55 protein-coding genes, 1 other RNA gene and 1 pseudogene (1 of these 57 running past the window's edge) are annotated in these 57,671 nt (G+C 37.5%); 42 read left to right on the forward strand and 15 right to left on the reverse strand.

The window, feature by feature from the left end:
• Both A3EE_RS0104195 and A3EE_RS0104200 read right to left on the reverse strand, forming a co-directional pair.
• Positions 1 to 228, reverse strand: a pseudogene (locus A3EE_RS0104195) (transposase); the annotation flags it as partial.
• An 87-nt stretch (positions 229 to 315) separates the two neighbouring features.
• Positions 316 to 1,887: a bifunctional GNAT family N-acetyltransferase/carbon-nitrogen hydrolase family protein gene (locus A3EE_RS0104200; protein WP_018342187.1), complete on the reverse strand. Its 1,572-nt coding sequence runs from the start codon at positions 1,885 to 1,887 to the stop codon at positions 316 to 318.
• 265 nt (positions 1,888 to 2,152) lie between these two features.
• On the opposite strand from A3EE_RS0104200, the gene A3EE_RS0104205 reads away from it, so the two are divergent.
• From A3EE_RS0104205 to A3EE_RS0104220, 4 genes are all read left to right on the forward strand, one after another.
• On the forward strand, positions 2,153 to 5,509 hold the full coding sequence (locus A3EE_RS0104205; protein WP_157446882.1) for a S8 family serine peptidase: 3,357 nt from the start codon (positions 2,153 to 2,155) through the stop codon (positions 5,507 to 5,509).
• 9 nt (positions 5,510 to 5,518) lie between these two features.
• Positions 5,519 to 6,769 carry a competence/damage-inducible protein A gene (locus A3EE_RS0104210; protein ID WP_018342189.1) on the forward strand — a complete coding sequence of 417 codons (1,251 nt, stop codon included), beginning with the start codon at positions 5,519 to 5,521 and terminating at the stop codon, positions 6,767 to 6,769.
• Between the two features lie 128 nt (positions 6,770 to 6,897).
• Positions 6,898 to 8,253 (forward strand): dihydrolipoamide acetyltransferase family protein, encoded by a 1,356-nt coding sequence (locus A3EE_RS0104215; protein WP_018342190.1) that lies wholly within the window; start codon positions 6,898 to 6,900, stop codon positions 8,251 to 8,253.
• A 97-nt stretch (positions 8,254 to 8,350) separates the two neighbouring features.
• On the forward strand, positions 8,351 to 9,238 hold the full coding sequence (locus tag A3EE_RS0104220; RefSeq protein WP_018342191.1) for an FkbM family methyltransferase: 888 nt from the start codon (positions 8,351 to 8,353) through the stop codon (positions 9,236 to 9,238).
• Between the two features lie 64 nt (positions 9,239 to 9,302).
• Here A3EE_RS0104220 and A3EE_RS0104225 read toward each other — a convergent pair whose 3' ends face one another.
• Positions 9,303 to 16,118: a T9SS type B sorting domain-containing protein gene (locus A3EE_RS0104225; RefSeq protein WP_018342192.1), complete on the reverse strand. Its 6,816-nt coding sequence runs from the start codon at positions 16,116 to 16,118 to the stop codon at positions 9,303 to 9,305.
• 408 nt (positions 16,119 to 16,526) lie between these two features.
• Here A3EE_RS0104225 and A3EE_RS0104230 point away from each other — a divergent pair, with 408 nt between their 5' ends.
• The 6 genes from A3EE_RS0104230 (at position 16,527) to A3EE_RS0104250 (ending at position 20,136) form a co-directional block, all read left to right on the forward strand.
• Entirely contained in the window at positions 16,527 to 17,228 is a 702-nt protein-coding gene (locus tag A3EE_RS0104230) for a hypothetical protein (protein WP_018342193.1), read from the forward strand.
• 56 nt (positions 17,229 to 17,284) lie between these two features.
• An RNA gene (gene ffs / locus A3EE_RS21595) (signal recognition particle sRNA small type) lies at positions 17,285 to 17,378 on the forward strand.
• A 179-nt stretch (positions 17,379 to 17,557) separates the two neighbouring features.
• On the forward strand, positions 17,558 to 18,214 hold the full coding sequence (gene fsa / locus A3EE_RS0104235) for a fructose-6-phosphate aldolase (RefSeq protein ID WP_018342194.1): 657 nt from the start codon (positions 17,558 to 17,560) through the stop codon (positions 18,212 to 18,214).
• A gap of 119 nt (positions 18,215 to 18,333) precedes the next feature.
• Positions 18,334 to 18,540: a hypothetical protein gene (locus A3EE_RS0104240; RefSeq protein WP_026209587.1), complete on the forward strand. Its 207-nt coding sequence runs from the start codon at positions 18,334 to 18,336 to the stop codon at positions 18,538 to 18,540.
• A 7-nt stretch (positions 18,541 to 18,547) separates the two neighbouring features.
• Positions 18,548 to 19,240 carry a cell division ATP-binding protein FtsE gene (locus A3EE_RS0104245; RefSeq protein WP_018342196.1) on the forward strand — a complete coding sequence of 231 codons (693 nt, stop codon included), beginning with the start codon at positions 18,548 to 18,550 and terminating at the stop codon, positions 19,238 to 19,240.
• On the forward strand, positions 19,240 to 20,136 hold the full coding sequence (locus A3EE_RS0104250; protein WP_018342197.1) for a glycosyltransferase family 2 protein: 897 nt from the start codon (positions 19,240 to 19,242) through the stop codon (positions 20,134 to 20,136). The genes A3EE_RS0104245 and A3EE_RS0104250 overlap by 1 nt, the downstream gene beginning before the upstream one ends.
• Before the next feature lie 98 nt (positions 20,137 to 20,234).
• Here A3EE_RS0104250 and A3EE_RS0104255 read toward each other — a convergent pair whose 3' ends face one another.
• On the reverse strand, positions 20,235 to 20,837 hold the full coding sequence (locus A3EE_RS0104255) for a DUF6992 family protein (RefSeq protein WP_157446883.1): 603 nt from the start codon (positions 20,835 to 20,837) through the stop codon (positions 20,235 to 20,237).
• Between the two features lie 116 nt (positions 20,838 to 20,953).
• Between A3EE_RS0104255 and A3EE_RS0104260 the strand changes: the two genes are divergently transcribed.
• The 4 genes from A3EE_RS0104260 (at position 20,954) to A3EE_RS0104275 (ending at position 22,860) form a co-directional block, all read left to right on the forward strand.
• Positions 20,954 to 21,343 carry a VOC family protein gene (locus tag A3EE_RS0104260; protein ID WP_018342199.1) on the forward strand — a complete coding sequence of 130 codons (390 nt, stop codon included), beginning with the start codon at positions 20,954 to 20,956 and terminating at the stop codon, positions 21,341 to 21,343.
• A gap of 86 nt (positions 21,344 to 21,429) precedes the next feature.
• Positions 21,430 to 21,615, forward strand: a complete 186-nt coding sequence (locus tag A3EE_RS0104265) for a hypothetical protein (protein ID WP_018342200.1) — start codon at positions 21,430 to 21,432, stop codon at positions 21,613 to 21,615.
• Between the two features lie 105 nt (positions 21,616 to 21,720).
• A complete protein-coding gene (locus A3EE_RS0104270) occupies positions 21,721 to 22,230 on the forward strand; it encodes a hypothetical protein (protein WP_018342201.1) in 510 nt (169 codons plus the stop codon).
• 99 nt (positions 22,231 to 22,329) lie between these two features.
• A complete protein-coding gene (locus A3EE_RS0104275; RefSeq protein WP_018342202.1) occupies positions 22,330 to 22,860 on the forward strand; it encodes a GNAT family N-acetyltransferase in 531 nt (176 codons plus the stop codon).
• Positions 22,861 to 22,950: 90 nt separating this feature from the next.
• On the opposite strand, the gene A3EE_RS0104280 is transcribed toward A3EE_RS0104275, so the two are convergent.
• Positions 22,951 to 24,372: a CCA tRNA nucleotidyltransferase gene (locus A3EE_RS0104280; RefSeq protein WP_018342203.1), complete on the reverse strand. Its 1,422-nt coding sequence runs from the start codon at positions 24,370 to 24,372 to the stop codon at positions 22,951 to 22,953.
• Between the two features lie 394 nt (positions 24,373 to 24,766).
• On the opposite strand from A3EE_RS0104280, the gene A3EE_RS0104285 reads away from it, so the two are divergent.
• From A3EE_RS0104285 to A3EE_RS0104325, 9 genes are all read left to right on the forward strand, one after another.
• Positions 24,767 to 26,386, forward strand: a complete 1,620-nt coding sequence (locus A3EE_RS0104285; RefSeq protein WP_018342204.1) for a CTP synthase — start codon at positions 24,767 to 24,769, stop codon at positions 26,384 to 26,386.
• Between the two features lie 268 nt (positions 26,387 to 26,654).
• Positions 26,655 to 27,671 carry a BT4734/BF3469 family protein gene (locus A3EE_RS0104290; protein ID WP_018342205.1) on the forward strand — a complete coding sequence of 339 codons (1,017 nt, stop codon included), beginning with the start codon at positions 26,655 to 26,657 and terminating at the stop codon, positions 27,669 to 27,671.
• A 158-nt stretch (positions 27,672 to 27,829) separates the two neighbouring features.
• Complete coding sequence (locus A3EE_RS0104295; protein WP_018342206.1) at positions 27,830 to 29,806, forward strand: reverse transcriptase domain-containing protein; 1,977 nt, start codon at positions 27,830 to 27,832, stop codon at positions 29,804 to 29,806.
• Between the two features lie 75 nt (positions 29,807 to 29,881).
• Positions 29,882 to 30,523 (forward strand): hypothetical protein, encoded by a 642-nt coding sequence (locus A3EE_RS0104300; RefSeq protein ID WP_026209589.1) that lies wholly within the window; start codon positions 29,882 to 29,884, stop codon positions 30,521 to 30,523.
• A gap of 51 nt (positions 30,524 to 30,574) precedes the next feature.
• A complete protein-coding gene (locus tag A3EE_RS0104305) occupies positions 30,575 to 30,994 on the forward strand; it encodes a hypothetical protein (protein WP_018342208.1) in 420 nt (139 codons plus the stop codon).
• Between the two features lie 33 nt (positions 30,995 to 31,027).
• A complete protein-coding gene (locus A3EE_RS0104310; RefSeq protein ID WP_018342209.1) occupies positions 31,028 to 31,495 on the forward strand; it encodes a hypothetical protein in 468 nt (155 codons plus the stop codon).
• Between the two features lie 51 nt (positions 31,496 to 31,546).
• A complete protein-coding gene (locus tag A3EE_RS0104315) occupies positions 31,547 to 32,239 on the forward strand; it encodes an SIMPL domain-containing protein (protein ID WP_018342210.1) in 693 nt (230 codons plus the stop codon).
• 295 nt (positions 32,240 to 32,534) lie between these two features.
• Positions 32,535 to 33,542, forward strand: a complete 1,008-nt coding sequence (locus A3EE_RS0104320) for a hypothetical protein (protein WP_018342211.1) — start codon at positions 32,535 to 32,537, stop codon at positions 33,540 to 33,542.
• Positions 33,543 to 33,559: 17 nt separating this feature from the next.
• Positions 33,560 to 34,396, forward strand: coding sequence for a hypothetical protein (locus tag A3EE_RS0104325; protein ID WP_211208920.1), 837 nt, complete (start codon positions 33,560 to 33,562; stop codon positions 34,394 to 34,396).
• Between the two features lie 44 nt (positions 34,397 to 34,440).
• Here A3EE_RS0104325 and A3EE_RS0104330 read toward each other — a convergent pair whose 3' ends face one another.
• Positions 34,441 to 34,860, reverse strand: a complete 420-nt coding sequence (locus A3EE_RS0104330; protein WP_018342213.1) for a winged helix-turn-helix transcriptional regulator — start codon at positions 34,858 to 34,860, stop codon at positions 34,441 to 34,443.
• 98 nt (positions 34,861 to 34,958) lie between these two features.
• On the opposite strand from A3EE_RS0104330, the gene A3EE_RS0104335 reads away from it, so the two are divergent.
• The 3 genes from A3EE_RS0104335 to A3EE_RS0104345 all read left to right on the forward strand — a co-directional run bounded on the left by A3EE_RS0104335 (position 34,959) and on the right by A3EE_RS0104345 (position 37,566).
• Positions 34,959 to 35,402 (forward strand): GNAT family N-acetyltransferase, encoded by a 444-nt coding sequence (locus tag A3EE_RS0104335; RefSeq protein ID WP_018342214.1) that lies wholly within the window; start codon positions 34,959 to 34,961, stop codon positions 35,400 to 35,402.
• Between the two features lie 6 nt (positions 35,403 to 35,408).
• Positions 35,409 to 35,864: a GNAT family N-acetyltransferase gene (locus A3EE_RS0104340; protein WP_018342215.1), complete on the forward strand. Its 456-nt coding sequence runs from the start codon at positions 35,409 to 35,411 to the stop codon at positions 35,862 to 35,864.
• Between the two features lie 298 nt (positions 35,865 to 36,162).
• Positions 36,163 to 37,566, forward strand: a complete 1,404-nt coding sequence (locus A3EE_RS0104345; protein ID WP_157446884.1) for a T9SS type B sorting domain-containing protein — start codon at positions 36,163 to 36,165, stop codon at positions 37,564 to 37,566.
• A 22-nt stretch (positions 37,567 to 37,588) separates the two neighbouring features.
• Here A3EE_RS0104345 and A3EE_RS19975 read toward each other — a convergent pair whose 3' ends face one another.
• The 3 genes from A3EE_RS19975 to A3EE_RS0104360 form a co-directional block, all read right to left on the reverse strand.
• Positions 37,589 to 38,173: a hypothetical protein gene (locus A3EE_RS19975; protein ID WP_018342217.1), complete on the reverse strand. Its 585-nt coding sequence runs from the start codon at positions 38,171 to 38,173 to the stop codon at positions 37,589 to 37,591.
• 200 nt (positions 38,174 to 38,373) lie between these two features.
• Positions 38,374 to 39,102: a porin family protein gene (locus A3EE_RS0104355; protein ID WP_018342218.1), complete on the reverse strand. Its 729-nt coding sequence runs from the start codon at positions 39,100 to 39,102 to the stop codon at positions 38,374 to 38,376.
• Between the two features lie 355 nt (positions 39,103 to 39,457).
• Positions 39,458 to 40,633, reverse strand: coding sequence for a hypothetical protein (locus A3EE_RS0104360; protein ID WP_026209592.1), 1,176 nt, complete (start codon positions 40,631 to 40,633; stop codon positions 39,458 to 39,460).
• Between the two features lie 263 nt (positions 40,634 to 40,896).
• Here A3EE_RS0104360 and A3EE_RS0104365 point away from each other — a divergent pair, with 263 nt between their 5' ends.
• Complete coding sequence (locus tag A3EE_RS0104365; protein WP_018342220.1) at positions 40,897 to 41,220, forward strand: DUF805 domain-containing protein; 324 nt, start codon at positions 40,897 to 40,899, stop codon at positions 41,218 to 41,220.
• Positions 41,221 to 41,262: 42 nt separating this feature from the next.
• Entirely contained in the window at positions 41,263 to 42,198 is a 936-nt protein-coding gene (locus A3EE_RS0104370) for a class I SAM-dependent methyltransferase (protein ID WP_018342221.1), read from the forward strand.
• Between the two features lie 47 nt (positions 42,199 to 42,245).
• Here the strand turns inward: A3EE_RS0104370 and A3EE_RS0104375 are convergent, their stop codons facing one another.
• A complete protein-coding gene (locus A3EE_RS0104375; protein WP_157446885.1) occupies positions 42,246 to 42,998 on the reverse strand; it encodes a porin family protein in 753 nt (250 codons plus the stop codon).
• 162 nt (positions 42,999 to 43,160) lie between these two features.
• Between A3EE_RS0104375 and A3EE_RS0104380 the strand changes: the two genes are divergently transcribed.
• Positions 43,161 to 43,553, forward strand: coding sequence for a VOC family protein (locus A3EE_RS0104380; RefSeq protein WP_018342223.1), 393 nt, complete (start codon positions 43,161 to 43,163; stop codon positions 43,551 to 43,553).
• Between the two features lie 19 nt (positions 43,554 to 43,572).
• Complete coding sequence (locus A3EE_RS0104385) at positions 43,573 to 43,917, forward strand: hypothetical protein (protein ID WP_018342224.1); 345 nt, start codon at positions 43,573 to 43,575, stop codon at positions 43,915 to 43,917.
• A gap of 76 nt (positions 43,918 to 43,993) precedes the next feature.
• Here the strand turns inward: A3EE_RS0104385 and A3EE_RS0104390 are convergent, their stop codons facing one another.
• Positions 43,994 to 44,425 (reverse strand): SRPBCC family protein, encoded by a 432-nt coding sequence (locus tag A3EE_RS0104390; RefSeq protein WP_018342225.1) that lies wholly within the window; start codon positions 44,423 to 44,425, stop codon positions 43,994 to 43,996.
• Positions 44,426 to 44,583: 158 nt separating this feature from the next.
• Here A3EE_RS0104390 and A3EE_RS0104395 point away from each other — a divergent pair, with 158 nt between their 5' ends.
• Positions 44,584 to 45,204 (forward strand): DUF4272 domain-containing protein, encoded by a 621-nt coding sequence (locus A3EE_RS0104395; RefSeq protein WP_018342226.1) that lies wholly within the window; start codon positions 44,584 to 44,586, stop codon positions 45,202 to 45,204.
• 89 nt (positions 45,205 to 45,293) lie between these two features.
• Here the strand turns inward: A3EE_RS0104395 and A3EE_RS0104400 are convergent, their stop codons facing one another.
• From A3EE_RS0104400 to A3EE_RS0104410, 3 genes are read right to left on the reverse strand one after another with little or no spacing between them, the layout of a single operon-like run.
• Positions 45,294 to 45,719: an SRPBCC family protein gene (locus A3EE_RS0104400; protein WP_018342227.1), complete on the reverse strand. Its 426-nt coding sequence runs from the start codon at positions 45,717 to 45,719 to the stop codon at positions 45,294 to 45,296.
• Between the two features lie 12 nt (positions 45,720 to 45,731).
• A complete protein-coding gene (locus A3EE_RS0104405) occupies positions 45,732 to 46,199 on the reverse strand; it encodes an SRPBCC family protein (RefSeq protein WP_018342228.1) in 468 nt (155 codons plus the stop codon).
• On the reverse strand, positions 46,180 to 46,518 hold the full coding sequence (locus A3EE_RS0104410; RefSeq protein WP_018342229.1) for an ArsR/SmtB family transcription factor: 339 nt from the start codon (positions 46,516 to 46,518) through the stop codon (positions 46,180 to 46,182). The genes A3EE_RS0104405 and A3EE_RS0104410 overlap by 20 nt, the downstream gene beginning before the upstream one ends.
• A 421-nt stretch (positions 46,519 to 46,939) precedes the next feature.
• On the opposite strand from A3EE_RS0104410, the gene yidC reads away from it, so the two are divergent.
• From yidC to A3EE_RS22225, 10 genes are all read left to right on the forward strand, one after another.
• Positions 46,940 to 48,799, forward strand: a complete 1,860-nt coding sequence (gene yidC, locus A3EE_RS0104415) for a membrane protein insertase YidC (RefSeq protein ID WP_018342230.1) — start codon at positions 46,940 to 46,942, stop codon at positions 48,797 to 48,799.
• 147 nt (positions 48,800 to 48,946) lie between these two features.
• Entirely contained in the window at positions 48,947 to 49,444 is a 498-nt protein-coding gene (locus A3EE_RS0104420) for a hypothetical protein (protein WP_018342231.1), read from the forward strand.
• Positions 49,445 to 49,800: 356 nt separating this feature from the next.
• The gene (locus A3EE_RS0104425; RefSeq protein WP_018342232.1) at positions 49,801 to 50,577 is read left to right on the forward strand and encodes a ParA family protein; all 777 of its coding nucleotides are present in this window, start codon (positions 49,801 to 49,803) and stop codon (positions 50,575 to 50,577) included.
• A 28-nt stretch (positions 50,578 to 50,605) separates the two neighbouring features.
• Positions 50,606 to 51,520, forward strand: a complete 915-nt coding sequence (locus tag A3EE_RS0104430; protein ID WP_018342233.1) for a ParB/RepB/Spo0J family partition protein — start codon at positions 50,606 to 50,608, stop codon at positions 51,518 to 51,520.
• 8 nt (positions 51,521 to 51,528) lie between these two features.
• Positions 51,529 to 52,149, forward strand: a complete 621-nt coding sequence (locus A3EE_RS0104435) for a DUF5683 domain-containing protein (protein ID WP_157446886.1) — start codon at positions 51,529 to 51,531, stop codon at positions 52,147 to 52,149.
• Between the two features lie 46 nt (positions 52,150 to 52,195).
• A complete protein-coding gene (dapB, locus tag A3EE_RS0104440; RefSeq protein ID WP_018342235.1) occupies positions 52,196 to 52,915 on the forward strand; it encodes a 4-hydroxy-tetrahydrodipicolinate reductase in 720 nt (239 codons plus the stop codon).
• A gap of 3 nt (positions 52,916 to 52,918) precedes the next feature.
• Positions 52,919 to 54,421, forward strand: a complete 1,503-nt coding sequence (lepB, locus tag A3EE_RS19980; RefSeq protein ID WP_018342236.1) for a signal peptidase I — start codon at positions 52,919 to 52,921, stop codon at positions 54,419 to 54,421.
• Positions 54,422 to 54,648: 227 nt separating this feature from the next.
• A complete protein-coding gene (locus A3EE_RS0104450; protein WP_018342237.1) occupies positions 54,649 to 55,251 on the forward strand; it encodes a DUF2238 domain-containing protein in 603 nt (200 codons plus the stop codon).
• A 65-nt stretch (positions 55,252 to 55,316) separates the two neighbouring features.
• Complete coding sequence (locus A3EE_RS0104455; protein ID WP_018342238.1) at positions 55,317 to 55,532, forward strand: DUF3820 family protein; 216 nt, start codon at positions 55,317 to 55,319, stop codon at positions 55,530 to 55,532.
• Positions 55,533 to 55,685: 153 nt separating this feature from the next.
• Positions 55,686 to 55,901, forward strand: coding sequence for a GxxExxY protein (locus tag A3EE_RS22225; protein ID WP_018342239.1), 216 nt, complete (start codon positions 55,686 to 55,688; stop codon positions 55,899 to 55,901).
• 228 nt (positions 55,902 to 56,129) lie between these two features.
• On the opposite strand, the gene A3EE_RS0104465 is transcribed toward A3EE_RS22225, so the two are convergent.
• The gene (locus tag A3EE_RS0104465; RefSeq protein ID WP_018342240.1) at positions 56,130 to 56,363 is read right to left on the reverse strand and encodes a (4Fe-4S)-binding protein; all 234 of its coding nucleotides are present in this window, start codon (positions 56,361 to 56,363) and stop codon (positions 56,130 to 56,132) included.
• Between the two features lie 205 nt (positions 56,364 to 56,568).
• Here A3EE_RS0104465 and A3EE_RS0104470 point away from each other — a divergent pair, with 205 nt between their 5' ends.
• On the forward strand, positions 56,569 to 57,671 hold the 5' portion of the coding sequence (locus A3EE_RS0104470; protein WP_018342241.1) for a DEAD/DEAH box helicase. 238 nt of this gene lie beyond the right edge of the window; the window shows 1,103 of its 1,341 coding nt (coding positions 1-1,103); its start codon is at positions 56,569 to 56,571; its stop codon lies beyond the right edge, outside the window.

Consider the following 57,671-nt stretch of genomic DNA (forward strand, 5'->3'; position numbering starts at 1 on the left):
TTCATTAGATTTAGGCATAACTGAGTCGCTTTTATTGGACATGTCAAAGTTACCATATTTTTTCAACCATGTTGCAACCGTGTGGCTACCTTGAATTCCATACTTGTCGTGGGCTTCTTTTACACTTATTAAACCCTGCTCAATTTCCTGAATTACAGCTAATTTAAAGCTATAGCTGTAGTCTTTTGAACTTCTTCTAACATACTGTTTCTCTGATTCTTCTTTCATAACGTTACTTTTTATGTATCGCTATTTCAGGACGAGACACATGATTAAAATAAAAGGCCTCCCTTAAATAACGGGAGGCCTTTTATTTTAATGACTTTCATCTTCATCCTTTTTGTGCAGCCAGCGCAATTCGTACAGATCGTTGCGTCGTGTTTCCATGTTACGTACCGAACCAAACTTACGTTGACGTTTTAACAGATCCAGATCAAGATCAGCAATCAATGTAGTTTCTGTATTCGCAGTTGCTTCAGCCAGTGTTGCATCATGCGGGAATATAAAATCAGATGGTGAATAAATACCCGATTGTGCATATTGAATATCCATATTCTCTACACCCGGCAAATTACCTACACTTCCGGAGATCGCAACATAACATTCGTTCTCTATCGCACGTGCCTGCGCACAACGTTGTACACGTATGAACGCAGATTTTGTATCGGTTAAGAACGGAACAAAAATAATGTTTACTCCTTTATCTGCAAGTAAACGGGATAATTCAGGAAACTCAATATCGAAACAGATCAAGATCGCAATCTTTCCTGCATCTGTTTCAAACACCTTCAATTTATCTCCGCCCTGTAAGCCCCAGTAATTGGCCTCATCCGGTGTTACGTGCAATTTATACTGATAATCCCAGGTACCATCTCTTCTGCATAAATACGAAACGTTATACAAACCATCGTCTTCATATTTAGGCATACTGCCTGCAATAATATTAATATTATACGATACAGCCAGTTCTGTCATTTTAGTCCGTATCTCTTCGGTATAGTCTGCTAAAGCCCTTACCGCATCAGATGCAGAGTTCTGATTAAACTTTGCCATCAACGGTGCATTAAAAAATTCAGGGAACACACAAAAGTCTGCTTTATAGCCTGAAACCGTATCCACAAAGAACTCGATCATTTTATACAACTCATCAACAGAAGCCATGTTCCGCATCTTCCATTGTACAAGTCCAACGCGAACCAATGTTTTATTTCCGCCAAACAAAATTTCATCGGCTTCATACAAGGCATTTTTCCATTCAAGTAACGCTGCATACGCTTTAGAATCCAGGTCATCCGGAAGATAGCCCTGAACAATTTTGCGCAAGTGAAAATCATTTGCCAATTGAAACGTCAACACCGGATCAAAAATTTCTTTCTTTTTAACTTCATCAATGTATTGACGTGGCGTTAATTTCTTTGCATATTTTTTATATCCCGGAATTCGTCCACCTACAATAATTGCACGAAGATTAAGCGTTTCGCATAACTCTTTACGTGCATCATACAATCGTCGGCCTAAACGCATCCCTCTGAATTCGGGGTGTACAAAAACATCTATTCCATACAAGGTATCTCCTTCCGGATCGTGATTGGATAATAAACCATCACCTGTGATCTGTTGATAGGTATGCTTGTCACCATAATTTGCATAGGTTACGATCAAACTGAAGGCAGCAGCAATTACCTTTCCATTGTCTTCTATACAAATCTGACCTTCGGGAAAATAATTCAAATGTGATTTCAGTTCTTTTTTTGTCCATGAACCGCCAATATCTGCATACACAGATTCCATGATCTCACAGATATCATCGTAATCACTTAATTTAACATTCCGTATCTTTAATTTATGCTCTGAAGCATTCCCTTCAGCATCCTTACTCTTAGCCATATATCAAGTTTCCTTCTTCCAATTTGTACAATATCCTAAGTTACGTATCTTATAGTAGAGTAAAAATCGAAATGGGTTAAACTCTATATTAAATTATCTTACATACTCATATTCAATTTATTATATTATCGAAAGTATAACCAGTCCCTACGTCAATATTTACCGGAAATGAAGTTACTTTTTGATACTTTTAGACATAAACTGAAGTCTTACTGAATAGTTAAAACTAGCAGTAGCCTTTTTACGTTTATGAAATAGATTAACTATGAAAAACCGAACCGCATTTATACATCATTTTTTTCTGACGCTATGCATGCTCCTCTTGAGCTGCAATAGTTTATTTGCTCAAAAGAAATCGTCGAATGCTGATTATGCGGAGAACATTTTATTGGTAAAATTAAAACCCCAATCCGTTTCTTTTTTTACAGATAAGACATCGATTGATCAAATTAAAAATACCATTGCACCTGCAGCACTTATTAACTACACCAGAACCTTTCCAAACATACAAGCCCCTACCATGGAAGGCCATGTAGACTTGAGTTTAGTTTATACACTTACCTTTTCAGAAATTTCAAAAGCCGATCTGCCTGCCTTAGCAGCAACCTTAATGACGCTGGATGCATTTGAATATGTGGAATTGAAATACATACACAACCAGCAAGCAATCTTTTATCCGAACGATCCCTATGTTCCGCTCTTTCAACAGAAGTATTTAGCACGCATGGGAGCCATTCAGGCATGGGCGATTGAACAGGGCGATCCCAATGTTATTATCGGCATCATTGATACAGGTTCGGATACATCTCACCAGGATCTGACAAACAACATCGCATACAATACGCTTGATCCGGTGAATGGTGTGGATGATGATAACGATGGATACATTGATAATTACAGTGGTTGGGATTTTGGAAACAACGACAACAACCCGACTGTAGGTGCCAATAATCATGGAGCAAAAGTTTCAGGCATTGCCGGAGCAACGGCTAATAACGGCATAGGCGGTGCAGGTATGGGATTCAATTCAAAAATATTACCTCTCAAAGCATCCACTGATGCGGGAGGCGGAGCTATCGTAGCTGGTTATGATGCCATCGTGTATGCTGCAGAACATGGATGTAAAGTAATTAATTTATCGTGGGGCGGTACAGGCTCTTATTCTGCATTTGATCAGGATGTGATCAATTATGCAGCGATCAGTAAAGATGTGTTAATCGTTGCAGCCGCTGGTAATACAGATGAAGAAGCTGACTACTATCCTGCGGCGTATGATAATGTACTTTCTGTCATTGCGATGGATACCATTTATTCTGCCAGTGCAAATAAATACATTGATACACGTGCAGATTTTAAAAACTGGGCCTGCTGTTACAAAGCAACCTATGCCCGCTCTGTAGATATCGGTGCGCAAGGTATGGGACTTTTAGTAACCATTCCTACCAATACATATACGTTGCAGGATGGCTCCTCTGCTGCCTCTCCCTTAGTAGCAGGTGCTGCAGCTTTAGTACGTTCACATTATCCCAATATCTCTGCATTGCAAGCAGCAGAACTCTTACGTGTTACAGCAGATGTTGTAGATACATTTCCTGAAAATGTTGCATACAAAGAAAAAATGGGCAAAGGCCGGATCAATATTTACAAGGCCTTAACAGACACTAAATCTCCATCCATCCGATTTAAAAATGTTGTAGCGAAAGCAAACAATACACTTTCTTTATTCAGTGGAGATACAGTTCTTATAACCGCAGATTTCTTTAACTACCTGCGACCAACAGCAGGATTAACAATTGACATATCCTCTCAATCCGGCGATATACTTGTGTTGAACAGCATATCTATGGGTGTCATTGATAGTCTTACATCAAAATCCAATGCAGCAAATCCGCTTAAGATTGTCATTAAAAATTCTGCAACCACAAATGAGGTCATTGAATTAAGAATCGGATATACGGATGTGGCAACAGGTTATTCCGATTACCAATATTTCACCATACAAGTGAATCCTCCGTATAGAACGTTGTACAATAATCATGTCAAAACAACCATTACATCAAACGGCCGCGTTGGTTATGAAGACGTAGGAAGTACCGTTGGTGTGGGTTTTGAAAGTAATGGTACAAATATAATGTATGAAGGCGGCTTAATGATCGGACAAAATTCTTCTACCGTTTCTGATTGTGTAAGAGGTAATCCGATGGGAAGTTCTGATCTTGATTTTAAACCACTGAACATTCCGGAATTTGTAGAAAATTCAATCAAGTACAAAGAAACGTTTTCAACATTCAACGACTCTTCTTCTACCAATCCGCTACCACAGGGTATTGAATGTCTGCAACGCTCATACACTTTTAATACAACTGCTTTAAGTACAACTGTTTTTTTAGAGTATAAAATTATCAATCGTTCAAATGCAGATATTGATTCTATTTATGTGGGACACTTTGTGGATTGGGACATACAGAACTATGATAAAAATCGTGCAGGCTTCGATTACGACTCTCGTATGGGATACGCCTACGATATTACTGCCAACAATTTATATGCAGGTTTAAGTCTGTTAACCAATCAGGAAATGCATTACTATGCAATGGATAATTCTGCAGTTGGCGGAACAAACATCAACCCGAATGATGGATATACAGCAGCAGAAAAATTCAAATGTATTTCCAGCAAAACCGGAAGATACGTAGCCGGAGGGAATGCTGCAGGTAATGACATATCTATGTCGATGGCCGCACGCATCAACCATTTAAAAAAGGGTGACACCGTAGTTGTTGCCTTTGCATTACTGACTTCAAATACTACCTTGTTGGATTTAAAAATCCAATCCACTGCAGCCATACAAAAATTTATAGAAATACATACAGGCACCACTCCCCTGGCAGACTCTGTAAAATTATGTACAAACTCCACACATGATTATACAATCAGTCCGTCACCGGGACGTTCATTTAATTTCTATACAGAAATTCCTACAACTGTTTCCATACCGGCCTTCCAAGGAAAATCATTTACACTTACAAATGTTTCTGCAGCAGATACCATCTATGTAACCAATACCGATTCCTTGTATGAATCAACGTATTCCAGATTTGTTGTGTTAGAAAATAAAGCGCCTCTTGCTTTATTCAGTTATACTGCTGATGTTGCCAATGCTGCATCGCTGTTCACAAACGAAAGTATCCGATACGAATCGCTGTTATGGAATTTTGGAGATAATCAAACTTCCACACAAGATAATCCAACACATGTATATACAGTTCCGGGAAATTACATCGTAACGTTAAAAGCCAGTGACGACGAAACCTGTATCGATTCACTCAAACAAACCGTTACAATTGTATCCACTCCGCTGGCAATTAAAACATCCAATGCAAGTTCCATTAAATTATTTCCGATTCCTGCAAACGAATTCATCACACTTGAGTTCGAACAATACGACAAGTCAAGCGTTGATCTGGTTGTATACAATTCCATCGGACAACAAGTCATACAAAAAGATCAGGTACAGATCACCAACAACCGGATTCAATTATCTGTTGCAAGTCTGGAAACAGGTTTGTACTTTATACAGATAAAAAATACAACAGGCCAATTGCGGTTTGTTAAACAATAATCAAATTATATGAGCACTCAGATTTATGCCGACATCATTACCATTGGTGACGAAATTTTATACGGACAAATAACAGATACAAATTCTCAATGGATAAGCGCAGAGCTTGATAAGCTTGGCATTAAGACTCGACAAAAATCTTCTGTCAGCGACAAGGCTGATGAAATTTTACGTATTTTGGACGAATCAAGCAAACGTGCAAGCCTTGTGATCATTACCGGAGGATTGGGTCCGACGAATGATGACATCACAAAAAAAACACTTTGTACTTTTTTTAATACAGAATTGGTTTGGAATGATGAGGTATTAAAACATTTACAAAATTTATTTTTTGTACGCGGAAGAGAGTTGAGTGAATTAAATAAACAACAAGCTCTTGTACCTGCAAATTGTGAAATACTTACCAACTCCAACGGAACTGCACCAGGCATGTGGATGGACGTAAACAATGTCGTTTACATTTCCTTACCGGGAGTCCCTTACGAAATGAAAGGTATATTGAGCGAATTCGGTTTTACTAAAATTAAAAATCGTTTTCAAACACCGGTGATCGTTCACCGTATGATCAAGACCATTGGCATTGGAGAATCTACGCTTTCTGAAATTATTAAGGAATGGGAAAATGCATTACCCAAACATATTGGACTGGCGTACTTGCCTTCTGCAGGCGAAGTAAAACTTCGCCTCACAGGTGTCGGAGAAAATGAAGCGCAGATAAAAACTGAAATTCAGCAACAAATAAATGACGTACTTCCACTCATTCATACACACGTATATGGATATGATGAAGATACGTTGCAAAAATCGGTAGGAGATTTATTGAAGTCAAAAAATAAAACCATTGCAACCGCTGAAAGCTGCACGGGCGGCTATCTTGCACACCTGCTCACTTCTGTACCTGGAGCATCGGCTTACTATTACGGTTCTATCATTGCCTATCAAAATATCATCAAAACTCAATTGCTGGATGTGCCAAGTGGAATTTTACAGCAGCATGGTGCAGTAAGTGAAAAGACCGTTGAAATTATGGCAAAAGAAGTGCGTTTGAAATTGGGTACTTCTATCGGTGTTGCAGCCAGTGGTATTGCAGGTCCGGATGGCGGAACAGCTGAAAAACCGGTAGGTACAATCTGGATCGCTTATGCCGATGAAGACAAAGTGGTGACAAAAAAATTACAGCTTTCAGCCCTTCGTGAAAACAATATCCGAATGACTGCCTTGGCTATATTGAATCTCATTCGACAGCAATTAACCACATAATTGGGTTTAAAATCCTAAAATACTCACTACAAGATTGTTATTCAAACCGAAGGATTGTATAAAAAGGGTGTGTCTTAATAAAAAAAGCGTATTTTTGTGTTTAGAAACAAAACAAAATTCCGTCAGTAATGGCTTTGGTTGAATTGGTAATGCCCAAAATGGGTGAAAGTGTAATGGAAGGTACGATTTTAACCTGGCTGAAAAAGCCCGGCGATCGTATCCAACAAGATGAATCTGTATTGGAAGTAGCTACCGACAAAGTAGATACAGAAGTTCCTTCACCATTTAACGGGATTTTAAAAGAGATCCGTGCGAATCAGGGTGATGTTGTACAAGTAGGTACAGCAATCGCAATCATAGAAACAGAAGTAAATCAACCAGCAGCAACGGGTACTCCTGTTGCCACTCCTACCGTTACCATCACTCCTGCTCAACCGGCAGCAGTTGAGCAAAAGCCCGTTGCGGCTGTTGCGCAAACACATACACACATCGAACACAACAACATCAAAGGCGGTAAATTCTATTCTCCTTTGGTTTTAAATATTGCCCGTCAGGAAAACATTTCATTGTCAGAAGTGGAACAGATCGCTGGTAGCGGAAAAGACGGACGTGTTACCAAACATGATCTGTTTGATTACATTCAGGCAAAAAAAGATGGAAAGATTGCGGCAGCAAAAACAGAAAACATTGTTCAACAAACACCTGTTGAAACAAAAGCTGCAAGTACTGAGCCTGCTTATGTAAGCAAACCTGCTTCGTCAAGCAATGGCAATGTTGAGATCGTACAGATGGATCGTATGCGTAAAATGATTGCAGACCGTATGGTTGAATCGAAGCGCATCTCTCCGCACGTTACCTCCTTTGTTGAAGCAGACGTTACAAATATTGTTTACTGGAGAAACCGCTGGAAAAATGATTTCATGGAACGTGAAAATGTTGCATTGACATTCACTCCTATTTTCATTGAAGCGGTTGTGAAAGCCATCAAAGATTATCCGATGGTAAACATTTCTATCGAAGACGATAAGATTCTTGTAAAAAGAGATATCAATATTGGTATTGCAGTTGCTCTGCCTAATGGAAATTTAATTGTTCCTGTAATTAAACATGCAGATCAGTTAAATATCGTGGGCTTGACTAAAAAAGTAAACGATCTGGCAAAACGTGCACGTCAAAACAAACTGACTGCAGATGATTTATCAGGCGGAACATATACCGTTTCAAATGTTGGATCATTTGGTAATTTAATGGGCACTCCGATCATTGTTCAGCCACAAGCTGCAATCTTAGCTTTGGGTGCGGTAATTAAAAAGCCTGCTGTAATTGAAACTCCTCAAGGTGATACCTTAGGCATACGTCACATGATGTTCTTATCACACTCCTACGATCACCGTGCGATTGATGGATCATTAGGCGGTATGTTTGTACGAAGAGTAGCCGATTATCTTGAGAAATTTGATGTAAACAGAAAAATATTCGTTTAACATAAAGTAAACAAAACAAAAAACGACTTCAAGTAATGTATTTATTTGAAGTCGTTTTTGTAACAAGCCTTTTCATTATACATTTTATCTTTTCCGAATGAAGAAATTTTTCAAAAGCATCTACAGAGCACTTCCTTTCAAAAAAGAAGCATTTACATTATTGAAATATGTATGGACTCCAAGTGAATCTATTTACCGTCATTTATATTTTAAAGATGTATTTACTGTAAAAATTGATTCATCAAAAAAATTCAAGATTAAACATTACGGCTTTCAGTTGGAAAATGCAATCTTCTGGAGCGGTCTAACAGAAGGCTGGGAGAAAGAATCGATCAAACTCTGGATAAAACTTTGCGAAGATTCGGATGTGATTGTTGACATAGGTGCAAACACAGGTGTGTACGCTCTGGTTGCAAAAACAGTAAATCCTTCTTCACGTGTGTATGCTTTTGAACCTGTTGCCCGTGTGTATCAGAAACTTCGTGAGAACATTGAGTTAAATGCGTTTGACATTCATGCATACGAACAGGCTGCTTCAAATTTCAACGGCACAGCAACGATCTACGATACAGATTCAGAACACACCTATTCGGTTACCGTAAATAAAAATATGTTTTCAAGCGAAACAACGGTAGTTAGTACTACCATTGAAACCATTACGCTGGATGCATTTATTAAAAATAGCAAAATCGAAAAAATAGATCTCATTAAGATCGACGTTGAAACGCACGAAGCTGAAGTACTTGAAGGTTATTCAGAATTTTTATCTGTACACAAACCTACGATGCTGATTGAAATTTTAACAGATGAAATTGGTGAAAAAGTAGAAGCTCTGGTAAAAGATCTGAATTACCTGTACTTCAACATCGATGAACTAGGCAGTGTACGTCATGTTACAAGCTTAAGCAAAAGCGATTATTATAATTATCTTTTTTGCAGTCCTGCAACTGCAGACAAATTAAATTTGTCTTATACCCATTCTTAAAATATCCCTTCAAAAAAATAGCTCCCGTATTTATTGAATACGGGAGCTATGTATACTGTATATATTAATTTCGATTGGCTAATATCTGCACCCAGCCTTTATACTCTTCGTTTCCACAGCCAGTCTTTAAGTAATAATAGTACATTCCGTCTGAGGTATCATCTGCTTTCCAATTGCCTTCGTAATTGTTTGCTTCAAACACACGTGTTCCCCATCTGTTGTATACTTCTAAATACGATTGAGCCGGGAACATTTTTTTATTAAAATTATCTTTTTCTACAATTCTGAATTCATCATTTTTACCATCTTCGTTTGGTGTGATCAAATTTGGTATCATCAGCACCTGCTTACCTACAGCTGAAATGGTAAGTGTATCCTGGAATGTTTTACATCCAAGCTTAGACAAGTCTTCAACGTAGACATAATAAGTTGTTTCTACGTTCGTAGGAACAATGTCCAGATAATTTCCGGATGTCCGTGTAGTATCGTGACTGGAAGCCTGGATCCAATTGTATTTAAAGTTGCCCGTACCACCCGTTGCATGTACTTCTACCCTTCTTGAAACACCCACACACAAGGTATCATGCGGAGTTTCTACGGAAGCAATATCAAAATCGGGTAACCCTGCAATGATTGAAATCGTATCGCGCTGAGCCGGACCACATGCACCAGAAACCGTGTAGATAAAGCTATACGTATTACCCGGAAGCAAACCTTCTGCACGCACTTTGATCGAATCCGCTTTTGATAAAAACGCAAGCGTTGAATTGTTATAGATCGACCATACACCGTTTCCGTAAGATGAAGCAGCAGCACTCAAATCAATGTATGTATTACATGTTATGATATCAATGCCTAAAGAAACCGGAGAATTTAATGGCAATACATCGATTGAAAATTGAGCAACCTGATTGGATGTACAACCTGCCTCCGAAGTAAATTTAACACTATAGTCGCCTGCATCATATACATCGATACTTGCTAAACTGCTTAATGAATTGTTTCCTTTAAACCATTCCAGAGCACCTGTAAAGCCTGCAGATTCTGCACGCAAGGTTACAAAGTCACCCGGGCAGAATGATAACGGTCCGGAAGCAAGCAGTGCAGGGTTTTGCGGAATCGGATTTACAAGTACATCTACCGATTCAGAAACCGGTGCTGTACAATTTGATGCTGATTTATACGTAACGCTAAACGTTCCGCTTGCTGTTACTACCAAAGGGTTTGTAGACGATCCGTTCGACCACGTATACGTACCACCTGTAAATCCTGCCGTTGCCGCTGTTAAGGATACCGAGCCACCATCGCAGAAGGTTAACGGACCATTCGCTTCAATAGTAGGTTGCGGTGGAATTGGATTTACGATTACTGTTGTAGATGCAGAAACAGGTGCTGTACAATTATCAGCCGAAGTAAACGTAACCGTAAATGTTCCGCTTGTGGATACCACCAACGGATTATCAGTAGAGCTATTCGACCAGGTATAGCTACCACCTGTAAAGCCTACTGTTGCTGCTGTTAAAGATACAGAACCGCCATCGCAGAATGTAAGCGGGCCGCCTGCTGTAACAACCGGTTGTGGTGGAATCGGATTTACAAGTACCGTTGTTGCAGCGGAAACAGGCGCAGTACAATTGTCGGCCGATTTATACGTAACGGTAAATGTTCCGCTTGTTGTTACTACTAATGGATTAGAAGTTGAGCCATTCGACCACGTATACGTACCACCTGTAAACCCTGTTGATTCAGCAGCTAATGAAACAGATCCTCCATCACAGAAGGTAAGCGGGCCAGCTGCTGTAACAACAGGTTGTGGTGGAATCGGATTTACAAGTACTGTTGTTGCAACAGAAACAGGCGCTGTACAACTTGATGCGGATGTATAGGTAACAGTAAACGTTCCGCTTGCTGTTACTACCAATGGATTTGATGTTGAGCCGTTCGACCATGTATATGTACCACCTGTAAAACCTGCTGTTGCTGCTGTTAAAGATACCGAACCACCATCACAAAACGTTAACGGACCACCTGCTGTTATAGAAGGCTGTGGTGGAATCGGATTTACGATTACCGTTGTTGATGCCGAAACCGGTGCTGTACAATTATCAGCAGATTTATAAGTTACTGTATAATTACCTGAAGTTGTTACAACTAAAGGATTGGAAGTCGAACCATTCGACCATGTGTAGGTACCACCTGTAAAGCCTGCTGTTGCTGCTGTTAAAGAAACTGAACCACCGTCACAGAACGTTAACGGGCCACCTGCTGTAACAACAGGTTTCGGAGGAATTGGATTTACCAATACAGCTACCGACTCGGAAACAGGTGCTGTACAATTCGATGCTGATTTATAGGTAACAGTAAATGTTCCACTTGTTGTTACTACTAATGGATTGGATGTTGATCCGTTCGACCATGTATAAGTACCTCCTGTAAAGCCTGCTGTTGCTGCTGTTAAGCTAACAGAACCGCCGTTACAGAATGTCAATGGGCCACCTGCTGTAATAACAGGTTGTGGAGGAATTGGATTAACGATTACTGTTTTGGATGCTGAAACCGGTGCTGTACAATTGTCTGCTGATTTATACGTAACCGTAAACGTTCCACTTGTTGTTACTACCAATGGATTGGATGTTGAACCATTCGACCACGTATAAGTACCACCTGTGAAGCCGGCTGTTGTTGCTGCTAAAGAAACTGAACCACCATCACAGAATGTTAAAGGACCACCTGCAGTAATTACAGGTTTTGGAGGAATTGGATTTACTAGCACAGCTACCGATTCGGAAACAGGTGCTGTACAATTCGATGCTGATTTATACGTAACCGTAAATGTTCCTGAAGTTGTTACTACTAATGGATTAGAAGTTGAACCGTTCGACCATGTATAAGTACCACCAGTAAAACCTGCTGTTGCTGCTGTTAAACTAACAGAACCACCATTACAGAATGTTAATGGTCCTCCTGCTGTTATCGTTGGTTGTGGCGGAATTGGATTAACGATTACGGTTGTCGACGCCGAAACCGGTGCCGTACAATTGTCGGCCGATTTATAGGTAACCGTAAATGTTCCGCTTGTTGTTACTACTAAGGGATTTGAAGTGGAACCGTTCGACCACGTATATGTACCACCTGTAAAACCCGCTGTTGCTGCTGTTAAAGAAATCGAACCGCCATCACAGAAGGTAAGCGGTCCGCCTGCTGTTATAACTGGTTTCGGAGGAATCGGATTTACTAGTACTGTTGTCGATGCTGAAACCGGTGCTGTACAATTGTCGGCCGATTTATAAGTTACAGTAAACGTTCCTGAAGTTGTTACTACCAATGGATTGGATGTTGAACCGTTCGACCATGTATAAGTACCACCAGTAAAACCTGCTGTTGATGCTGTTAAACTAACAGAACCGCCGTTACAGAATGTTAATGGCCCACTTGCTACAACTGTTGGCTGCGGAGGAATCGGATTTACAAGTACCGTTACGGAAGCTGATATTGGTGCTGTACAATTGTCTGCTGATTTATAGGTAACCGTATAGGTTCCTGAAGTTGTTACAACCAATGGATTGGATGTTGAACCATTCGACCACGTATATGTACCACCTGTAAAGCCTGCTGATGCTGCAGTTAAAGATACCGAACCACCATCACAGAAGGTAAGCGGTCCGCCTGCTGTTATAACTGGTTTTGGAGGAATGGGATTTACTAGTACTCTTGTTGAAGCTGATACCGGAGCTGTACAATTGTCTGCTGATTTATAGGTAACAGTATAGGTTCCTGAAGTTGTTACTACCAATGGATTGGATGTTGATCCATTTGACCATGTATATGTTCCACCTGTGAAGCCGGCTGTTGATGCTGTTAAGGAAACAGAACCGCCATCACAGAATGTAAGCGGTCCGCCTGCTGCAACCGTTGGCTGCGGTGGAATCGGATTTACAAGTACCGTTACGGAAGCTGAAACCGGTGCTGTACAATTGTTTGCTGATTTATAGGTAACAGTAAATGTTCCTGAAGTTGTTACTACCAATGGATTGGATGTGGAACCGTTCGACCAGGTATAGGTACCACCAGTAAAGCCTGCCGTTGCTGCTGTTAAACTAACTGAACCGCCGTTACAGAATGTTAACGGTCCGCCTGCTGCAACCGTTGGCTGCGGCGGGATTGGATTTACTACTACCGTTGTTGATGCTGAAACAGGCGCTGTACAATTATCTGCTGATTTATAGGTAACGGTATATGTTCCGCCTGTTGTTACAACCAATGGATTGGAAGTCGAACCGTTCGACCAAGTATATGTTCCTCCTGTAAAGCCGGCTGTTGCTGCTGTTAAACTTACTGATCCGCCGTTACAGAATGTTAATGGACCACCTGCTGCAACTGTTGGTTTCGGTGGAATCGGATTTACTACTACCGTTGTAGATGCTGAAACCGGTGCCGTACAATTGTTTGCTGATTTATAGGTAACAGTATATGTTCCTGAAGTTGTTACTACCAATGGATTTGATGTGGAACCGTTCGACCAGGTATAGGTACCTCCTGTAAAACCTGCTGTTGCTGCTGTTAAAGATACTGATCCACCATTACAGAATGTTAGCGGGCCGCCTGCTGCAACCGTTGGCTGCGGTGGGATTGGATTTACTACTACCGTTGTAGATGCTGAAACCGGTGCCGTACAATTATCTGCTGATTTATAGGTAACAGTATATGTTCCGCCTGTTGTCACTACCAATGGATTTGTAGTTGAACCGTTCGACCAGGTATATGTTCCGCCTGTGAAGCCTGCTGTTGCTGCTGTTAAACTAACAGATCCACCATTACAGAATGTTAATGGACCACTTGCTGCAACTGTTGGTTTCGGTGGGATTGGATTCACCGTTACCGTTGTAGATGCGGAGACAGGTGCCGTACAATTCGATGCAGATTTATATGTTACCGTGTAAGTCCCTCCTGTTGTTACTACCAATGGATTGGATGTAGATCCGTTCGACCACGTATACGTACCGCCAGTAAATCCTGCTGTTGCTGCTGTTAAAGATACCGAACTACCATTACAGAATGTTAGCGGGCCGCCTGCTGCAACCGTTGGCTGCGGCGGGATTGGATTTACTACTACCGTTGTAGAAGCAGAAACCGGTGCCGTACAATTCGATGCAGATTTATATGTAACGGTAAATGTTCCGCTTGCTGATACTACCAAGGGATTTGCAGTTGAACCGTCCGACCACGTATATGTTCCGCCTGTGAAGCCTGCTGTTGCTGCTGTCAAAGATACAGAACCACCATTACAGAATGTAAGCGGACCACCTGCTGCAACCGTTGGCTGCGGCGGGATTGGATTTACCGTTACCGTTGTAGATGCTGAAACCGGTGCCGTACAATTGTCGGCTGATTTATATGTTACCGTGTAAGTCCCGCTTGCTGATACTACCAAGGGATTTGCAGTTGAACCGTCCGACCACGTATATGTTCCGCCTGTGAAGCCTGCTGTTGCTGCTGTCAAAGATACAGAACCACCGTTACAGAATGTAAGCGGACCACCTGCTGTGATACTAGGCTGCGGTGGAATTGGATTCACCGTAAATACAAATCCTGCAGTATTTTGTGTTGAACAATCTGCTGGCTTAATAGTATTTGCTACTACAACAAAATAGGTTCCGGAAGTGGATACCGTTAAGGTAGTTACATTCGTATTCGTTACAACTAAATTTGCCGCTAATACGCTCGTCTTATACCAGCTGTATGTATAGGTATCTCCTGCTTTTAATCCGGTTGCATTTGCTGTTAATATGGTTGATCCGCCCGCACATACATTGTTTACAGGCGCAGTGATTGTTACAGCTGTTGGTGCTGTACACAAAGGCACGCACAATTTTGGTTCACTCAAACAATTACAGTCTGCAAGTGCTTGTCCCAATTGAGCAGACGTAGCCGTAGGTCCGCAGTATTTGACTTGCGACGAATTTGAAAGCGGTGCGTTCCATGATCCGAATGCGGCAACTTTAAACAAGGCACATTCTCCCGCTTTAATACTATCTCCACGGATGAAATTGATTGTATTGGTTGTTTCTAAACTTGAAGTTGCAATAATTTGTGAACCCTCATTTGGATATACAGGTCCGGCATTGGCATTCACAACAATTGTTGCAGCCTTCACAATACCTGCATTGTATAAGATACCGCTGTTAATGATCAACTTCCCGCTGATCGTAATGGTAGATTCTCCACAAAAATTGGTGATTGCGTTCCCACCATTTTGCACGGTAAAATCTCCGGTCGTAGTGATTGCTCCGTTGTTTAAGATAAATCCATCGTTCTGTAAGATTACGGTTCCGGTTGTGTTCAATTTTGCACTCTTCCCTACTGTTATAATACCACCCTGATTGGAAGTAATGGCAGCTGTATTAACCGTTGAATTATCTTCCGCAATAATGAATATCTTTTTACCTGGATTTAAATTCGGAGTAATGGTTAACGTAGCACCTGCAGTAGTTCTGAATCTGGACATTCCATTGATCGTTGCACTCGTTAAAGAAGCACCTGTATTATGCGCAATAAATGAGAACGTATCTGCTTCGGTAACCAACGAATTGATATTTGTATTATCTCCGAAACTTTCAATTGTATTGCTCAATGCAGTAGCTCCAAGCTGTACATTCGTCAATTGAACATTGGGAGCACAGATTTTAACCGTTACATTTTTATAATTTGAAATAACCGTAAAAAAAGAACCACCTGTTATACAAATAGTTTGGTTATCGGCAGTGGCAACAATAGCCGAATTACTTGTGTAAGTATTCGTACAATTATTACATTGAGAATAGGCGTGTTCAAAAACAAAGAATGTTGTAGATAACAGTAATATTCTATTTAACAGTGACATAGTCATTCATTTAAAAAGTACAAATTCATACCTTATATATAAAACAAAAATAGCTAATATATAAGCATTTACAAAAAATAACGTATTTAAATAATTGTACTATACATATGAATTTTAATACAAAACAAAGAATCAAATAATGAATAAATGCAATAAAATTCATGAATATTGTAACTGAAATCTTACATAACAAAATACTCCAATCTAATCTTTGTTCTGTTTAATTAAAATTCATTTTTTTATAAAAAATGTCGGATTTTGAATCAAATTTTAAAAGAACAGACTCATAAGTTAAACCTAAGCTCCAATAATAATTCTTTAAAAATCTTAGCAAACTGCTACACTTAAGTTTAAGATGATGGTAGTTCTTCAAAAAAAATTTAACTTAAATCATTAATCAACTGCTTTATGAAACGTTACTTTTCATTGATTTTATTTTCTATTACTCTAAATACAACTCTTTTTGCCCAACGAATTGAATGTATTGCAGCTGTTAATTACAATCACTTTTATACTAAAATAGGCTCTAATACCGACCCAAATACAACTGAAGATTATAAAAATGGTTATGGTTATACATTCAGCATAGGCATTGATGACATTAAAATTGACGACCTGCCTTTAAAATTCACGTTGAAATACGACCACTATACAGGCGGAGTCAGCTATAACTCCTCGAGTATGGGAGGTGGCAATGCTTATAACATTCATACTCAAAAAGACATGTTGGGTTTGGGCATATATCCTCTCAATGCAACTTTCTTTCATAAATTAAAGTTGAGTATCGGAACTGAATTTAATTTTTTGATCCATTCGCAACAAAGCGGCAACCAGTCTTCATGGTATTATACACCTAACGGTCCAAATCCATCTACCAGTTCAAGCTCAACCATCGATAATAATTCAAAAAAAGTCAATCAGATTTTCAATTTTGGCATCAATACAAGCCTACGTTACGAATTTCCTTTATCGGATAGTTGGCTGGTGGCACCTCAAGCAATGCTTTATCTTTCAATGACAAACGAATTTAATTCTTCCTTCAACAATACAAAATCCATCCGTCCCTACCTTGGATTGGCATTTATTAAAAATTTAAAGGGCTCAAATTAATTTTACGGGTATATTTTAAATTTTGCATCCTAAGTTAATTTGCTTACATTTGTAACGGCAGACTGGTACGACCAGCTCCTGTGAACCTCCCCAGGTCCGGAAGGAAGCAAGGATAAGTGGTTGTAGCGGTGCGATATTCAGTTTGCCTTTTTATTTTTCTCTCTTCTTTAAGTCAATTTCTGTTCTTATCTTACCAATCAAATTATTTATTATCTTCCGTATAACTTTGATCTTAGCATGTATTACTATGTCTAAAATCAGTAGTTTTGAAAATAGTGTAACATTTTATCCGCATTAACCGAATACATTTAAAACAATCGTTATTACATATGAAATTCTTTATTGACACAGCCAATCTTAATGAAATCAGAGAAGCGCAGGAACTTGGCATTTTAGATGGTGTTACAACAAATCCTTCTTTAATGGCCAAAGAAGGTATCTCAGGAAAAAACAATGTATACAAACATTATAAAGCGATCTGCGACATTGTAGATGGTGATGTAAGTGCAGAAGTTATTGCAACGGATTTTAAAGGCATGATCGAAGAAGGTGAAGAACTGATCACGATCGACCCGAAAATTGTTGTTAAAATACCGATGATCAAAGATGGCATCAAAGCCATTAAATATTTTTCTCAAAAAGGTATCCGTACGAACTGTACATTGGTATTCTCTGCCGGACAAGCATTGCTTGCTGCCAAAGCAGGTGCAACCTATGTATCTCCGTTCATCGGTCGTTTGGATGATATCTCTCAGGACGGTATGGAATTGATCGCGCAGATCGTGGGCATCTATAGAAATTACGATTATCAAACAGAAGTATTAGCTGCTTCCGTTCGTCATACGATGCACCTGATCAGTTGTGCAGAAGTAGGTGCGGATGTTGTGACTTGTCCGTTGAATGTGATCACTGCTTTATTGAACCACCCGCTTACTGATAGCGGTTTGGCGAAGTTCTTAGCAGATCACAAAAAAGTGAACGGTTAATTTCATCTAACAACTATTGTTAATGGTGTTTCTATGAAGTAACTTCGTGGGAACACCATTCTTTTGAATACACACTCATGGAAGAAGATATATTCGTACAAACAACGCCGGGCTCTGATATGTTTATTATCAAAGTAAAAGGCAAAGCGAAGATTCCGGATTACATTCAATTAAGAGATGAGAAGATGGTATTGGTAGCGTATTTCAGAGCAGACCGTCCATTAAAAATATTAAAGAAATTGGGACTCGAAGGCAAAGAAGAATCCTTTCTTCAACTGATTGCTGATCTGCCTTTCGGAAAACTACAAAAATTCACCCTTGCCTAACAGATCTATGTCTATCCTATCTGATGAACCTGTATTAGAATTAGTAAACGCTGATATTTTTCAAGAAGACGAATTGGTATTAGACAATGTTTCATTCAAAATGAACAAAGGTGAATTTGTGTATTTGATAGGTAGAACGGGCTGCGGCAAATCTTCCCTATTGAAAACATTGTATGCCGATCTTGCTCAACCGAAAGGCAAGGTTACTGTAGCGGGCTTTTCAGTAGAAACGATCAAACGCAAAAAAATTCCTTATCTACGAAGAAAGATCGGGATCATCTTTCAGGACTTTCAATTACTGAACGATCGTACGGTAGCAGATAATCTCATCTTTGTCATGAAAGCAACGGGATGGAAAGATTCTGCAAAAATAAAAAACAGATTGAACGATGTATTGATGCGTGTTGGACTTACCAGTTCCATGAATAAAATGCCGCATCAGCTATCCGGAGGTGAGCAGCAGCGTGTTGTTATTGCACGTGCCTTGTTGAACGAACCGGTTGTATTATTAGCAGATGAGCCTACAGGAAACTTAGATCCGGAAGTTGCCGAAGAAATTTTAAATTTATTTTTTGAGATCAATCGAAGTGGAACAGCTGTATTGATGGCAACACACAATCACCAGTTCTTATTAAAATATCCGGCACGTACCTTACGCGTTGCCGATAAAAAAGTGATCGAGCACGGAACACATGCGTAATGAAAGGCCTGTCGATCTTAATTCCTGTTCACGAATATAATCCTACAACCTTAGTAACAACGTTGCACAAACAATGTGCTTCATTAGGCATTCCCTTTGAGATCATTGTCTTTGATGACGCCAGCAGTTTCGAAAGTTACAGCAGCTGGAAACCTTCTGCAGAGCAGATCGCCAATCTTCATATTTATCGCGTAGATAACAATATAGGTCGTGCTGGCATTCGCAACGAACTGATCAAAAAAGCTTCGTACGAATGGCTGCTTTTTTTAGATGTAGATACTATTCCCTGTGAAGAGAATTATTTACAAACATACCTCCCTTTCCTTACAACGGTTAACACTTGTATTTGCGGAGGAACAGCATATAAGAAAAACATTCCTGCTCCCGATAAACATTTGCGTTGGGCATACGGGATTGCACGCGAAGAACTTTCTGCAGCAACAAGAAATCAAAATCCCTTTGATACGTTTACGTTAAATAATTTACTGATCCGCAAAGAAGTCTTGTACAAATTCCCATTAGATGATAGCATACAAAAGTATGGACATGAAGATACGTTGTTGGGAATGACATTGGCTGCAAGCGGCATAAACATTGTACATATCGACAATTTTGTGTACCACGAAGGACTTGACACCAACGAAGTTTTTTTAGCAAAAATAAAACAGTCGATCGAAACCCTGGTTGATCTGTACAAACAAAACAAACTTCCTGCTAAAACAAAATTAATTAAATTGCACAGCAGATTAGCGAAATTAAAACTAAACGGCCTGGCAACTTCGTGCATCAATCCATGGATTCCCACTATTGAAAAAAATCTGCTGAGTTCCACTCCTTCTATGTTCTATATGGATTTGCTGAAGTTGTGGTATTTTGAAGTGTGTCTGAACCGCTGATTTATATGATTACGCTGATGCGTCTACTATTTTTTAATTATACGAACACAAATACTATGAATAAAAAATCATTCTCCAACTAAAAGAGAAGAGACTAATTAAAACACCATTTTTACATACAAACCCGGCATTGCTGGATTAGGCAAAATTGTTAACTGAGGTTTTCCACTCAGAAACTTGTTGGTAAGTCGATTATTCAATCCGTACATAATCCCATCAAATAAAAACAAACATGCCCCATTATACATAACACCTTTGCCTAAGCCATTCCATAATGCCGGGTCATCTGAGCGGTAAGAACGCTCTGTCATGTACAAACCTGCTACGACATAAGCTATATCAAGTCCGCAATTGAACAAAAAGGTTTTTTGTTTGCTCATATGTTTTTTCAAACCAAATTCAGAAGATTCTATAAGACCGATTCTTTTTGTAAAAATTCCACCGATACCCAAACCTAAATCAAACACGTTCCAGGCAAGATTCATGGAATGAAAATGATGCGCCTCAGTATTTGATTCGGTAACGAATAAACCAATCCCGCTGCCAATAATGTTTGCAGACGCAAAGGTAGTCAAAGCGATCATACCTTTTTTATTCATCTTATCACTGGCTTCAGCAAAGGATTTATAATCCATCGTTTGCTGTCCGAAAGCAGAAGCGATAAAAAGGATACTGAATATAGTGGATAGAATATTTTTCATAAACTGATTTTTGTGTTAACATCTAAGTAAACAAACGAGATCAAAGAAAGTTTAAATTCCATTAGATTGAAAAGAACCTATTAAAAGATACGTATATTATACCAAATTTTACGAATATGTTAGGTCTAAAACACGTCCACCACATTGCCATCATCTGCTCCGATTACGAACGCAGCAAAACCTTCTATACAGAAGTATTGGGTTGTACGATTGTAAAAGAAACACTACGAGCCGAACGGAATTCCTATAAATTAGATTTAGCTATAAACGGAACGTATATCATTGAACTGTTTTCATTCCCGAATCCACCTGCACGTCCAAGCGGACCAGAGGCCTGCGGTTTAAGACACCTCGCCTTTTCCGTAGACAATATTGAAAAATCAATTGAACATTTAACAAGCAAAGGTGTAGTCTGCGAACCAATTCGTGTAGATACCTTAACCAATAAACGTTTTACATTCTTCGCAGATCCGGATGGATTGCCGTTGGAGTTGTATGAAGTATAAGTTTTAAGTAATACGTTTTACGTTTTAAGAAATTCTAACGATCTTCATTCTTAGAACATATTACATCTTTAAGAAAAAAAAGAACTATGAGCTACATCGATATTTTTATTCCACTTGCTGCAGGAATCATATTCCTTGCTTTTCCCGACATTCTGATTCAAAAGCAGGATGCCTCCTACCACAAGAAAAAATCTTTGTTTAAAAAAGGCGGTTTGATATTACTCGGTGTTTCTATTATCTATACAATCGTTGTATTCTTCGGCCCTAAGTAAGAAGTCTTAAGTAATAGGTTTTAAGTTTTAAGAAACACTAACGATTATCATTCTTAAAACATATTACTTATAACATATTACAATTTTGCTACATCAAATATAATTATGAAAAAACTACTTCCATTAATACTCATCGCCATCGTTTCATGCACGAAAAAAAATGAAACAGAAATTGAAACATATTCACTGTTGTCTGAAAATACGGTTGCTTTAAATAAAGAGAACACGGATAATGAAAATTATATTTACAGAAATTTTTGCAACCAACATAAAGAAGAATCATTTTGTGTTGAACTAACTTCCTTGCGCAATGCCGGCAAAGATTTTTTATCGGCTACGGATTCGATCAATCTGGCGAAAGATGATTTCGATGCCTTATTAAAAATGTATGCAACTAACATGGAGGTCATCCGATCTATTCACGACAAATATGCAGATACGGGTACAACAAAAATCAATGTTCTAAGCATGGAACATCTAAAGGAAGACAAAGAGCGCGCCATCATTCTAATGCGCTCAAGCGTAATACTCAGCAAACATAAAGCCTTCGGAGTACTGGCAAGCCAGATATCAATTTGTCCACCTCTTGCAGAAAATAAAAAATGTTCTAAGTAATAGGTTTTAAGTTTTAAGAAATGCTAACGGTCACCATTCTTAGAACTTAGAACGTAAAACATATTACCCGACTGACCACTGTATACTGACCACTTGCTCATGTTTCCAACCTTACATACCGACCGTTTAGATCTGATTGAAATCACGCAAAATCACTTGTCGGATTTATTTACTTTATTTGGTGATGCACAAGTTGTACGTTTTTATAACTTACTGCCTTTCCAAAACGAATCCGAAGGACAGCGCCTGATTGATTTATTTCAAACACGTTTTACAAATCAAACAGGAATTCGTTGGGGGATTGCTTTAAAAGGAACAAACAATATTATTGGAACGATAGGATATAATTCTTATACAACCAATCACAAAGCAACTATCGGCTACGATCTTCAAACACTGCATTGGAACAAAGGCTATGCGACTGAAGCATTACAAAAAGTTATTGAATTTGGCTTTGAACAATTGCAGGTAAATAGAATTGAAGCAGAAGTAATGCAAGGAAATATTGGTTCAGAAAAAGTACTTAACAAACTGAATTTTAAAAACGAAGGTATTCTAAGAGATTGGATGTATTGGAACGAGAAGCATTATGATATGACAATGTTTTCATTATTAAAAAGCGAGTTCTAAGTAATATGTTTTAAGTTTTAAAAAATGCTATCGGTCACCATTCTTAAAACTTAGAACTTAAAACGTATTACCCGACTGACCACTGACCACTTACTCAGGTTTCACCAGCCCATACTTGGTTTGAGCCAGCTCTACCATAAACGGAAACAACGTCTCATACTCATTCTGCACATCGCCTTCTAAGATCGCTTCGATCAAATCGGCTTTGATATCACCTATTACTTTGCTCGGCTTGAGATCGAAGGTCTTCATGATCTCTTCTCCGCCCACTACCGGCTGGAACATCCGCTGCTGATCTTTCTCTTCTACTTCAACAACCTTACGTTCTACCTTATCAAAATTCTCTAAGTAACGTTTTACTTTGTTGTTATTTTTTGAAGTCACATCGGCGCGACATAAAATCATCAGATCAGAAAAATGTTCGCCAGCTTCAAACATCAAACGGCGCACTGCCGAATCTGTCACCTCATCTTTCACCAATGAGATCGGACGTAAATGCAAACGCACCAGTTTCGCAACCATATCCATTTTTTCATTTAAAGGCAAACGCAGCTTTCTGAAAATACCCGGCACCATACGTGCACCTCTGTCTTCATGACCGTGAAAGGTCCACCCGATCTTATCTACAAAACGTTTGGTTGCAGGTTTTGCAATATCATGCAGAATGGCAGCCCAACGCAGCCACAGATCGTCCGATACTTTTGCAACGTTATCCAATACCTGTAAGGTGTGATAGAAATTATCTTTGTGTGATTTATTATCGATGGATTCTACGCCTTGCAAGGCAACAAATTCCGGGAAAATATCTTTTAATACACCCGATATGTATAACAACTTAAAGCCATAAGAAGGCGTTTTCGCTGCAATGATCTTATTTAATTCCTGAGACACACGCTCCATCGAAACAATGCTCAAACGATCTTTATTCGTCGTGATTGCCTGAAAGGTCGCCCCATCAATATCAAAATTTAATTGCGTGGCAAAACGGATCGCACGGATCATACGCAACGGATCGTCAGAGAAGGTCAATAAGGCATCCTGCGGCGTTTTAATAATTTTACGCTTAATATCACCTACGCCGTCAAAGGGATCAACCAGCTCGCCGAAACGGTCCTTATTCAAACAGATAGCCAAGGCGTTGATCGTAAAATCTCTTCTTAACTGATCGTCCTGCAGTGTACCGCTCTCTACCGTAGGTTTGCGCGAATTGAAATCGTAGGACTCCTTACGGGCACCCACAAATTCCAGTTCCGTATCGGCCGCATTGATCATGGCCGTACCAAAGGTTTTAAAAATATGCACGGGCGTATCCTTGCCCATACCCGCTGCCACCTTTTTTGCCAGATCAATTCCGCTGCCCAGACAAACAAAATCAATGTCCTTATTTTCGCGCCCCATGATCAGATCACGCACGTACCCACCTACAATATATGTCTCAAGACCAAGTTCATCGGCAGCCGCGGCCACCGCACATATATGAACATTATTCTCAATCGACGCTTTCAGATTCATACTGCAAAACACGTTATATAAATTGCAAATTCCAACTTAGATTAGCATCCTCATTGTCTGAACCACTGATTAACCTGATTTATATGATGAAAAATTGTCTGAACCGCTGATTAAGCTGATGTAAATGATTTAACATGATAGTGAATATCAATTCCTTTAATCTCTATTTTAACATTCCTGGATAAATCTATAAATCCTTTATTTTTTATGACTCCTTTATTCTTAATGAATTATAAAAATTGAATCGAAAATAGGCTATTCCGTCCAAAATCAAATAAATCATTTACATCAGCTTAATCAGCGGTTCAGACATGTTCAGACAATTCTTATCCCCACCACTAGAAAAATACCCAGTTTTAGTTAACTTTGTATCCCGTAAGTCAAAAACGGGATTATGTCTGCAACTAAATATATTTTCGTAACCGGCGGGGTTACTTCATCACTCGGAAAAGGCATTGTAGCCGCTTCTCTCGCCAAACTTCTTCAAGCAAGAGGTTTTTCTGTCACCATCCAAAAATTTGATCCATACCTGAACATCGACCCGGGTACATTGAATCCATACGAACATGGCGAATGCTATGTCACGGACGATGGTGCAGAAACCGATCTGGATCTTGGACATTACGAGCGTTTCTTGAGCACGCCTACATCCCAGGCAAACAACGTTACCACAGGTAGAATTTACAATACCGTTATTACCAAAGAGCGTCAAGGCGCATTCTTAGGCAAGACGGTACAGATTGTGCCGCACATTACCGACGAGATCAAACGCAACATTCAATTGCTGGGCGAATCCGGCAAATACGATATTGTAATTACTGAGATCGGTGGTTGTGTAGGTGATATCGAATCCCTTCCTTTCTTAGAAGCCGTTCGTCAGTTCCGTTGGGAAATGGGTCCGACTGAAACGTTGGTGATCCACTTAACACTGGTGCCGTATTTGAATGCAGCCAAAGAATTAAAAACAAAACCTACTCAGCACTCCGTTAAACAATTATCGGAAACAGGAATTCACCCGGATATTCTTGTTTGTAGAACCGAGCATCCGTTGCCGCCTGAGTTGCGTAAAAAAATAGCTTTATTCTGTAATGTAAACATCAATTCTGTGATCGAATCCATCGATGCAGAAACGATCTACGATGTGCCGTTGCTGATGAAAAAAGAAAAGCTCGACGAACGTGTATTGGCGAAATTGAAGTTGCCGAACAAAAGCGAACCCGATCTTGAAACATGGAAAGTATTTTTAGGTAAACTGAAGAATCCATTATCGGAAATAAACATCGCCCTTGTAGGGAAATATGTAGAACTTCCGGATGCATATAAATCCATTTCAGAAGCCTTCATTCATGCAGGCGCTATGAACGAATGCAAAGTGAAGATCCGTTGGATCTCTTCCGAGCAATTACAGAAAGATAGTGTACAGCAGTTCCTTGGGTTTGCAGACGGTATCCTGGTAGCACCGGGTTTCGGCGAGCGCGGACTGGAAGGTAAAATTGCTGCCGTACAATTTGCACGTGAGAACAACATTCCGTTCTTCGGGATCTGTTTGGGTATGCAATGTGCAGTGATCGAATTTGCACGCAATGTATTGGGCTATAAAGATGCAAGCTCTACGGAGATGAATAAAGAAACTTCGCATCCGGTGATCAACATGATGGAGTCTCAGAAAGATGTTACCATGAAAGGTGGTACCATGCGTTTGGGCGCGTATCCATGTGAGTTGGTAAAAGGCTCGAAGGCACATGCGATCTATGGCAAGTCTAAGATTATGGAGCGTCACCGTCACCGTTATGAATTCAACAACAAATATTTGAAGCAGTACGAAAAAGAAGGTATGCTTGCAACAGGTATCAACCCGGAAACAAAGCTGGTTGAGATCGTTGAATTAAGAGACCATCCGTTCTTTATCGGAAGCCAGTTCCACCCGGAATTAAAAAGTACGGTAGAGAACCCACACCCGATCTTTGTGAAGTTTGTAAAAGCTGCAAACGATTTCGCTAAAGGGAAAAAGTAAGAACACACGCCTTGGTTGGTGTTTAGCGAGGCAGAATAATGAAATAAGATTGTACCTCACCCGAGCGTCACCAACCAATATAGAATTAATAAAGACCCATGCTGGAAAGTATGGGTCTTTCTTTTATATATCATTTGTTTTCAGGATTAAAAGAATTAATATTAAGTGCTGGGGATTTTAAACACCTTTCATTTTTAATTCAAAGGCAGTATATAATATTAGACTTAGATATAAAATTTGTGCCATTCTAAAAGCAAAAAAAGTTAAAATGAGATATACAAATAGCATACTTGAAAGAAAAACCTCATTTCAACTTAATGCCTTTTCTCCAATTTCAAAGCATTTAACAATCGAAGAAATTTTACGCTTAATAAAAAGCAATTATATACAAAATGAAGTAAATAAACTTAGACAACTTTACTTGTGCGAAAACAAAGAAAATTATAGTGCTGAAAAATTACAACTGCCGGCTATTACATTTTGTGGTTCATTTGACGTTGAAAGAAAGAAAGACAAATTGCTAACTTACAATAGCCTAGTTGTAATTGATATAGACAAATTATCAAGCGAGCAAATTTCAGAATATGAGGAAAAACTATCAAAAGATAAATATGTTTTTTCATACTGGCGATCTCCGTCAAATTTTGGAATCAAAGGCCTTGTAAACTTAAACTATAATTTTGAAATCAAAGATATTGATCATGCTCATAAAAGTGCGTTTTACAAATTGTACAATTACTTTGAAGTTACTCATAATATAGAACTTGATAAAAGCGGTAATGATACTACAAGACTATGTTTTTTATCTTATGATCTCAATCTAGTTATAAAAGATCAGTTTGATGATTTTCAAATTGAAGAGGCAGATTTAAAAGAAAACAAGTTAGTTTCAACTAAAATTGCAGTTAAAACTAAACTTTATGATAAATCTAAAAATAATGCCTTATACAATCCTTCTAAAAGAAACAGTGGAATTGATAAAAGAGAAATGAAAGACATAATTAATTACTTAACAAAAAGTAAAACTGTAATCACAGGCGACTACGATACTAGGTACAAAATTGCTTATTCTATTTCAAATACATTTACATTTGAAATAGGCAAGCTATTTTTTTTAAGTTTATGTCAGATAGAACAAGATAAGTATAATGAAAATAAAGAATTAAAACTATTAGAGTATTGCTATGAAAATAATGCTGGATTTATAAAATTCGATTTCATAAAAAATTTAGTTAAAGAAAAATATAATTACAAACAAAAAACATTAGAAAAACGCGTTCAGTAATGGGACTAAAAAATAAAACGTTCCTCCTTTCGGCAAGTAGAACAACCTTAATGGCTGTACTTGACTATAGCACATCATTTTGTATTATGGCACGATTTGTTGGGTACATCAAGGGGCAATCCTTGGTGTATCACTTGAACGCGTTTTCTAATTAATTTATGGAATTCAAAGAATATTATAGTAGAGAAAGTATCATTAAATACTTATGCAAAATTCGAATTTCATATTCAAGTAAAAGACATAAAAAACAGCTTTTGAACAACCTTGTTCATAAAGATAATCATTTGAAAAAATCAAATGATTATTATGACGAAGAAATCATTAAACAACTTAACCTACTATTACCAAGTAGAAGACAATGGCTAACACATAATAGCAAAACACATATTAAATGTAAAAACATTGTAACAGGTAAAGATGAATTAAAAAAAATAAATACAGATGATAAGAATAAGCAGATTTTATTTCATACGATAAAAAGACATGAAAAAAATAAATCAAAGTACAAGTATCAATTAGAGCTAGACAAATTCATATCAGAAATTGAAAACGGAATTGATAACTGTAGTTACAAAATAACCACTCCTAATATCATACCTGAAGTTAAAGAAACTAGCAAATCAAAAATTAAATATAATATTCAAAAAAATAAAAAAATTGAATGTAGACCTATTTCAAGATTTTTATTAATGGACAGAATAGTAATAAGTTTATCTAATAAATTTTTAACAAATTTATTAGATAATTATTTTGAAGATAGTGCACTTGCTTTTAGAGCAAAAAAAAATGAAGAAGAAAAAAACCATCACCTAGCAATTAATAAAATAATAGATTTCAAACTTAAAAATTCTTCTGTTGATTTATTTGTAGCTGAATGTGATATAAAAAAATTTTATGATACAGTTAATCATGATTTATGTTTTAATCTATTTGAAAATTTACTTGAAAAATCACAAAGCAATTGTAACAGTACTAGTATAAAAAATGCTAAGTATATTTTTAAAGAGTATTTAAATAGCTATAATTTTAAAGATGTAGTTAAATCAAAAGAATCTGAAAAATCATATTGGGAGCAGCATCTTCACCCAAATAAAAAACCTATAAATGGAAAATTTCCTTGGATTGAAAAAGAGATTTCACAAAACGATTTTTATAAAAAAAATATTAATCAAAATATTGGAGTGCCGCAAGGAGGTGCATTATCTGGACTAATTGCCAATATTATGCTTGATAAAGCGGACAAAAAATTAAAATTAATTTCCAATCTCTTCTACGTAAGATATTGTGATGATATGATTTTAATGCACACTGATGAAAATTCTTGTAAGGAGGCAATAAATATTTATAAAGCAATCTTAAATGATTTACTATTATTCAGCCATCCTTTTGAATCTTCTTTTTATACACTGAATAAAAATTACTCATCAAAAATAAACCTTATTCCAATTTTCATAATTAATTGGTTTAAAAACCATTCATTCTTAAATCAATTAAATTTAAAATTCGACAAATTAATTAAAAATATTTTTCCAAATTATAGAATTAGAAAAAAAAAGAGCTATAATTTAACTTTCAAACACTCATTAAAAAAATTTTGGAACTGCAAAAGCAAAGGTCCCTATAGATGGGGCAAATTAAATATTGAAAATAATACATTTCCTTGGATTGGCTTTGTTGGCTATGAAATAGATTATAACGGGAATATAAGAATTAGAAAGCGTTCATTAAAAAAAGAAATAGATAAACAAAAAAGAGTTATTACTAATATTTTAATAAGAATTTCTAAAGAAAATTTTCGGCATAAAACAAGTAGAAACAATGCAATCTATCGATCTGCTCTTGAAAAATTGAATGGTATGTCTGTTGGAAGAGTAAGGCCTTACAATTACAAACTAATTGAGAACAAAATTTGTTGGGTAGATGGATTTAGAAGTTTAAATTTTAATAAATATTCAAAAATACAGCTTAAAAAATTAGATCGACACAAATACAAATTTTTAAATACCCTAAGACATAAAATTGGAGTAGAAAAAGTTGAAGGTACAGAAGCCGAATTCGATACTAAGAATATTTACAAACTTGGGAAAATGTTCAGCTATTTCTTCCATGCAGCAGAAAAAAAACATAATGTATAGCTTTTCAAATTTACAATCCGCTCTTCTGAATTTATAATCAAGAAGCCCGACAAAAAGCACTTCTAATCTCAACAAATGACCAAATACTCCAAATACCTCAATACCTTTTTCTTTGGTATAGCAGCGCTTGCGGTCATTGATTTCATGACACGGGATGGCATAGATTCTGCGGCAAGGTATCTGTACAAAGATTTTGAATTTGGAATTACCTATAGAACTATAGACGACTGGCTTTTATTAACATCCTTATTTTATTTATTGCTCCAGGAATGGAGTACCACACCAAACAAACGCCTATCAGCCATTGCATCGATTGTGTATACAGGTGTTATTATGATCGATATACATATATGGCTTTGGTGGACGCAATGGAGCTGGCTTTACTACTACATAACCATCATTCATACAATACCCATACTCATTGCTTTTTCAAAATTAAAAATTGATATCAAACCCAAACAACTATTATTTATTGGGCTGGCCATCATATTCATTGGTTTCTTATTTGATGTGATCTTTATCAATATCCCCTACCCGGATATGACAGATGAGATATTTGACAGAAATATAATCGTTGAAAAGACACGTAATATGATTTATTACGTAGGTTTCGTAAGCATTGCATTCGGAATGATTACGTTGGTAAAGAAAAACAATACCAATAAACAACTACCCTCACCGTGGTCTGTGGCACACAGAGCACCCAAGGCAAACTGAGTTAAGGAAGAATTTATAATACAAATGATTTCAATATAACATCTTGTTAAAATGACATACAAATACTCCATCTGTTATCCAAACAAGAAAAATATAGAATACAGAAATAGTGCGCTCACTGGAAATGTGATCTTAGATATTGCTAAAAAATATCCTTGGATCGAACAAGTTGAACTTGCTGATTCAATGCATCAAAACGAATTGTGTTACAGTCCATCTTTGGATTTTACCTGCATTGAAGATGGAAGAAGCTTTTGTTTAACGGCTATTTATAATACTAAAAAAGAACTCGAATTCTCATTGTGGTATTATAGACCTAAAAAAGTCAATATTCTATTTGGTCTATTAGGAAAAAAGGAAAAAATGGTAGTCGATGATTTTTGGTCATGCGATCTGGATAAAGCAATAAAATATCTTGAACATTTTGTAAATAAAGAGTATCAAATCATTGAGGACTTATATAAAAAATAACCGTGTACAAAACACATAAATAAACACAATCCTATGAGCACATTAGACGGCATAGGCACCCGATTCAACGGCGTATCACAACCGGACGAACAGGGCCATGTACATGCGACCTCCTGGTTTACCTTTCTGTACCTTCCGCTTGTACCGCTTTGGAGAGCAGAAATAAAAAGAGAAATAACACTTCCTCTAAAAACGTTTAACTATCAGGTCATTCAAAAACTTCCCTTAGATAAGAGTGAAATTTTGAAAACCTATTTATACGGATGGATCTTGATTCCATTATTGTTATTGGGCCCTGCTCTGTTCCTGATACCTGAGATTCATCAGCAACTTGGTATTGCTTCACCTCCACCCAGAAATCTCATTAAGGGAGATTCTTTAAACTGGCACGACTGGTTTTTCATTGCTTACATTATATATCTGGTTGTACTATCGGTTAAATTATACAGCAGTGATATAAAAAGAGGATTACCAAAAGATTATAAAAGATTCTTGTCTTAACCGTCGTTTAAGAATAAACTCAAATTTTGTTCAATCTATTCCCCTACTCCTATGAAAAATATTTTATGTATACTTTTTTTAAGCATCGCTGGTTTTTCCTTTGCACAGACTAAAAACTTCATCGATCAGCCATATCTGGAAACCGTTGTAACAGTAGATACATTCGTTACTCCGGATAGAATTTATCTGAGCATTTTAATTACAGAAAAAGATACCAAAGGAAAAATCTCTGTAGAAGAATTAGAAAATCAAATGATCGAAAAATTTAAATCCATCGGCATCGATATTGAAAAGCAATTGTTCTTATCCGATGTATCCAGTAATTTCAAAAAATACTTTATAAAAAGTCAGGATATATTAAAAAGCAAATCATACTACCTGATCGTAAGTAATGCGCAAACGGCCGGTATGGCACTTATTGAGCTGGAAAATTTAGGTATCTCCAATGTTGATTTAGCTAAAGTCGAATATTCAAAAATAGAAGAGTTAAAAGTTGAACTTAAATCTAAAGCTGTATTCAAAGCACGGAAATTAGGTGAAGCAATGACGAAGCCGCTGAACCAAAAATTAGGTGCAGCCATTTATATATCCGATAGCTATAAAGATTATACCGTGAATTCAGTCTCAGCGATGCAAGTACGCAAATCATCATCATCACACTACGCTACCAGTCCTAAAGTTGAGATCCAATTTGAAAAGATCAAAGTTGAAGTGGAGGTGAGCGTTAAGTTTAAGATTGAGTAAATGATACCAGCGTTGATATTTTCATCTTTATCCTAATCACGACTCAACCCGTTGTTGTGCCAACGGCCAACAACCCTGTAAAATAAAGCCCCAGCGGGGCGATATATCTGTAGAAAAAATACAGTTGAGAAACATTACGCACGGAGCTCCGTCAAGGAGCGACTAACGTCAAACAACATAGCGTCCCGATGGGACTTGTGCGTTTGTTCTCTCTTTTTATTTTTTTCTACCTATATTTCATCCCTACGGGATTATATGTACAATAAATTAGAGTTATCGGAAACACCAACAACACATGAAAAAACACATATCCATTGTATCGCTTATATTATTCCTATTTACGATATGGAGCTGCAATAACAGAGAGTTCGCAGAAGTCAAAAAATTATCTGAATATAAAAAGACTTCCTTTTTACCTACACTTGAACATTCAATCAACAGCGATACCAATGCGGTTTATTGTGTGACACTTTTATACGCCTGGGACGAAGTACGCAAACTAATCAATCATCCTTTCATCATCAATCCGGATTTTTATGATCTGCAAACATTGAACAATTCAAAGTCATTTCTGAATGTGCTGCAAAACAATGAATATGAAGCGAGCGGTGAGGTAGATGGTTTCTCAATCAAAACACGAGCAGAATTCACCAAATCCTTACCCTTTGAATTCAAATTACAAAGCTTTACAAACAAGCTTATTTTTAATAAACAAAAAGTTGCGTCCTTCGGAATGATCGGTAATAATGAAGATCTTACCCCCATCATTAAAATTGTATACTATAAAAACGATGCTAATTTCATTATCAAGCTGCTTCCCAAAGACAAAGAACATGAGATCCTGTTGTTTCAATCGGATAAAAAGTTTCATTCACTTAAGGAGATGCATGCAGAAATACAACGTCTCACAGTTCTTGGAAATAAAGAACGATTATCTAATAAAACACAGTGGAAATATTATTTTTCAGAGGAAGATGAACTTATCATTCCGAAGTTTAATTTCAACATAGAGACAAATTACAAAACACTAGAAGGTAAGTCCTTTCAAGCAAGTACACAAACCTACTCGATCGACAAAGTATGGCAACGAACAGCTTTTATGTTAGATGAGGCAGGTGCAGAGATCGAAAGTGAAGCAGTAATTGAAGTAGCAGCAGATGGTCCTGATGAAAATACTGAAAAACCCAAACCCAAAAAGATGATCTTTAATAGATCATTTTTAACGCTTTTAAAAAGAACAGATGCACCATACCCTTACTTCGCACTCTGGACAACAAATGCAGAGTTGATGGTAAAGGAATAAGTTGATAAAAACATTAAATGATGAAAAACCTCCTTACCCTCCTACTCTCCTTCACATTTTTAAGTTGCCAATCTCAGACAACAGAAAAAATTAATACGTCTGTATCAACAAACAGCAGCGCTCTACCAAAGAACATCACCCAGTTCGATACCACATCCAAGACTATACATATTTTTGTTGCGTTGTGTGATAATAAATATCAAGGTATTGTTCCCGTACCAGCAAAGATTGGTAACGGACAGGATGCACATAACAATTTGTACTGGGGCTGTGGCTTTGGTATTCGTACCTATTTTAAGAACAGCACAGAATGGAAATTGGTTAAGACACAAAAGATCGATTCGCTGCTATTCGAACGCATCATTTTTAAACATGCTACGAAAAACTATTACCTGATCGCAGATGCATACAACGGAAAATACATCAAACACTGTACAGAAGAATTCCTTCGCAGCAGTTCCGGTCAATTGAAAGATACACTACATGTAAATAATAAAGTGATAGGCATCGCAGGCAATTCAAAACTCATAGCCTATATCGGTCACGATGGCTTGATGGATTTCAAGCTGACAGAAACCTTTCAAAATACCGACAAGCAAAAACGCGATGTGATCATTCTTGCCTGCTACAGCAAATCTTATTTTACAACGCATTTAAAAGCAGCCAATGTAAATCCGCTTGTCTGGACTACAGGACTGATGTGTCCTGAAGCATATACCATTCATGATGCCATCACAGGTTATGTAAACAAGGAAACAAACGAAGCTATCCGAACACGTGCTGCACTTGCCTATTCCAAATATCAAAAGTGCAGTGTGCAGGCAGCACGTAATTTACTGGTGACGGGCTGGTAAATACCTTGTAAATAAAGCCCCAGCGGGACGGCATAGCATGATGTTCAGGCAGCAAGTTCCTCTTTCAAACGACTGGAAATTTCTTTTAAAAGCGTTTCTCTATTCTTCTTCACCTGAGTTACAAATTTCTTTTCAACGGTACTATCCGGATCGTACTTCGCGCTCCACATAATGAGTTCAACCAAAACAGGCAATAGGTCAATCCCCTTTTGACTAAGCTTGTAAATGTATTTAGAACCGTGTGCAGGATCCGGTAGTTTGATCACGACTTCAGCCTCTTCAAGCAATGCCAACCTGTCCGCTAAAATATTTGTTGCAATTTTTTCTTCAGATTTTAAAAACTCCCCATAAGAATGTTTTCCCTTAAGCATCATATCGCGGACAATTAGCAAGGTCCATCGATCTCCAAACAATTCTAATGCATAATTTATCGGACAATCCGATTTTCTTTTTTGAGCTCCCATACTACAAAAGTAAAATATTTTAAAATCACTTGCAATTTACAAGTAGATATATTTATCTTTGTGCTTGCATATTGCAAGTAGTTACAATTAAAAGAATAATGGAAATAAAACCATATGAGCAAACATACAGAGAACAAATGATCTCCGTTTGGGAACGGTCTGTTCGGGCAACCCATCATTTTGTCAGTTCTGCAGAAGTGAACCGCTTGAAAGAACTCGTAAAACAAATTGACTTTTATTCCTATTCGGTATACTGTCTGATTTCAGAAAATAAGGTACTCGGATTTTTGGGTGTTGAAGACCGGGTTATAGAAACCTTGTTTCTGGATCCGGATTATATCGGGCAAAAATTGGGAACAAAGCTTATGCACTTTGCTTTGGAAGAATTACACGCAAACAAAGTCAATGTAAATGAGCAAAACGCAGATGCAATTAAATTTTATTCTAAATTCGGATTCATTACCTATGACAGATCAGAGAAAGATGCAGAAGGAAATGATTATCCGATTTTAAAAATGAAATTACAGGAACACGAAAAATAAACGCAGATGTTATTCCGACTTTTAACGAAAGAAGATGTTATCCCCTATGAATTGCTTTTAGATGCAGATCCTTCTAAGAAGCTTGTTGACTTATATATGTCTAAAGGCGACACGTATATTGCAGTTCAGGATAATACAACTATAGGTGTATGTGTGCTTGTAGCAATTAATACGGATACCACTGAAATAAAAAATCTTGCTGTCGCCGAAGCTCTCCAGGGAAAAGGAATTGGCACAAAAATTATACAGCATGTTTTTGAACTTGCAAACAACAAGGGATACAAAACCATACTTGTTGCCACTTCTACACCCAACATAGGTCCGCTTTATCTGTATCAAAAAATGGGTTTTGAATTTGATTACATCATTAAGCATTTTGTTGACACGCATTACGACGAACCTTTATATGATAATGGAATCAGATGCAATCACATGATCGTACTTTCAAAAAAGGTTGTTTGATGCAAAATTTGTTATACCATTATATCTAATTTTATATATTTAGACCACAGAATATTAGGTTAACGATCAGATCCGATGCGGTGGAGGCACACAACGCTAAAAATTTATCAAGAAAGTCGTACATTGTGCTTTTAACAACATGAACATGTTTTTCAAAAGAATATATATACTTCTTTTATTTCTTTTTATTCTTTTTCAAGCAAGGAGTCAAAACCTTGTTCCGAATCCAAGTTTTGAAAATGCAACTGGCGATCCTCCTTGTGATATTATTCAGACTAAGGAACAATTTAGTAATAACATGCAAAATTGGATAATGCCTACTGATGGAACAAGCGATATATATACGAGTAGTTGTCCTTATCTTGGACTAGGTCCTCAAGCCCCCAGAACTGGAAATGTCATGTGTGCAATTATTCCCTATACAGCATACCCAAGTCCTTCTTACGGTTACAGAGAATACCTTCAGGTAAAATTAACACACCCACTTATTATAGGAAAAAAATATTATGCAGAAATGTACGTCTCTGCTGCAGATTTCGCTACATATGGATGCAACAATATAGGCATGGCTTTTTCGGATACACAAATCAGCACATTCGATTATGGAGTTATACCATTTACGCCACAAATAAAAAGTAATAATGTTATTACTGATATAGATAATTGGGTTAAAATATCCGGAACATTTACTGCTACTACTGCCGCACGATATTTAACCATTGGTAATTTCAACGATGATGTAAGCACTTCTTCAACACTTCTAGCTATCGTCCCTATTATAGCCGGTTCCTATTATTACATTGATGATGTTTTGGTAGAATATGGCTGTAACCCCAAAGATAGTTCAACCAGTATCTGTAAAGGGAATTCCATCACTATTAACTACGATAAATATATTGATAGCTGGTCATTGGCAAGCGATCCCAATACCATCCTTTCAAATACATCCACATTGATCGCATCTCCTCAAATTACGACAAGCTACATAGCACATTATACCTGCGGTGAAACATCTACCTTTGAAGTCATCGTAGATACCTTACCTACACTTACGCTTGGAAAAGACACAACAATCTGCAAAGGCGAAACGATTTTCTTTGACGCAACAACTCAACATGCCCGTTATCTATGGCAAGACGGTTCAACAAATCCTACCTATACCATTGATAAAACCGGAAAGTACTCCATAGAAATTTCAAATGGCTGCGGTAATTTTTATGACACGCTGCTCGTCACAGTAAACAAACCTGCTGCATTTAGCTTCGGAACTGATACAACGATCTGCTCAGGAGAAATTATGACATTTAATGCTACAACAGATGGTGCAAGTTATTTGTGGCAGGATGGTTCAACAAATTCGGTATACACAATCAATGATCCGGGATATTATGCTGTTATTATTAAAAATGTTTGTGGAACAACAAATGAAAATATTACACTAAACGTATGTTGCGCCGGTGCGAAAATACCTAATCTAATAACACCCAATGGAGATGCTATGAATGAAACGTTCAACATTGATTGTTATGGCCACGGTGATTATGAGTTGGCTATTTATAACACCTGGGGATCGCTCATATATCATAACACTGCTTACCTGAATAACTGGAATGGTAATGATGTGTCGGATGGAATATATTATTATGTAATAAAATTCAAAAACACATCCATTAATAACGGTTGGGTTCAGATAATACGATAAGAATAAGATTTTATTTACATTTCTATCGATGCAGATGCGTGCGTGACATACGTCCGATATTAATCAAGCCACCATTCTCAGGCCGTGGCAATCCATAACGTAGATACAAACCAAACATATTATGTGAAGCATCTGTTGTATTTCCGCTAAAGTCATAAAATCCGGTAATAATTCCGATCCCCCATTTATCCCAAAACTGTCCGTAGATGGTATAAGAAATTTCAAGCATTAAATAATTTTTTGAATTGAATACACCTCCGGCACCGATCGTCATTTCATTTGAAAAAATACCGTACTGACAAACATCCATAGTAACTTTCGCTTCGAGGTAATGTGTACCGTTTCCGGAAGTATCCTTTATTGCTGTTTTCCCATATACCACTCCGGCATCGATCATTCCAAATGATTTTCCGATTTCAATATTTTGTGTAATTCTGTTTACCGGATATCCTGCACCTGTATAGATCCCCAAAGGCATAAACCTCGCATACATTGTTTTTGTAAAAGGTTCTTTGATGCTGTCTTTTTTAACCGGAGTCTGAGCATGTAGCTGCGCTGTCGTTGCTATATAAAAAAATACAATCAGGAAGAAAAGTATGCGATGCATAAACAGTTTAATTAAAGATAAAGAATGATGTTACGAATGACACCCAAAAGTGTCACTATCAAATACAAAAACGATTCTGTATCTATTCTGTTTATTTTATTAATAAGGTTTCTTCCACCTTCTTCACACTTCTATAAAAAAAAAGAGCGCTCTTAAAAATAAGAGCGCTCTTTCCCTGAATCGAATAAACTACCTAAAACCTATTCATCGTCTGTATCACCGAAGAAATACGTTAGTCCGATTGTGAAACCATAATTTTTTGAAGTGATATCACCTCTGTGTGATTCCCAGTTAGAGTCTTGATAATGCGGTTGTGTATTCGTCAAACCCATGTGGTATTGACCTGTAAACAACAATCCACCTACCTGATAACCTAGACCATAATTGATACCCCAGCTCATCTGATTAAAATATCTTGTATCTCCAGTGTGATTGGATGGTGTTTCGCCAGGTTGCAAAGAACCATTTTGCTTATACTGTGTAGCAATAAATATTCCGGAAGAATCGGATGTTTGTGAATACTTACCATTTAAGCCAAGACTGAATTGAGGAGCTATGAATACATTAAATTTACCCGGACCTGCAGGAAATGTAGCAACAAAATTCAACGGAATAGATAAATAATTGTAGGTATTTTTGATTGTGTTTGTATTACCATCATTATCACCAAACTTCGTTTCTCCACCCATTATATTATATAGTACTTCCGGACGAATGGAAAAATAATCTGATGTTTTAAAATTGATGGCCACACCAGCCTGGTAGCCAACTTTCGCTGTATGCGATTTAACATCGGTACCGGCAAAATCACCTGAGAATTTTAAACTTTCATAATTCACATTCAATCCTATTTTTGGACCAATGGTTACCTGTGCCTGTAATGCAGAAGCTGCCAGTAAAAGACAAAAACTTGCGTAAACTTTTTTCATAATTGTTATAGTTAGTTAGTTGAAAACATTTTATACAATAGTGATCCCGCCATAGCTACGGTCTTGCTCGCTGTTTGTATATATCATCACTTCAACACGTGCTGTGATAATAACATGTCAAAGGTAAAAATACTGTAACCGGACTTGTTGCATCTTTTTTGAAAATCGTTGTATGTTTCTGGAGTGGGCAAAAAAACATAAAGCATTTGTAAATACATTACAATTGTTTCCTAACCACAGCTCAACCCGTTGTTAGGTATGCCTATTAACACCAACTCCTTTATACAAATACATGTATAAAGGAGTTGGTGATGGATAATTTATTTTATCGAAAATGCGAATTGATAAATCGATATCAATGCTTTTTATCTACTTCAAACCATGGAATATCAAATAACCCTTTTCTTAAATAAACCAAAGCGATATCCCCTTTTTCAAATTGTTCATACAGATCAGATGAAATGCTGACTTCTTCTGCTTCTTTCTGTTCGCCCCATGCTGCGAGTTCAACATAATAGGAAGTATGTTTCCCGGAGCTTTCCCGTTTACTTAACACCTGTGCAGGAAAGATCTGTTCAGCACTCTGATCGTAGTAACAGTTCAAAAAGATCAGTCCGCCATAACTTGCGCAGAAAATAAATACTGCTATGCCTATAGTACTCAAATAACCACTTACTTTTTCAGCACTAAATTCTTTATTTCCAACATAGCCAATCGCGCTCAAAAAAATTGCTGTAAGTATAGCAGGAAGAAAGGTGTTTGAATAATCAAGCAGATTATAATCGAGCAAAGAACGGAAGAGCAACATAAAGCCTGGTATAGCAATGCTTAGCATTACACTTGGATAGGCACTATCTTTTTTATCTTCCAAACGGATAAGTCCGTTCGATGTTTTCACAAGAAGTATCGCAATTAACGGAAATGCCACTAAAGCAGTCATTACGATGCCATATGGATACGGCCAGATAAAAGCCCATAGTCCAACTACAATAGATGCAATGGTCAGGACCATACAGATTTTCCGAGCCTTAAGTAACCTACTTTCGCGCTCTTCCACACTCCTGCCGAATTCCACATCCTGCAGAATAACTTTTTCTTCTGCCAAAATATTCACGATTGCCAGATCATCATAATGTTGGTATAGCCAGTCTTTAATCTCATCACACTTGCCATAATACGTGCTGATCTTAATGCGCTTCTTATTTTTTACAGCCGACTCCACAAAGATGTATTTATCTTCCACACGAAACCCTTTGATCTCGTTAAACAACAACATGCGCTTGTTAAAAACATTGGTTGTATAGATCCGGTCGGTATCAATAACAAATTTCCCTTTAATGGTATCGATTAATCCTAGAACCACCACTGTGATCATGGTAAGAGATATAGGCACCGAAAACCACAATACTTCTAAGCCCATACTTTCGTCCAATAAAGGCAGGAATAAAAACCACCCAAAAAGTGCGATTATTACAGGCGACATGATGTACATAAAAATTGTCCAGCCCTTTGCGATCCTATATTCTTTCATAAATGTTTGCTAATAATTTATACGGAGATAAATATACAGTTATTCCTGTAATAATCTGTTGTTGTATCAACGGCCAACAACAGATTATGCATGATGTTCAATCTGTAACATATAACACCATAGTGTGCTGGGTTGTTGGTCAGAAAAGACACAACAACGGGTTGAGTCGTGGTTAGGTACACGCTGCGACAACGGGGAAATTAGTAAATGCATTAGGGAAAAATTTAAAATAACCGTAACTTGATTCGGATAAAACAACACCTATGTTCAAAAACCCATTTTCTATTACCGGCCGCATCCGAAGAGCTGAATACTTTATCAGTGTAGTCATGTTGATTTTTTTAATTGGCTGGATCTATATGACACTCATTCTGTTCGGTGCTATTCCTGGATCGATCTTAGCGTTGGGATTAATTCCTATGGTTTGGTTTGTTATTGTACAAGGCGTGAAACGCTGCCATGATCTGGGCAAGAGCGGATTTTTCCAACTGATTCCGTTCTATCGTATTTGGATGCTTTTTGCAGATGGCCAAATCGGGAACAATGTATATGGGCCAAATCCCAAAGGCATCACAGGCAACGAATAACAACTAGTTGCATTTGTACATTCGCTGCATTGAACCACACCAATGAAAATTACAACGGCCAACCTAACAACTTATCTGAAGAAGCTCAACAGCATTCGATCTTTTGATTCGATATTGAATGAAACGTTTACATCTTCTGCCGTATCATCTTACTATAAAAAAATCGGTTACGTATACAGAAGGTATCACTCGCCGGAAGGCGCCATGCACCTTCCCATCAAACTAACAGACACCGAACGTCACACCTATAAATTACTTTTCCAGGCCCGTGCCGTAGAAGAACTGATCCGTACACACAATTACAAAACGATTGTTGAACTGGGCTGCGGTTCCGGATTTAATTCCATTTACCTGGCAGAAATTTTTCCTGATGTTCAATTTACAGCAATGGACATTACCGATGCGAACTTAGAAGTAGGTAAACAAAGAGCAGAAACTAAAGGATTGAAGAATCTCAGTTTTCAGAAATTCAACTTCAATGAAGATGTACATGCGTATCGCGCGGATGTGATCTTTGGTATCGAAACGTTTTGTTATGCTTCAGATCTGAAATCCTTGTTTAAAAATTTATCTGCAAGTTTAAATCCAAACGGACGAATCGTGCTCTTTGATGGTTATGAAAAAAGCCCTTCTGAATATGGTGTCCTGAATCCGGATGAACAGCTGGCATACCGACTTGCGTGCTGGGGATTTGCATTAGACAAATTTCAAGAAGTACAGGAAGTCTATGATGCTGTAAAAACAAATGATATCACACTTGAGTTTGAAAAAGATTATTCAAACGCAGTACTACCAAGTTATACCGTTTTTCAAAAAGCTTCGCTGCGCTTATTAAAATTTCCGTGGTTGACGAAACTTCTTCTTGCATTAAAGATCATTCCTTATGAATTGTATATGCAGGTCCCTTCAGGAATTTTTGGTGCATATTTTTTAGAACGAAAGTTCTTTGGTTATTATCAATTTATAGTAAAAAAATAAAGGCCTTGCTTCGTATAAGAAACAAGGCCTTTATTAAATACATTCGCTTAGAATAGGAATGTAAGTCCTGCGTAACCGCCGTATGTTTTTCTTGAAGCACTTACAACTACATTATACGTTCCCTGATCGTTTGTAGTAGCATCCATATCTACCAACCCAAAGAAGCCTCTGTAACCTACATCCAGTCTGATATTGTGGTTCTTGCTCAACGCAAATTCCAGACCTGCTCCATACGCAAAACCTATATCACCTTTTTTCAATGCTACTGTTGCTCTTGCTGTATCAGAACTTTCATTTCCTGAACTTGAAAATTTAGATCCTACGTTCAATCCAAACTGCGGACCGGCAACAATATTCAAATTCACCATCGCTGCTTTGTTTGTATTCAAAGAAAGCAACAACGGAATATTCACATAATTAACCGTTACATCGTTCGTAAAATTTCTGTCTTTGTATTGCTGATTCGCCTGGTAATAATTTATTTCACCTTGCACCCCAATATTTTTTGTAAAATTCAACCCTACCATAACTCCAAATCCCTGGCTCATTGTTACAGTTCCCTCTACAACTCCATTGTCATAAGTATTAAAATCCATGGATGAAAATGTAGGCATGTAGCGCACACCAAACTCAACATGCTTCAGATCCGCATCATCCTTCTGTGCCCGAAGTGATCTATAGTTGCCAATGCCGTATCGTGATGCAGGAGCCGCAAAAGAAGAAGTATCCTGCTCTCCTGCAAATGAAGTACTTGCAGATAAAAGGAAAATAATGAATGGGAATTGTTTTAACATGTTCATAATCGTATATTTTAGCTGTGAAAGATTCATAATCTATATTTCAAAGTTGAGTTTAAAAAGTAAAGAAACGATTACACGTTTATGATTTTGAATTACATGTTTTTCACATTTAATTATCCAATATATTTTATACTTTACGTTTAATGTAACAACACAACACAGATGATCAAATTTGCTTATACCATATTATACGTTCAGGACGTAGTAAAAACAATTCAGTTTTACACAAGTGCTTTTGGTTTTGAACAACGATTTATAGCGCCCGATAACAGCTATGGAGAGATCGTTACAGGAGACACCACCCTATCTTTTGCTGCAATAAGTCTGGCTAAAACAAATCTCAAAGATGGATTCATAGAGAGTAGCAGAACACAAAAACCATTTGCCATTGAGATCGGTTTTACAACAGACAATGTGGAAGCAACAATAGAGTCTGCAGTAGATGCAGGTGCAACATTGATTGAAAAACCTAAGACAAAACCCTGGGGACAAGTAGTAGCCTATGTAAGAGATCCTGATGGTTTTTTAATTGAGATCTGCACACCGATGGGATAACAGATTTAAGAAAAAATCAATGAACTCAACAATCTTAACAGGAATTCTCATATCCGGAACAATTATTTATTTGATAGCACTCTTGATCGTAGCTCAAAGTAAATATTCGCTGATCTATGATTACGCAAAAAAAACAAAAGAAAATTTCAAAGAAGATTTAGGTGGCTTATGGCTTGGAAATAAAGGAGGCAATTGGATGGCTGGAAAATACATGTTCAGAACACCCTTACCTATTTCTGTCAGAACAAAGAATGCAGGTTTGAATCAACTGATCGACTCACATAATAAAACCATAAAATTATTCTGGCTGTCTGCGCTGATACTCTTACCTGTTGTAATTATAATTTTAAATCTGATTAACTAAAATCAAATCGACAGTCTCCAGAGCAATTCCTTTCGAATTTGACATATAGGGAACGTTCGGTCAAAGTAAAAATCTATTACTTACCCTCAACATATTTTTTCATCCCCTCAAGCATCGTTTTCCAGTTCTTTTCTGAATGTTCCTTTTCTTTCTCCGACGTATTATTGTCTTGTATAAGTACTACTTCCACACCTGTTTCTAATTCAGCAAGATGAATGGTAACGGCATGATAATTTTCCGGAAGATCAGGTGCTCCGGTAAGCGGACTGTAATGCGAATATTGCAATGTTGTTGGCCATTCGTATTTTAAAATGGTTCCTTTATCTTCATACGATTTTCCTTGCCATTCTCCTTTCCATACAATCGGACTGCCTTCTTTCCAATCTGTAACAACGGTTGTTCCGAACATATATTCTTTTATATCTTCCGGATCTGTTAGTGCGTTCCATACCTTTTGGACCGAAGCCTCAATCAATATTTCTGCACGCGCAATCAATTTCATTTCCATAATTAGCTATTTTTTGATACTTGAACTTAATGAAAAATAATTCTGTCGAAATACATTTCTGAAAGAGAATGTTACATGATTCCCATGTTCCGTAATTGTATATTAATTAAAATACCTTTTATATATTGTAGGCATAAATGACTAAAGACAATCTCTCGATGACAGCTCAACAACGGAAACAGCAAACGGAAACTTTTTTGAAAAGTCTTGGCATACCTGTGTATGATGGACTCCCTGCAATTGAAGAAGAAAACGTGATCAAAGTAAGAACTGTACAGGAAATCACTGCGCGCATTATGATCCTGACGTATCTGAACTGCATTGCAACGCAACACGCACTGCAGCCGGAGATCTTAGAATATTTAAAAACAGAAGGTTTATGGGTAAAAACATCCCCCTCTGAAAAAATACTATTTGAAAAACCTGCATTAACAGAAGATGATATAAATCTTATTTCCTGGCGCGCCGAATCGATCTGGTTGTTGTTATGGTCGATTCATAAAGTTGAACACTTAACCATGCCTATTGAAGAGGTTGATATTGATGCACTCTTCCTTCTTTTGCCTCCATTCATGGGAGATCCGACAGAGTATATCGCAGATGTGCAAACACGTTCCGTATCAGATCTGTTAAATGAAGCAGACTTTCTTTTCCGGTTGAATTGGGCTATAAGTAAAAATGAACTGGAAGGTTTGAACGGACGCATTGCGTTTGAACGTTATTATACCATAAACTGGATCACATCAACGCGCAAAGAATGGGACGATCATGTAAATTGATTCTTGGCGAAAACTACCGCAAATCAACACGTTGATGTGCCAACGGCCAACAACTCTGTAATTGTACATGATCATCCATTGAATTCTTTTTAATTTTCCAGATACCCCTTCAACGACGTATTGATAATATGATCCCAGCCTGCAGCAAAATTAGTGCGTGCAAAGTCCGGATGTTTTGGAAATGTTTCAATACCAGTGTGCGTAAGTCGTAATAACGTTTCATTTCCTTTATCAAATAATTCAAATGTTACAAAGGAAATTCCTTCGTAACCTTCGTAGCGCCAACTATAAGTAAGTTTTTGTTCAACGATCACCTCGGTTACTTTACACACGTGTGTATATTGTATGCCATCCGGCGGTCCGCCCACAAACTCAAATGTAAAACCTATTTCAGCTTTAAATTCTTTCAGATCGAAATACCATTTTTTCATTTCGTCTTTATTCGTCAATGCGTTCCATATAACAGATACGGAAGCTTTAAAAGTACGCTCTACTACTAATACAGTGTCCTCCATCGTTATTGTTGTTTATTTTAATTGATCTGTTAAATAACTTTCCAGTTTAACAATATTTTGTTTTAGCCCTTCGTCTGCCTTAAACACTTTTACGACCTGTTCAAACTGTTCTTTTGTTTCAAACAACATATGCCAGTTCAGTAATGTTTTTTCGCCCTGCGCTTCAAATGTGATCGTTGCTGTAAACAAAGGTCCGCTTACATGTTCGAATACAATTTTAGTAGGCTTTTCAATTTCCTTATAGACACTTTTATTTTTATAATCGGTACCATCCGGACCATGCATCACCAACTCCCAAAGACCTTCCGGCTTTACATCCATTGTAGAAATGGTATTGGTAAATCCGTTTGGCCCCCACCAGTTCTTAATGTGTTCAGGCGTAGTAAATACTTCCCATACCAGATCTATAGGTGCATTCAGCACACGTGAAATGCGCAGCTCACGATCGGCAGTATCTGAATTATTTTTTTCTCTTGACATTTTTTTTATTTTTTTGAAGTTCATTTAAATACATTTCCAGACTATCCAGTTTTGCTTCCCAGAATTGACGGTATTGTTCTACCCATTCTGAAATTTCATTCAGCTTATCCAATGTTGCAGAACAATAGCGTTCCCGCCCTTCCTGCTCCACCGTTATCAATCCGCATTCCGTTAATATTTTAATATGTTTTGAAATAGCGGGCCGACTGATATCAAAATTATCTGCAACGGCATTTAGATTTAATCGCTTATGCGCAACCAGATTAATAATCTGCCTTCTGGTAGGGTCTGCTATTGCCTGAAAAACATCTCTTCTCATATTGGTTTGTATTCATGTAACTGAATGGTTACAAATATATATGTAACCATTCAGTTACACAAGTAAAAAATGAAAAAAAATACTTTACCAGAACTCAACCCGTTGTTGCGCCAACGGCCAACAACCCACTACAGAATGATGTTAAGGTAGGATAAAACATTATACAACACTGGGTTGTTGGTCAGAAAAGACACAACAACAGGTTGATTTGTGGTTAGGTTAGAAAAAAGCGAAAGCATCAGTTGTACTTTACCCGTATGTTATTTTTAGGGACAAAACCCATTCATTCTATAAGAAGTCTCATTTTTAAGTATTTACAAATCGCTTATCCCTCATCATTTTATCTGAAAGGAAATCCATAAATCATATATAAAATGGTATCTTTGCAGGGTTTTAAAAAAGATAACACTACAAATTACCAATGGATAAGAATCAGATTATCGGTATTTCTTTGATTACCGTATTGATGTTGGGGTACTTCGGTTTCATGTCAACACAAACACCGGAAACACCCGCTGCCACTCCCCCTGCAATTACACAAACAGTAAAAGATACAGCAAAAGCTGTTGAAATATCTGTTGACACTGCTGTTAAAGCACAGTTACAACGTGAATACGGTGATTTTGCTGCAGCTATGTCTGGAGAAGCAAAAGAATATAAACTTGAAAACAAAGATGTAGTTGTTACCCTTTCAACATTAGGCGGTACAATCAAATCGGTTCTTCTAAAAAATTATTCTACCTGGGATAAAAAACAATTGTTCTTATTCAATGAAGAAAACAATCAGTTGTCGCTTATCATCAACACCAGCAAACGACCTGTAGATCTATATAAATTATACTATGCAGGTATTGAAAGCAAAGAAGGCAACAAGCAGGTAGTGACGTTCAAAACAGATGCCGGTAATGGCAAAACAATTGAGCACACATATTCTTTAGGTGCGGAAGGTTTCCTTGTTGATTACAATCTGAAAGCAAACGGTTTTGGATCTGAACTTCCAAACCTACCGTTAACACTGGATTGGAGAGAGCAGGTTGAACGCATTGAATACGATGCTGAACAGGCACGTGTAAAATCAACTGTTAATTTTATGGCTACTGAAGATGGTTTCGACTATTTAACAGAAGCCTCTAAAGACAAAGAAACTGAAACTGTTTCAAACGTTCAATGGATTTCTTTAAAACAAAAATTCTTCAACAGCGGATTTATTGTTCGTGAAGGAAGTTCGATCCCTTCGGCAACTGTTACATCTTATCCAATGTACAGCAGCATACCAAATGCACCTGTTAATTCAGAGAAATATATCAAGGCACTTGAAGCACAGCTACAACTTCCATTGGCAAGTGTACTTACAGGTAAAGCTTCTTATGCTTTCTACTTCGGACCAAATGATTTTAAGATCTGTAAAGCAGTACCTGTAGAAAATTATCACAAGAACGTAAACCTGGGCTGGCCATTGATCAGCTGGATCAACCGTTTTGTAGTAATCCCGGTATTCGATGGATTGAAAGGTGTATTCAGCAGCTTCGGTTTGATCATCGTTATTTTAGTATTACTGATTAAAGCGGTATTGCTTCCGTTATCTTATAAGTCGTTTGTTTCAATGGCAAAGATGAAGGCGTTAAAACCTGAATTAGATGAATTGAAAGCAAAGCATGGCGACGATCAACAAGCAATGCAAATGGAGCAGATGCAGGTGTACAAACAATTCGGCATTAATCCATTAAGCGGTTGTATTCCGGTATTGTTACAAATGCCGATCTTACTTGCGATGTTTAGTTTCTTCCCGAATGCAATTGACTTGCGTGGAGAATCTCTATGGTGGGCAACCGATCTGTCAAGTTACGATGAGTTTGCAAAACTTCCGTTCACAATTCCATTCTATGGTTCTCACGTAAGTATGTTTACGTTGTTGATGACTGTTTCAACACTTGTCTATACATGGGTAAATAATCAGGTAAGTACTGTAACAGGACCAATGAAATACATGTCGTATGCAATGCCGGTTATCTTCTTATTTGTATTGAACTCCTTCCCTGCAGGTTTGAGCTTCTACTATTTTGTTTCAAACTTAGTAACCATTGCACAACAATTGATCATCCGCCGTTTTGTAGATGAAGGTCAGTTGCGTTTGCAATTAGAAGCTGCAAGAGATAAAAACTTAAGCGGTGATACTACTGGAGGTGCTCCTAAAAAGAACCGTTTCATGGCACGTATGGAAGATGCGATGAAACAAAGAGAGCAGCAACAACAGTACAATAAGAATACGAAGAAAAAATAAACTATAGATAAATAATATAAATAAAATGCCCTGCACTTGTTCAACGAGTGTAGGGCATTTTATTTATATTATATTAGAACGTTCTACTATGCGTTTATTTTTTTATATTTATAGACTAACATGTTTAATCTAACCAATTTTTAAAAAATGAAAAAAATAATCTTTCCAATCGTATTCCTTTCAGGAGTATTATTTATTACCAGCTGCAAAAAAGATGATGCACCTGCTGCATCAAATTCAAATTCTAATACACCTTCAGCAAAAACTACTCTATTAATGGCTAATTCATGGACGTACACAGCCTCTACTGCTGACAAGTCTGTAGATGTTGATGGTGATGGAACTTCAAGCACCAATGTTTATGCGCAGGAAAGTATTTGCCAAACAGATGTTGATTATACGTTCAAGGCCAACAAAGTTGGCACTGTATCCGGAGATTGTGGCGGAACAGTTGCACCAGGCGGATGGAATTTTTCATGGGTTTTCGATGCTTCTGAATCCACCATTATTACTACCGTTGCCGGACAAGTAACCAATATGACCATTTTACAGCTTGATGCTACTACGTTAAAGGTTTCGTATCCGGATACAGACGATAATAATCTTGCATTCACCAACACGACTACTTTTACTAAAAAACCATAGTACATCGCTATATTTATAATAGTAACAAAAAACAAAGTCAGAGGATGCATTACAATGTACCTCTGACTTTTATTTTTAATACTAAACTTAACAGTATTAATTCCACGCACGGAATCAAACTCGATTTTTAGACGTTATACTTCCAATGTTGGTATGTTGGATAAGTAATTCAGTTAACCACTTAGTTTCTTGTTTATTAGGTTATATCATCCACATGTTATCCACAATTATTCTTGATAACAATAGGGTAACTTCGAAGTTCTACCACCACCCGCTATCCAATAAGATGTTATCTTTGTATAATCTGAAATAATCTAAAAGGTCATTTCGTTTCAATTTTAAACAGTTTCAAAAATATGGGTAAGATCATTGCGATTGCGAATCAGAAAGGTGGAGTTGGAAAAACGACAACCGCTATCAATTTAGCTGCAAGTTTAGCTGCATTAGAGCATAAAACGCTTTTAGTGGATGCAGATCCACAGGCAAACTCTTCTTCCGGTTTAAGTGTAAATCCGAGAGATGTTGAACGCGGTATTTATGACTGTATGATTGAAGGTTTTGATCCTGCTGAATTGATTATACAAACAGAGATCAATCATTTGGATCTATTGCCTTCTCACATTGATTTGGCCGGTGCCGAAATTGAATTGATCAATCTGGAAGAACGTGAATTCAGAATGAAAAAAACCTTAGCTAAAATTAAGGATCAATATGAATTCATCATCTTAGACTGCTCTCCTTCTCTTGGTTTAATTACTGTGAATGCCTTAACAGCTGCAGACTCTGTATTGATCCCGGTTCAATGCGAATATTTCGCCCTTGAAGGTATCGGTAAATTATTATCTACGATTGAAATTATTCAGGAGCATTTGAATCCGGAGTTGAATATTGAAGGTGTATTGATGACGATGTACGATTCACGTATGCGTTTATCCAATCAGGTTGTAGACGAAGTAAAAAAACACTTTGAAGAATTGATCTTCGATACACTTATTCCAAGAAATATCCGTTTAAGCGAAGCGCCATCATTTGGTATTCCGGTAATTGCTCACGATGCGGAAAGCAAAGGCGCGCAAAGCTACATGAGCCTGGCACAGGAAGTATTGGTACGAAATGGCATTGTAGTTGCATAAGGTATTTTATTAAGAGGAAATTTGACTGATGAGTAACAATAATAATATAAAGAGAAATGCGTTGGGTAGAGGTTTAGGTGCCTTGTTAAAAGATGCGGATTCAGTTAAAGGCAAAAATACCGCTGAAGCTGTCGCAGCTGTTACAAGTAATCTAAATGAAATACCTGTTGATCAGATTGAAGTAAACAATTATCAGCCGCGTTCTCATTTTAATGACGAAGCCTTAAAAGAATTATCTGAATCGATTAAGATCCAAGGTATCATTCAACCGATCACAGTTCGTCAATTAGCTCCCAACCAATTTCAATTGATCTCCGGAGAGCGCCGTTTGCGTGCCTCTAAACTTGCAGGTTTAACAAAGATTCCTGCATACATACGTACCGCGAACGATCAGCAAATGCTGGAGATGGCTTTGATCGAGAACATTCAGCGTGAAAACCTGAATCCGATCGAGATTGCCATCAGTTATCAGCGTATGATCACGGAGTGTAATTTAAAACAGGAAGAATTGGGAGACCGCGTTGGTAAGAACCGTTCAACTGTAACAAATTATGTACGTTTACTGAAACTTCCACCGGATATTCAGGTTGCTTTACGTGATAACGACATCACAATGGGACATGCCCGTTCGATTGTTGGTTTAGAAAAGGTAGAACAGCAATTGTATGTTTTAAATAAAATTAAAAGCGAAGAATTATCTGTACGTGCCGTTGAAGAACTGGTACGCAACATGCAGAACAAACCGACAGCAACCGATTCAAAAACGGAAACAAAACCGGCTTCTGCTGCGAATGCAGAAATTACAAGCTTACAGAATAAATTAACATCTCATTTCGGCACTAAAATTCAGGTGAAAAGCGACAAACAATTTAAAGGTGAAATCAAGATTCCGTTTGTTTCTGCTGAAGATCTGAATCGCATTTTAGAGATATTGAATTTCTAATGTTTCAAATGAAAGGCATTTCATTCTTATTCTTTTTATTGTGTGTAGTACTTGCTGAACCATGCCTGGCTCAGCAAGTACCGCAACAAACACCACCTGTTGCATCGGATACCATTGATCCCCCGCCTACTGCACAAGAATTAGCTAATAAAAAAATTGAGAACCGCCGTCCAAACAGAGCTGCATTGATGTCGGCTGTGGTACCGGGCTCCGGACAGATCTACAACCGCAAATACTGGAAAGCACCGATCGTATGGATTGGATTGGGTGTAACAGCTTATCTTGGGGTAAAGTATTATAAAGAAACAAACGAATACGGCCAAGCAGCACTGAATGCCGCACATGGAGCTGATTCATTAAACAAAACGAGCTACCATGGTTATAACTTACAGCATTTAACACACACACAATTAAGCACGCTTCAGGATGATTCCCGCAGGTACATGTATATGAACATTGCGATCTTCTCTGCTGTCTACGCACTCAATATTGTAGATGCGTATGTGGATGCCCATCTAAAAGAATTCGATGTAAATGACAACCTGAGCTTTAAGGTAAAACCACTTTTTTATACCACGAATTATTCGCATCTTGCAACAGGTTTGACCCTTTCGTTAAGGTTCAAATAACCTGAATTGTACCCGAGTTTTACTTAAAAAATACCACGCACTCCGTATGAGAATTGCATTAATAGGCTATGGAAAAATGGGCAAAACGATTGAACGTATTGCCATCGAAAGAGGACACACCATTTCTGCTATCATTGATGTTCATAATAAAGAAGACATCAAAACATTGAATGGCTCAGTAGCCGATGTTGCAATTGAATTCTCTCAACCGGAAAGTGCATTCTTAAATATCAGTCACTGTATTGAAAACAATTTACCGATCGTTTCAGGTACAACAGGCTGGTTAAAGAAAAAACCTGTATTGGATGAGATCTGCCGTCAAAACAACGGTTCATTTTTCTATGCTTCCAACTACAGCATTGGTGTAAATATTTTCTTCCACTTAAATAAAGTATTAGCCGGACTGATGAAAAAATTTCCGGAGTACTCAATTGAAATGGAAGAGATTCATCATACGGAAAAGAAAGACGCACCAAGCGGTACTGCAATCACGCTTGCAGAAGGTTTGATGAGTCAGAATCCATCTAAAACAAAATGGGTAAATGAGCCTACAGAAAATGGTGATGAGTTAGAGATCGTTTCTAAACGCATCGATAACGTAGCGGGTACGCATTCCGTATTCTACAATTCACCAATCGATACAATAGAGATCAAACATACTGCGCACAGCAGAGAAGGTTTTGCACAAGGTGCTGTAATGGCTGCCGAGTGGACTGCTAAAAACCGTGGCGTATTTGGTATGAATGATCTGTTAAAATTCAGTTAACACATGAAGAATCTTGTTTCGCCTTCTTTTTTTAGAAGAATACAATACAATACCATAGATCTTTTATTCTTAATTATTGTATTAATTATTATTACCAATGCACTACCCTTCTTTTCTACAGTACCAACTGTTGTAAACTGGCTGCTATTTGGTTCTCTTGGTATTGTATACGATATCACATTCCATAAATACATGCACTTTACACCGGGGCAGGATATTATGGGTATGTTTCTTAGAAAAGCAGATGAACGTGGTGCTAATCCTACAGCCAAACAATTGGCCATTCGTTTTTTAATCAAATATTATCTATGGCCTGTTGTGATCATCTCTATTCTTATAGATAAGGAAAGACGTGGCTTACACGACAAGATTGCAAATACGGTTTTATTAGAACTGGAACAACCTAAAGGAGAAAAAAGAGTGTATACGAACTCTTATCAGGAATGGGGTGATTCTATTTCATTTGCGATTGTTGTTGCAACCTTTGTACGTTGGATCTGGCTTGAGCCTTACACAATTCCTACCGGCTCAATGGAAAAAACATTATTGATCGGTGATTTCCTATTTGTAAATAAAATGTCGTACGGTACACGTGCGCCGATTACTCCGTTACAGATTCCGCTTACACACCAGAAAGTTTGGGGAACAAATATGAAATCGTTCAGCGATGCAATTCGTCTTCCTTATTTCCGTTTACCGGGTTTTACAAAAATTAAGAACAACGATATTGTTGTCTTTAATTATCCTGCAGAATACGAATACCCGATTGATTTAAAAACCAATTACATCAAACGTTGTGTAGGTATTCCCGGAGACACCATCTCTGTACAAAACAAACAGTTGTTCATCAATGGAAAAGCAGCAGTGAATCCACCTGCTATGCAGCACAAATACAAATGCTACACCAATACAATATTAAAAGATCACATCCGCAAAAAATACAACATTCACATATCTGATATCTATGGTAATGATATTAAGTTGTTGGAGAATAATGGTAAAAATTTATATCTGATCGATTTATCAAATGAAGGTGTAAAAAAACTTCGTGCGACTAAAATATTTGATTCGATTGTTGATTTTAAATTGGAAGAATTGGATCAGCATGGTTTGGTATTTCCGTATGCACACAAGTCGCAACACTGGACAGCCGACGATTACGGAAAGTTATGGATACCAAAGGCTGGCGTTACTATTAAGCTGGATTCGAATATGGTTGAGATCTACGAACAAACCATTGTTAAATACGAAGGCCACAAATCTGTTGAAGCAGTTGGCGATAAATTTAAAATTGATGGCGAACTGGTTTCTGAATATACTTTCAAACAGGATTATTATTTCATGATGGGCGACAACAGACACAGTTCTGCTGATAGCCGCTTCTGGGGCTTCGTTCCGGAAGATCATATCGTAGGGAAAGCATGGATGATCTGGTTATCACTTGATTCCGAATCGTCCTTCCCTGAACGCATCCGCTGGAACCGTTCATTTAAAATGATTAAGTAGTTGAATTAGTTACTAGGTACTAGTTGCTAGTTTCTAGACCAAGGAAGTTACAGTATAGAGTTAAAGACGATTTATAATAACATTCTTTGCTAACTATATAGTTAAATAAAGTCAATTGAAATAGGACAGTGTATTGATATAAACTCAACACGCTGTCCTATTATTTTAACACACAATACCGGACATTTTCTTGTCTGGTAACTAGCACCTAGAAACTCGCAACTATCATGAAATATCCTTCTATCCTACTCTTTCTTTTTATTGCAGTCCTTACCTGGTCAGGCATACAGCCAAAAGAAACCTTCACCTGGGTGCTCGAAGTTTTTCCTGCTGTGATCGGTGCTGTTGTATTGGTATTAACACGAAATTCATTTCCATTTACTCCACTCGTATATACATTCATTTTTATTCATGCATGTATACTCTGTATAGGCGGCCATTACACGTATGCTGAAGTACCCGCATTTGACTGGTTGAAAGAAATGTTCCATCATTCAAGAAACAATTATGACAAAGTCGGACACTTTGCACAAGGCTTTGTTCCTGCATTGATCATCCGTGAATTGTTTATTCGAAAAGAAGTTGTTGCAAAAAATGGCTGGCTCAATTTTATTGTAGTGTGTATTTGTATGGCGATCAGTGCAACGTATGAATTGCTTGAATGGTTTGTCTCGCTTTTTAGCGGCGAAGCAGGAGATGCATTCTTAGGCACACAAGGCTACGTGTGGGACACACAATCCGATATGCTCTACGCAACTATCGGTGCAATCACAGCATTGTTCCTTTTATCTTCTCTTCAGAATAAACAAATCAAAAAGTTATCTCATTAATTAAATGCCAACAGATTCATTTCTTCGTTTGAAATTAGTCTTTTGTCATTTGGAATTTCTCTAACATGCAGCCCAATCCACAACTCCTGCTCGAACTCGTTACAATGCCCATGCCCTTTGGAAAATACAAAGGTATTACCTTATGCAATCTTCCGGTAAGCTATCTGGAATGGTTTCAGCGTAAGGGCTTCCCTACAGGCAAGCTGGGTGTGTTGTTAGAAACGATGTATGAAATAAAATTGAATGGCCTGGAAGATTTGCTGAAGCCGCTTAAGAAGTAGTCTGAATTTGGATTCTTTGGATTTGTTGGAAAATGGGATTGAGATAACTTTTGTTAATAAATTTCAGCAACGTTCTATTCAAACAATTAATTAAATAATTTTGAATTACTTTTAATTTTTAATCTATTCGAATTAGCTAATGATTTTTATAATATGAATAAGGAACAAATTCATGATGATTTAACCTATAAAATTATAGGCTGTGCAATGAAGGTGCATACAGCTTTAGGTAATGGATTTCAAGAAATCATATATCAACGTGCATTAGCAATTGAAATGACGAAGGCTAATTTGAATTTCGTTCGAGAGTGTGAAATGAAAATATTTTATGATAATGAAGAAATTGGAACACGTCGAGTAGATTTTTAAGTAGACGATTCTATACTCATTGAACTAAAAGCATTAAAATGTATTGAAGATAATCATCTAGCCCAAGGTTTAAATTAACCGGTAGCTTATAAATTAGATAAAGGGCTACTGATAAATTTAGGAGCGAAAAGTATTGAAGTGAAACGATTGAGACATCCCAATAACAAAATGCCCAATACCATACCTAGACTCTAATCCCATTTTCCATTAAATCTGAAAAATCCAAATTCAGACAATCTTCTTCCTCTCATAACTCAACGCCCCCGACGGACATCTCTCCACTCTCTCAATAATTTCTTCCGTTGTGCCGCCTTCCGGTTTGATCCAAGGGCGTTCCATCGGATTGAATACACTTTTCAAACCCGTCGCTCCTTTCCAGCATAAGGTTGAATGTGTACACACAGATGGTTTCCAGATAATGGTTATATCGTCGTTAGAATAGTGTTTTGTGATATCTTTCATGATTTTCCCGATCAAGTTTCTTCACTAAAAATATGCATTCTGAGCGAAAATACGAATACAGTACATGCTTTTAATTTCCTCCAACTTCGCTCAAATAGGTACAAGACACCAATTACTAGCGTATTATATTGTATCTTGTGTACTTATTTAATAATTGCAGGATCGAAATACATTGATATTTAAGATTCTGATTTCCACTTATATCATGTTATTTCAAGATTTAAAACTGATAGACCCTATCCTGAAAGCACTTTCAGAAGAAGGCTACACAACTCCCACCCCCATACAAGCGCAATCAATCCCGCTTGTTTTAGAACGCAAAGATTTATTAGGATGCGCACAAACAGGTACCGGTAAAACAGCTGCCTTTTCCATTCCGATCTTACAAATACTTAGCGAGAAAAAAAGTACCGAACGTAAAAGAGCGATTCGCTGCTTAATTGTAACACCAACAAGAGAACTTGCTATACAAATCGGTGAAAGCTTACAGGCGTATGGCAAATACACTGGCTTAACTTCAACCGTTATCTTTGGCGGTGTAAACCAATCACGCCAAGTGACTGCATTACAACATGGCGTTGACATCCTTGTTGCTACACCAGGCCGCTTGATCGACTTAATGAATCAGCGTTACATTTCATTAAGCAATATTGAAATATTTGTATTGGACGAAGCAGATAGAATGCTTGATATGGGCTTTATACACGATGTAAAGCGTTTGTTGGTTTCTTTGCCACCAAGAAGACAGTCCTTGTTCTTCTCTGCTACCATGCCTCCGGAAATTCTTCGTTTGGCTAGTACCATTTTACATGATCCATCTAAAGTTGAAGTTACTCCGGTTTCATCTACCGCAGAGACGATCAAACAGTTTATGTATTTTGTTGACCGCGGAAACAAAAACGATTTATTGGTTGATGTGCTGAAAGACCCAAAGATCAAGACCTGTCTTGTCTTTACACGTACGAAGCACGTTGCAGACAAAGTAGTAAAGATGCTTGCATTACACAACATCAAAGCTGAAGCCATTCACGGAAATAAAAGCCAGAATGCCCGTCAGTCTGCCTTAACCAATTTCAAAGCACAGACAACACGGATCCTTGTTGCTACCGATATTGCAGCACGCGGTATTGATGTGGACAATTTAGAATACGTAATCAACTACGAAATACCAAACGTTCCTGAAACGTATGTACACCGTATTGGCCGTACAGGCAGAGCGGGTGCAAATGGTACGGCATTTTCTTTTTGCGATGCAGAAGAAAAAGAATATTTGAAAGATATTGAAAAATTGATCTCAATAAAAATTCC

The organism is Cytophaga aurantiaca DSM 3654 (assembly GCF_000379725.1).
Taxonomy (GTDB): Bacteria; Bacteroidota; Bacteroidia; order Cytophagales; family Cytophagaceae; genus Cytophaga; species Cytophaga aurantiaca.

Bases quoted from the DNA above. Each gene is read 5' to 3' on its own strand.
- A3EE_RS0104200 (WP_018342187.1), bottom strand. From the start codon at position 1,887: ATGGCTAAGAGTAAGGATGCTGAAGGGAATGCTTCAGAGCATAAATTA.
- A3EE_RS0104205 (WP_157446882.1), top strand. From the start codon at position 2,153: ATGAAAAACCGAACCGCATTTATACATCATTTTTTTCTGACGCTATGC.
- A3EE_RS0104210 (WP_018342189.1), top strand. From the start codon at position 5,519: ATGAGCACTCAGATTTATGCCGACATCATTACCATTGGTGACGAAATT.
- A3EE_RS0104215 (WP_018342190.1), top strand. From the start codon at position 6,898: ATGGCTTTGGTTGAATTGGTAATGCCCAAAATGGGTGAAAGTGTAATG.
- A3EE_RS0104220 (WP_018342191.1), top strand. From the start codon at position 8,351: ATGAAGAAATTTTTCAAAAGCATCTACAGAGCACTTCCTTTCAAAAAA.
- A3EE_RS0104225 (WP_018342192.1), bottom strand. From the start codon at position 16,118: ATGTCACTGTTAAATAGAATATTACTGTTATCTACAACATTCTTTGTT.
- A3EE_RS0104230 (WP_018342193.1), top strand. From the start codon at position 16,527: ATGAAACGTTACTTTTCATTGATTTTATTTTCTATTACTCTAAATACA.
- fsa (WP_018342194.1), top strand. From the start codon at position 17,558: ATGAAATTCTTTATTGACACAGCCAATCTTAATGAAATCAGAGAAGCG.
- A3EE_RS0104240 (WP_026209587.1), top strand. From the start codon at position 18,334: ATGTTTATTATCAAAGTAAAAGGCAAAGCGAAGATTCCGGATTACATT.
- A3EE_RS0104245 (WP_018342196.1), top strand. From the start codon at position 18,548: ATGTCTATCCTATCTGATGAACCTGTATTAGAATTAGTAAACGCTGAT.
- A3EE_RS0104250 (WP_018342197.1), top strand. From the start codon at position 19,240: ATGAAAGGCCTGTCGATCTTAATTCCTGTTCACGAATATAATCCTACA.
- A3EE_RS0104255 (WP_157446883.1), bottom strand. From the start codon at position 20,837: ATGAAAAATATTCTATCCACTATATTCAGTATCCTTTTTATCGCTTCT.
- A3EE_RS0104260 (WP_018342199.1), top strand. From the start codon at position 20,954: ATGTTAGGTCTAAAACACGTCCACCACATTGCCATCATCTGCTCCGAT.
- A3EE_RS0104265 (WP_018342200.1), top strand. From the start codon at position 21,430: ATGAGCTACATCGATATTTTTATTCCACTTGCTGCAGGAATCATATTC.
- A3EE_RS0104270 (WP_018342201.1), top strand. From the start codon at position 21,721: ATGAAAAAACTACTTCCATTAATACTCATCGCCATCGTTTCATGCACG.
- A3EE_RS0104275 (WP_018342202.1), top strand. From the start codon at position 22,330: ATGTTTCCAACCTTACATACCGACCGTTTAGATCTGATTGAAATCACG.
- A3EE_RS0104280 (WP_018342203.1), bottom strand. From the start codon at position 24,372: ATGAATCTGAAAGCGTCGATTGAGAATAATGTTCATATATGTGCGGTG.
- A3EE_RS0104285 (WP_018342204.1), top strand. From the start codon at position 24,767: ATGTCTGCAACTAAATATATTTTCGTAACCGGCGGGGTTACTTCATCA.
- A3EE_RS0104290 (WP_018342205.1), top strand. From the start codon at position 26,655: ATGAGATATACAAATAGCATACTTGAAAGAAAAACCTCATTTCAACTT.
- A3EE_RS0104295 (WP_018342206.1), top strand. From the start codon at position 27,830: ATGGAATTCAAAGAATATTATAGTAGAGAAAGTATCATTAAATACTTA.
- A3EE_RS0104300 (WP_026209589.1), top strand. From the start codon at position 29,882: ATGACCAAATACTCCAAATACCTCAATACCTTTTTCTTTGGTATAGCA.
- A3EE_RS0104305 (WP_018342208.1), top strand. From the start codon at position 30,575: ATGACATACAAATACTCCATCTGTTATCCAAACAAGAAAAATATAGAA.
- A3EE_RS0104310 (WP_018342209.1), top strand. From the start codon at position 31,028: ATGAGCACATTAGACGGCATAGGCACCCGATTCAACGGCGTATCACAA.
- A3EE_RS0104315 (WP_018342210.1), top strand. From the start codon at position 31,547: ATGAAAAATATTTTATGTATACTTTTTTTAAGCATCGCTGGTTTTTCC.
- A3EE_RS0104320 (WP_018342211.1), top strand. From the start codon at position 32,535: ATGAAAAAACACATATCCATTGTATCGCTTATATTATTCCTATTTACG.
- A3EE_RS0104325 (WP_211208920.1), top strand. From the start codon at position 33,560: ATGATGAAAAACCTCCTTACCCTCCTACTCTCCTTCACATTTTTAAGT.
- A3EE_RS0104330 (WP_018342213.1), bottom strand. From the start codon at position 34,860: ATGGGAGCTCAAAAAAGAAAATCGGATTGTCCGATAAATTATGCATTA.
- A3EE_RS0104335 (WP_018342214.1), top strand. From the start codon at position 34,959: ATGGAAATAAAACCATATGAGCAAACATACAGAGAACAAATGATCTCC.
- A3EE_RS0104340 (WP_018342215.1), top strand. From the start codon at position 35,409: ATGTTATTCCGACTTTTAACGAAAGAAGATGTTATCCCCTATGAATTG.
- A3EE_RS0104345 (WP_157446884.1), top strand. From the start codon at position 36,163: ATGCAAAATTGGATAATGCCTACTGATGGAACAAGCGATATATATACG.
- A3EE_RS19975 (WP_018342217.1), bottom strand. From the start codon at position 38,173: ATGCATCGCATACTTTTCTTCCTGATTGTATTTTTTTATATAGCAACG.
- A3EE_RS0104355 (WP_018342218.1), bottom strand. From the start codon at position 39,102: ATGAAAAAAGTTTACGCAAGTTTTTGTCTTTTACTGGCAGCTTCTGCA.
- A3EE_RS0104360 (WP_026209592.1), bottom strand. From the start codon at position 40,633: ATGAAAGAATATAGGATCGCAAAGGGCTGGACAATTTTTATGTACATC.
- A3EE_RS0104365 (WP_018342220.1), top strand. From the start codon at position 40,897: ATGTTCAAAAACCCATTTTCTATTACCGGCCGCATCCGAAGAGCTGAA.
- A3EE_RS0104370 (WP_018342221.1), top strand. From the start codon at position 41,263: ATGAAAATTACAACGGCCAACCTAACAACTTATCTGAAGAAGCTCAAC.
- A3EE_RS0104375 (WP_157446885.1), bottom strand. From the start codon at position 42,998: ATGAACATGTTAAAACAATTCCCATTCATTATTTTCCTTTTATCTGCA.
- A3EE_RS0104380 (WP_018342223.1), top strand. From the start codon at position 43,161: ATGATCAAATTTGCTTATACCATATTATACGTTCAGGACGTAGTAAAA.
- A3EE_RS0104385 (WP_018342224.1), top strand. From the start codon at position 43,573: ATGAACTCAACAATCTTAACAGGAATTCTCATATCCGGAACAATTATT.
- A3EE_RS0104390 (WP_018342225.1), bottom strand. From the start codon at position 44,425: ATGGAAATGAAATTGATTGCGCGTGCAGAAATATTGATTGAGGCTTCG.
- A3EE_RS0104395 (WP_018342226.1), top strand. From the start codon at position 44,584: ATGACAGCTCAACAACGGAAACAGCAAACGGAAACTTTTTTGAAAAGT.
- A3EE_RS0104400 (WP_018342227.1), bottom strand. From the start codon at position 45,719: ATGGAGGACACTGTATTAGTAGTAGAGCGTACTTTTAAAGCTTCCGTA.
- A3EE_RS0104405 (WP_018342228.1), bottom strand. From the start codon at position 46,199: ATGTCAAGAGAAAAAAATAATTCAGATACTGCCGATCGTGAGCTGCGC.
- A3EE_RS0104410 (WP_018342229.1), bottom strand. From the start codon at position 46,518: ATGAGAAGAGATGTTTTTCAGGCAATAGCAGACCCTACCAGAAGGCAG.
- yidC (WP_018342230.1), top strand. From the start codon at position 46,940: ATGGATAAGAATCAGATTATCGGTATTTCTTTGATTACCGTATTGATG.
- A3EE_RS0104420 (WP_018342231.1), top strand. From the start codon at position 48,947: ATGAAAAAAATAATCTTTCCAATCGTATTCCTTTCAGGAGTATTATTT.
- A3EE_RS0104425 (WP_018342232.1), top strand. From the start codon at position 49,801: ATGGGTAAGATCATTGCGATTGCGAATCAGAAAGGTGGAGTTGGAAAA.
- A3EE_RS0104430 (WP_018342233.1), top strand. From the start codon at position 50,606: ATGAGTAACAATAATAATATAAAGAGAAATGCGTTGGGTAGAGGTTTA.
- A3EE_RS0104435 (WP_157446886.1), top strand. From the start codon at position 51,529: ATGAAAGGCATTTCATTCTTATTCTTTTTATTGTGTGTAGTACTTGCT.
- dapB (WP_018342235.1), top strand. From the start codon at position 52,196: ATGAGAATTGCATTAATAGGCTATGGAAAAATGGGCAAAACGATTGAA.
- lepB (WP_018342236.1), top strand. From the start codon at position 52,919: ATGAAGAATCTTGTTTCGCCTTCTTTTTTTAGAAGAATACAATACAAT.
- A3EE_RS0104450 (WP_018342237.1), top strand. From the start codon at position 54,649: ATGAAATATCCTTCTATCCTACTCTTTCTTTTTATTGCAGTCCTTACC.
- A3EE_RS0104455 (WP_018342238.1), top strand. From the start codon at position 55,317: ATGCAGCCCAATCCACAACTCCTGCTCGAACTCGTTACAATGCCCATG.
- A3EE_RS22225 (WP_018342239.1), top strand. From the start codon at position 55,686: ATGAATAAGGAACAAATTCATGATGATTTAACCTATAAAATTATAGGC.
- A3EE_RS0104465 (WP_018342240.1), bottom strand. From the start codon at position 56,363: ATGAAAGATATCACAAAACACTATTCTAACGACGATATAACCATTATC.